The organism is Paenibacillus xylanexedens (assembly GCF_017874615.1).
Classification (GTDB): domain Bacteria; phylum Bacillota; class Bacilli; order Paenibacillales; family Paenibacillaceae; genus Paenibacillus; species Paenibacillus xylanexedens.
In genome coordinates this window covers 57,672-115,342 of record NZ_JAGIKV010000023.1, presented here as the reverse complement: position 1 = coordinate 115,342, position 57,671 = coordinate 57,672, and the positions used below count along the sequence as shown (strand labels likewise).

56 protein-coding genes and 1 pseudogene (2 of these 57 cut by a window edge) are annotated in these 57,671 nt (G+C 46.6%); 51 read left to right on the top strand and 6 right to left on the bottom strand.

What is annotated here, in order from left to right; translation table 11 throughout:
- Positions 1 to 857, bottom strand: the 5' portion of a protein-coding gene (locus J2Z28_RS24930; RefSeq protein ID WP_211084696.1) for an AGE family epimerase/isomerase. It extends 334 nt beyond the left edge of the window; the window shows 857 of its 1,191 coding nt (coding positions 1-857); it begins with the start codon at positions 855 to 857; its stop codon lies off the left edge, out of view.
- 224 nt (positions 858 to 1,081) lie between these two features.
- Between J2Z28_RS24930 and J2Z28_RS24925 the strand changes: the two genes are divergently transcribed.
- The 10 genes from J2Z28_RS24925 (at position 1,082) to nikE (ending at position 12,113) form a co-directional block, all read left to right on the top strand.
- Positions 1,082 to 2,395 carry an ABC transporter substrate-binding protein gene (locus tag J2Z28_RS24925; protein ID WP_211084695.1) on the top strand — a complete coding sequence of 438 codons (1,314 nt, stop codon included), beginning with the start codon at positions 1,082 to 1,084 and terminating at the stop codon, positions 2,393 to 2,395.
- 195 nt (positions 2,396 to 2,590) lie between these two features.
- Positions 2,591 to 3,478, top strand: coding sequence for a carbohydrate ABC transporter permease (locus tag J2Z28_RS24920; protein ID WP_074092704.1), 888 nt, complete (start codon positions 2,591 to 2,593; stop codon positions 3,476 to 3,478).
- Between the two features lie 2 nt (positions 3,479 to 3,480).
- Positions 3,481 to 4,314, top strand: a complete 834-nt coding sequence (locus tag J2Z28_RS24915; protein WP_211084694.1) for a carbohydrate ABC transporter permease — start codon at positions 3,481 to 3,483, stop codon at positions 4,312 to 4,314.
- Between the two features lie 267 nt (positions 4,315 to 4,581).
- Complete coding sequence (locus tag J2Z28_RS24910) at positions 4,582 to 5,619, top strand: glycoside hydrolase family 130 protein (protein WP_211084693.1); 1,038 nt, start codon at positions 4,582 to 4,584, stop codon at positions 5,617 to 5,619.
- Positions 5,620 to 5,624: 5 nt separating this feature from the next.
- Positions 5,625 to 6,566: a glycoside hydrolase family 113 gene (locus tag J2Z28_RS24905; protein WP_211084714.1), complete on the top strand. Its 942-nt coding sequence runs from the start codon at positions 5,625 to 5,627 to the stop codon at positions 6,564 to 6,566.
- 297 nt (positions 6,567 to 6,863) lie between these two features.
- Positions 6,864 to 8,498 carry a nickel ABC transporter substrate-binding protein gene (gene nikA, locus J2Z28_RS24900; protein ID WP_211084692.1) on the top strand — a complete coding sequence of 545 codons (1,635 nt, stop codon included), beginning with the start codon at positions 6,864 to 6,866 and terminating at the stop codon, positions 8,496 to 8,498.
- 35 nt (positions 8,499 to 8,533) lie between these two features.
- Positions 8,534 to 9,478, top strand: a complete 945-nt coding sequence (nikB, locus tag J2Z28_RS24895) for a nickel ABC transporter permease subunit NikB (protein WP_211084691.1) — start codon at positions 8,534 to 8,536, stop codon at positions 9,476 to 9,478.
- A complete protein-coding gene (gene nikC / locus J2Z28_RS24890) occupies positions 9,475 to 10,305 on the top strand; it encodes a nickel ABC transporter permease subunit NikC (protein ID WP_211084690.1) in 831 nt (276 codons plus the stop codon). The genes nikB and nikC overlap by 4 nt, the downstream gene beginning before the upstream one ends.
- A 39-nt stretch (positions 10,306 to 10,344) precedes the next feature.
- The gene (nikD, locus tag J2Z28_RS24885; RefSeq protein ID WP_211084689.1) at positions 10,345 to 11,151 is read left to right on the top strand and encodes a nickel import ATP-binding protein NikD; all 807 of its coding nucleotides are present in this window, start codon (positions 10,345 to 10,347) and stop codon (positions 11,149 to 11,151) included.
- A 161-nt stretch (positions 11,152 to 11,312) separates the two neighbouring features.
- Positions 11,313 to 12,113, top strand: coding sequence for a nickel import ATP-binding protein NikE (nikE, locus tag J2Z28_RS24880; RefSeq protein ID WP_211084688.1), 801 nt, complete (start codon positions 11,313 to 11,315; stop codon positions 12,111 to 12,113).
- Between the two features lie 82 nt (positions 12,114 to 12,195).
- Here the strand turns inward: nikE and J2Z28_RS24875 are convergent, their stop codons facing one another.
- Positions 12,196 to 12,468: a hypothetical protein gene (locus tag J2Z28_RS24875; RefSeq protein WP_076212169.1), complete on the bottom strand. Its 273-nt coding sequence runs from the start codon at positions 12,466 to 12,468 to the stop codon at positions 12,196 to 12,198.
- Between the two features lie 18 nt (positions 12,469 to 12,486).
- A complete protein-coding gene (locus J2Z28_RS24870) occupies positions 12,487 to 13,836 on the bottom strand; it encodes a Tle-like phospholipase domain-containing protein (RefSeq protein WP_211084687.1) in 1,350 nt (449 codons plus the stop codon).
- A gap of 155 nt (positions 13,837 to 13,991) precedes the next feature.
- Between J2Z28_RS24870 and J2Z28_RS24865 the strand changes: the two genes are divergently transcribed.
- From J2Z28_RS24865 to J2Z28_RS24845, 6 genes and pseudogenes are all read left to right on the top strand, one after another.
- The gene (locus J2Z28_RS24865; RefSeq protein ID WP_152417141.1) at positions 13,992 to 14,237 is read left to right on the top strand and encodes a hypothetical protein; all 246 of its coding nucleotides are present in this window, start codon (positions 13,992 to 13,994) and stop codon (positions 14,235 to 14,237) included.
- Between the two features lie 179 nt (positions 14,238 to 14,416).
- Entirely contained in the window at positions 14,417 to 15,367 is a 951-nt protein-coding gene (locus J2Z28_RS24860) for a copper amine oxidase N-terminal domain-containing protein (RefSeq protein WP_017691689.1), read from the top strand.
- A 132-nt stretch (positions 15,368 to 15,499) separates the two neighbouring features.
- Positions 15,500 to 15,693 (top strand): annotated as a pseudogene (locus J2Z28_RS31865) (lipase family protein); the annotation flags it as partial.
- Between the two features lie 224 nt (positions 15,694 to 15,917).
- Entirely contained in the window at positions 15,918 to 16,241 is a 324-nt protein-coding gene (locus J2Z28_RS24855) for a hypothetical protein (RefSeq protein WP_017691690.1), read from the top strand.
- A gap of 176 nt (positions 16,242 to 16,417) precedes the next feature.
- Positions 16,418 to 17,638, top strand: coding sequence for an S-layer homology domain-containing protein (locus J2Z28_RS24850; protein WP_415841483.1), 1,221 nt, complete (start codon positions 16,418 to 16,420; stop codon positions 17,636 to 17,638).
- A 12-nt stretch (positions 17,639 to 17,650) separates the two neighbouring features.
- Entirely contained in the window at positions 17,651 to 21,022 is a 3,372-nt protein-coding gene (locus J2Z28_RS24845) for a DUF5704 domain-containing protein (RefSeq protein WP_211084685.1), read from the top strand.
- Between the two features lie 98 nt (positions 21,023 to 21,120).
- Here J2Z28_RS24845 and J2Z28_RS24840 read toward each other — a convergent pair whose 3' ends face one another.
- Together J2Z28_RS24840 and J2Z28_RS24835 are read right to left on the bottom strand one after the other, a co-directional pair.
- Positions 21,121 to 21,699: an NAD(P)H-dependent oxidoreductase gene (locus J2Z28_RS24840; RefSeq protein ID WP_211084684.1), complete on the bottom strand. Its 579-nt coding sequence runs from the start codon at positions 21,697 to 21,699 to the stop codon at positions 21,121 to 21,123.
- A gap of 311 nt (positions 21,700 to 22,010) precedes the next feature.
- Positions 22,011 to 22,601, bottom strand: coding sequence for a TetR/AcrR family transcriptional regulator (locus tag J2Z28_RS24835; RefSeq protein WP_211084683.1), 591 nt, complete (start codon positions 22,599 to 22,601; stop codon positions 22,011 to 22,013).
- A gap of 160 nt (positions 22,602 to 22,761) precedes the next feature.
- Here J2Z28_RS24835 and J2Z28_RS24830 point away from each other — a divergent pair, with 160 nt between their 5' ends.
- The 12 genes from J2Z28_RS24830 (at position 22,762) to J2Z28_RS24775 (ending at position 32,847) form a co-directional block, all read left to right on the top strand.
- Entirely contained in the window at positions 22,762 to 23,745 is a 984-nt protein-coding gene (locus tag J2Z28_RS24830) for a phosphotransferase family protein (protein ID WP_211084682.1), read from the top strand.
- Positions 23,746 to 23,763: 18 nt separating this feature from the next.
- On the top strand, positions 23,764 to 24,762 hold the full coding sequence (locus J2Z28_RS24825) for a glycosyltransferase (RefSeq protein WP_211084681.1): 999 nt from the start codon (positions 23,764 to 23,766) through the stop codon (positions 24,760 to 24,762).
- A 53-nt stretch (positions 24,763 to 24,815) separates the two neighbouring features.
- Positions 24,816 to 25,100 carry a hypothetical protein gene (locus J2Z28_RS24820; RefSeq protein WP_076333795.1) on the top strand — a complete coding sequence of 95 codons (285 nt, stop codon included), beginning with the start codon at positions 24,816 to 24,818 and terminating at the stop codon, positions 25,098 to 25,100.
- A 113-nt stretch (positions 25,101 to 25,213) separates the two neighbouring features.
- Positions 25,214 to 25,375 carry a hypothetical protein gene (locus tag J2Z28_RS24815; protein WP_017691697.1) on the top strand — a complete coding sequence of 54 codons (162 nt, stop codon included), beginning with the start codon at positions 25,214 to 25,216 and terminating at the stop codon, positions 25,373 to 25,375.
- A 98-nt stretch (positions 25,376 to 25,473) separates the two neighbouring features.
- Entirely contained in the window at positions 25,474 to 27,555 is a 2,082-nt protein-coding gene (gene abc-f / locus J2Z28_RS24810; RefSeq protein WP_211084680.1) for a ribosomal protection-like ABC-F family protein, read from the top strand.
- Positions 27,556 to 27,869: 314 nt separating this feature from the next.
- Positions 27,870 to 28,292 (top strand): hypothetical protein, encoded by a 423-nt coding sequence (locus J2Z28_RS24805; protein WP_342357551.1) that lies wholly within the window; start codon positions 27,870 to 27,872, stop codon positions 28,290 to 28,292.
- Positions 28,292 to 28,576: a hypothetical protein gene (locus tag J2Z28_RS24800; protein WP_036671603.1), complete on the top strand. Its 285-nt coding sequence runs from the start codon at positions 28,292 to 28,294 to the stop codon at positions 28,574 to 28,576. Before J2Z28_RS24805 ends, J2Z28_RS24800 begins: the two co-directional genes overlap by 1 nt.
- Positions 28,577 to 28,580: 4 nt before the next feature.
- Positions 28,581 to 29,981 (top strand): glutathionylspermidine synthase family protein, encoded by a 1,401-nt coding sequence (locus J2Z28_RS24795; protein ID WP_211084678.1) that lies wholly within the window; start codon positions 28,581 to 28,583, stop codon positions 29,979 to 29,981.
- On the top strand, positions 29,963 to 30,367 hold the full coding sequence (locus J2Z28_RS24790) for a DUF350 domain-containing protein (protein ID WP_017691702.1): 405 nt from the start codon (positions 29,963 to 29,965) through the stop codon (positions 30,365 to 30,367). The genes J2Z28_RS24795 and J2Z28_RS24790 overlap by 19 nt, the downstream gene beginning before the upstream one ends.
- A gap of 58 nt (positions 30,368 to 30,425) precedes the next feature.
- Positions 30,426 to 31,373: a nucleoside hydrolase gene (locus J2Z28_RS24785; RefSeq protein ID WP_036671600.1), complete on the top strand. Its 948-nt coding sequence runs from the start codon at positions 30,426 to 30,428 to the stop codon at positions 31,371 to 31,373.
- Positions 31,374 to 31,533: 160 nt separating this feature from the next.
- A complete protein-coding gene (locus J2Z28_RS24780; protein WP_017691704.1) occupies positions 31,534 to 31,863 on the top strand; it encodes a PadR family transcriptional regulator in 330 nt (109 codons plus the stop codon).
- Between the two features lie 6 nt (positions 31,864 to 31,869).
- The gene (locus J2Z28_RS24775) at positions 31,870 to 32,847 is read left to right on the top strand and encodes a permease prefix domain 1-containing protein (RefSeq protein WP_211084677.1); all 978 of its coding nucleotides are present in this window, start codon (positions 31,870 to 31,872) and stop codon (positions 32,845 to 32,847) included.
- Positions 32,848 to 32,916: 69 nt separating this feature from the next.
- Here the strand turns inward: J2Z28_RS24775 and J2Z28_RS24770 are convergent, their stop codons facing one another.
- On the bottom strand, positions 32,917 to 33,396 hold the full coding sequence (locus J2Z28_RS24770; RefSeq protein WP_244988516.1) for a heme-degrading domain-containing protein: 480 nt from the start codon (positions 33,394 to 33,396) through the stop codon (positions 32,917 to 32,919).
- Positions 33,397 to 33,622: 226 nt separating this feature from the next.
- Between J2Z28_RS24770 and lspA the strand changes: the two genes are divergently transcribed.
- The 23 genes from lspA to J2Z28_RS24655 form a co-directional block, all read left to right on the top strand.
- Positions 33,623 to 34,114, top strand: a complete 492-nt coding sequence (gene lspA, locus J2Z28_RS24765) for a signal peptidase II (protein WP_036606631.1) — start codon at positions 33,623 to 33,625, stop codon at positions 34,112 to 34,114.
- Between the two features lie 310 nt (positions 34,115 to 34,424).
- The gene (locus J2Z28_RS24760; protein WP_415841484.1) at positions 34,425 to 35,615 is read left to right on the top strand and encodes an ABC transporter substrate-binding protein; all 1,191 of its coding nucleotides are present in this window, start codon (positions 34,425 to 34,427) and stop codon (positions 35,613 to 35,615) included.
- Positions 35,616 to 35,639: 24 nt separating this feature from the next.
- Positions 35,640 to 36,506, top strand: coding sequence for a carbohydrate ABC transporter permease (locus tag J2Z28_RS24755; protein ID WP_211084676.1), 867 nt, complete (start codon positions 35,640 to 35,642; stop codon positions 36,504 to 36,506).
- Complete coding sequence (locus J2Z28_RS24750; protein WP_076251848.1) at positions 36,506 to 37,333, top strand: carbohydrate ABC transporter permease; 828 nt, start codon at positions 36,506 to 36,508, stop codon at positions 37,331 to 37,333. Before J2Z28_RS24755 ends, J2Z28_RS24750 begins: the two co-directional genes overlap by 1 nt.
- A 567-nt stretch (positions 37,334 to 37,900) precedes the next feature.
- Complete coding sequence (locus J2Z28_RS24745) at positions 37,901 to 39,664, top strand: cache domain-containing sensor histidine kinase (RefSeq protein ID WP_211084675.1); 1,764 nt, start codon at positions 37,901 to 37,903, stop codon at positions 39,662 to 39,664.
- The gene (locus tag J2Z28_RS24740) at positions 39,654 to 40,448 is read left to right on the top strand and encodes a response regulator transcription factor (protein ID WP_211084674.1); all 795 of its coding nucleotides are present in this window, start codon (positions 39,654 to 39,656) and stop codon (positions 40,446 to 40,448) included. Before J2Z28_RS24745 ends, J2Z28_RS24740 begins: the two co-directional genes overlap by 11 nt.
- A 114-nt stretch (positions 40,449 to 40,562) precedes the next feature.
- Entirely contained in the window at positions 40,563 to 41,882 is a 1,320-nt protein-coding gene (locus tag J2Z28_RS24735) for an extracellular solute-binding protein (protein ID WP_036671596.1), read from the top strand.
- Between the two features lie 38 nt (positions 41,883 to 41,920).
- Positions 41,921 to 42,802, top strand: coding sequence for a carbohydrate ABC transporter permease (locus J2Z28_RS24730; RefSeq protein ID WP_036606643.1), 882 nt, complete (start codon positions 41,921 to 41,923; stop codon positions 42,800 to 42,802).
- 54 nt (positions 42,803 to 42,856) lie between these two features.
- On the top strand, positions 42,857 to 43,720 hold the full coding sequence (locus J2Z28_RS24725) for a carbohydrate ABC transporter permease (RefSeq protein ID WP_211084711.1): 864 nt from the start codon (positions 42,857 to 42,859) through the stop codon (positions 43,718 to 43,720).
- Positions 43,721 to 43,957: 237 nt separating this feature from the next.
- Positions 43,958 to 45,367: an MATE family efflux transporter gene (locus tag J2Z28_RS24720; RefSeq protein WP_211084673.1), complete on the top strand. Its 1,410-nt coding sequence runs from the start codon at positions 43,958 to 43,960 to the stop codon at positions 45,365 to 45,367.
- Positions 45,368 to 45,613: 246 nt separating this feature from the next.
- Positions 45,614 to 46,510: a helix-turn-helix transcriptional regulator gene (locus J2Z28_RS24715; RefSeq protein ID WP_244988514.1), complete on the top strand. Its 897-nt coding sequence runs from the start codon at positions 45,614 to 45,616 to the stop codon at positions 46,508 to 46,510.
- Positions 46,511 to 46,595: 85 nt separating this feature from the next.
- On the top strand, positions 46,596 to 47,435 hold the full coding sequence (locus J2Z28_RS24710; RefSeq protein ID WP_017691715.1) for an Rpn family recombination-promoting nuclease/putative transposase: 840 nt from the start codon (positions 46,596 to 46,598) through the stop codon (positions 47,433 to 47,435).
- A gap of 394 nt (positions 47,436 to 47,829) precedes the next feature.
- Positions 47,830 to 48,540, top strand: a complete 711-nt coding sequence (locus tag J2Z28_RS24705) for a response regulator transcription factor (RefSeq protein ID WP_211084672.1) — start codon at positions 47,830 to 47,832, stop codon at positions 48,538 to 48,540.
- A complete protein-coding gene (locus J2Z28_RS24700) occupies positions 48,537 to 50,042 on the top strand; it encodes a sensor histidine kinase (RefSeq protein ID WP_211084671.1) in 1,506 nt (501 codons plus the stop codon). The genes J2Z28_RS24705 and J2Z28_RS24700 overlap by 4 nt, the downstream gene beginning before the upstream one ends.
- Before the next feature lie 60 nt (positions 50,043 to 50,102).
- Positions 50,103 to 51,209 carry a hypothetical protein gene (locus J2Z28_RS24695; RefSeq protein ID WP_211084670.1) on the top strand — a complete coding sequence of 369 codons (1,107 nt, stop codon included), beginning with the start codon at positions 50,103 to 50,105 and terminating at the stop codon, positions 51,207 to 51,209.
- 239 nt (positions 51,210 to 51,448) lie between these two features.
- A complete protein-coding gene (trhO, locus tag J2Z28_RS24690) occupies positions 51,449 to 52,336 on the top strand; it encodes an oxygen-dependent tRNA uridine(34) hydroxylase TrhO (protein ID WP_211084669.1) in 888 nt (295 codons plus the stop codon).
- A gap of 21 nt (positions 52,337 to 52,357) precedes the next feature.
- The gene (locus tag J2Z28_RS24685; RefSeq protein WP_036606722.1) at positions 52,358 to 52,996 is read left to right on the top strand and encodes a helix-turn-helix transcriptional regulator; all 639 of its coding nucleotides are present in this window, start codon (positions 52,358 to 52,360) and stop codon (positions 52,994 to 52,996) included.
- A 195-nt stretch (positions 52,997 to 53,191) separates the two neighbouring features.
- Positions 53,192 to 54,121, top strand: coding sequence for an Rpn family recombination-promoting nuclease/putative transposase (locus J2Z28_RS24680; RefSeq protein WP_211084709.1), 930 nt, complete (start codon positions 53,192 to 53,194; stop codon positions 54,119 to 54,121).
- Between the two features lie 62 nt (positions 54,122 to 54,183).
- Complete coding sequence (locus tag J2Z28_RS31565; RefSeq protein ID WP_280530857.1) at positions 54,184 to 54,480, top strand: phosphotransferase family protein; 297 nt, start codon at positions 54,184 to 54,186, stop codon at positions 54,478 to 54,480.
- A gap of 50 nt (positions 54,481 to 54,530) precedes the next feature.
- Complete coding sequence (locus tag J2Z28_RS24670) at positions 54,531 to 54,674, top strand: hypothetical protein (protein WP_211084667.1); 144 nt, start codon at positions 54,531 to 54,533, stop codon at positions 54,672 to 54,674.
- 337 nt (positions 54,675 to 55,011) lie between these two features.
- Positions 55,012 to 56,061: an ABC transporter substrate-binding protein gene (locus tag J2Z28_RS24665; RefSeq protein ID WP_211084666.1), complete on the top strand. Its 1,050-nt coding sequence runs from the start codon at positions 55,012 to 55,014 to the stop codon at positions 56,059 to 56,061.
- Between the two features lie 185 nt (positions 56,062 to 56,246).
- Positions 56,247 to 57,107: an ABC transporter permease gene (locus J2Z28_RS24660; protein ID WP_244988520.1), complete on the top strand. Its 861-nt coding sequence runs from the start codon at positions 56,247 to 56,249 to the stop codon at positions 57,105 to 57,107.
- Positions 57,108 to 57,109: 2 nt separating this feature from the next.
- Positions 57,110 to 57,671 carry the 5' portion of an ABC transporter ATP-binding protein gene (locus J2Z28_RS24655; protein WP_036606660.1) on the top strand. 233 nt of this gene lie beyond the right edge of the window, so only the first 562 of its 795 coding nucleotides appear in the window; its start codon is at positions 57,110 to 57,112; its stop codon lies off the right edge, out of view.

Here is a 57,671-nt window from a genome sequence, read left to right as displayed (position 1 = left end):
GAGATGTTATAGGCGATATCCGTTACCATCGCAGCATACTCCAGATGTTGTTCCATCCCCAGAACTTTCAGTGCTTCGTCAATCAGCCAGCTGGCTTCAATGTCATGTCCGAACGAGCGCAGGTCAATGATGGATTCCCACTGTTTGTTGAAAAATACCCCGAGAAACTTGGTGTCTTGGTCATACACACGTTCATATAGAATCCCGAGCAGGCGTTCCAGCGCCGCCTTCACTTGTTGATCCGGCCACACGCGATAGAGCGTGGTGTAGGCCTCTAATACATGGATATGCGTATTCATTGTGTAATCCGCAATCACCCCGTTTTCGCTCAGCATTTCATTGGGCTGTTCCTTCCATGTGCGATCAAATTGTTCCTTGTACGCAGGTAGTTCGGCATCCAGACCTTTGTCCTCGATTAGAGCAAAAAGCGTTTTCGCAAGTTCCAATGCAGAAGCATCCTCGGTTGCACGATAGTACTCACTGAGTGAATACACGCCGAATGATTGCGTATACACATGTTTGCTCGTATCCAGTGCTTCCCCTGTGTAATCTACCATCCAGTACATGCCGCCATAATCAGTATCCATCACATGGTCAGCGAGAAAACGATAGGCGTGCTCCGCGTGATCCCGCCATCTTTCGTTTCCGGTTACCCGATAGGCTGCTGCAAAAGTCCAAAGTTGCCGTGCCGTGGCGATCCCGCCTTTGGGCGCCTGTTGATTCACTTGAAGATCATTGCCAACCCAGCCGTAGAATCCACCGTCGGTTGTATCTTTTAGGTTGGACCAGAAGGGTAAAATCTGCTTCTCCCAATGCGCCTTAATCTCAGATTGAAGTTCGGTTGTTTTTGTATTCATAAGTGAGCGCTCCTTCAAAATAGTGCATCAATCTAATTAAATTAAGTTAACGGTAACTTTATTAAACAATATTAGTGCCCTGAAAAACAGATGTCAACGAAATGCATCGCAATTTTTCTTGTTAAGTTATGAATAAATGAATTGACAGGTAAGCGTTACCATAATAGAATTCATCTTGTAACCTTAACGATAACTTAATTAACTTAAGAGAGGGGTCGAAACAATTGAGAAAAAACAAAGGTTGGATGATGTTGCTGACGATGCTGCTCATCACTTCACTACTTGCTGCATGTTCATCCGGAGGTGGATCTTCGCAGGCAGGGGAGGAGATCAGCACAGATCCGGCAGATATCAAAGGTGAAATAACCTTTCTGACGCAACGGACAGATATTGTGGATACCGTGTTCAAAGGCTACGCAGCAGAGTTCAACAAGGAATATCCTGATGTCAAAGTTAACTTTCAGGCACTAGCTGACTACGAAGGACAAGTGAAGATCCGTATGAGCACCAAGGATTATGGTGACGTACTGATGATCCCGACCAGTGTTCCGATCGCGGATATCCCGGACTTTTTCGAGCCGCTCGGCACGTATGATGAATTGAAAGACAAGTACACCGCCATTGAAGAACGCATGGTGGATGGTCAGGTATACGGTATCCCTACCGTGATCACGTTCTCCGGAATTATTTATAACAAACAGGTCTTCAAAGACGCAGGCGTTACCGAATTGCCAAAAACACCGGAGCAATTCCAGGCTGCGCTTCAATTGGTCAAAGACAATACAGATGCGGTTCCGCTCTACACCAACTATGCATCCGGCTGGGCTCTCACCCAATGGGAATCGGATCTGCCAACCGTTGCAGGCAGTGTGGATTACGTTAACGTGGACCAACCGAACACAGATGAGAACTTTGTGCCTGGTCAGCCGCACTATGAACTGTACAAAGTCCTCTATGATGCTGCCAAGAACGGTCTAATCGAGAAAGATCCAACAACAACCGACTGGGAAAGCTCCAAAGCGGATCTCGCCAAAGGCAAAATTGCCACGATGGCACTTGGCTCTTGGGCCATCACGCAGATCCAAGGCATGACGGATACCCCGGACGATATCGGATTCTTACCTTTCCCAACCAATGCGAGTGAGGTTGTGGTTCCGCTCTCCGCCGACTATAACATCGGCATGAACGTGAACAGTGAGAACAAACCTGCTGCCAAAGCTTGGATTGACTGGTTCCTGGCGAAATCGAATTACGCAGTTGAACAGGGTGGTGGTATGGATGCAGACAAGAATGCTGAATTGCCACCGATTTTGGATCAATATAAAGATGTGAAATTCTCCACGCTTACACCTGCCAAAGAAGGTCAGGAAGGTCTGGTCGACAAGATTGATAACGAAGGCGAAATCGGTCTCTGGCAGCCTGACTTCAAGAAACGCATTATCGAAGCAGGTATTGGGAACCGCAAGGAATCGTATGACGACATCATGAAAGATCTGAACGACAAGTGGGTCAAAGCAAGAGCAGAACTCACGAAATAATTGGATTAACGTAAGTGGATCAGGTGATGAATGGACTGCGGGGATATAGGAATCCATATATGAATGGAGCATGGAATATGTGGTATTTGAAAGCATGGTACCCATGCTCTTCCCCGGCAGTTATTCCGCAGGAATTCCATTGGACGGGAGTCTTTCGATATATAGGCGGGAAAACCGCTTGGAGGTGTGGAGAGCATGAAGTACTTAAAGGTTTCGAATTGGGGCTACTCAGCGCAACGCATATTTATCATCTGTGCCTTCTCAATTATTCCGCTGGCGTTGCTGTTCACGTTTGCATACTTACCTGTCATCAACATGTTCAAATACAGTTTCACCGATTGGAACGGATACAGTAAAAGGTTTGATTATGTTGGCTTTGAGAACTACACACGCATATTCAGTGATCCCGAATACTTCAAAGTATTTATTGTCAGCTTGTACTACTTCGTGGCTACGTTCTTACAGATGGGCTTGGCGCTTTACTTTGCCACGATTCTGAGTTTCAAAGTTCGAGGCAAAAACTTTTTCAAAGGCATACTGTTTTTCCCTTATTTGCTGAATGGGGTAGCCATCGGTTTTATCTTCCTCTTTTTCTTCAAACCGGACGGTACACTCGATATGCTCATGCATGCAGTAGGGCTGGGACAATACACGCAGCTCTGGCTTGGTAATCCGAATATTATCAACGTGTCACTCGCAGGTGCATCGGTATGGAGATACATGGGCTTCAACTTTATCATTTTCCTGGGTGCAATCTCCTCCATTCCGAAGGATGTGTATGAAGCATCCGATATTGATGGTGCCAATCGCTGGCAGCAATTCCGCCACATCATCCTGCCAAGCATTACACGCATCCTGCAGCTCAACCTGATCTTGGCGATTAGCGGCGCAATTAGTGCGTTCGATATTCCATATATCATGACTGATGGTTCCAACGGCAGTATGACATTTGTAATCCAGACGGTTCATTTGGCGTTTAAATATGGCAAGCTGGGACTGGCATCCGCCATGGCTGTGGTACTGCTCTTGATCGTTATTCTCGTTACGCTTGTGCAGCGCGTCACCATGAAAGGGGAGGAATAAACGTGACACAACTCAAATACACCCTTGCGAGCGTGGTTAAATATGCTTCCCTGGTTATTGCGGCGTTTATCGCGCTGTTACCCATCGTGGTCATCCTGTTTGCATCTCTCAAAACGAATGCGGAATACGCTACCAGTAGCCCGCTTGCTCCACCAGCCAACTGGCTGAATTTTGCGAACTATACGAAGGCCTTTGTGGATGGCAACATGCTGGTTGGTTTTAAAAATACAATTATTATCCTGGTCATCTCTATTATCGGTGCAACCTTAACGGGTTCCATGATCGCGTATGTGCTGGATCGGTTCAAATTCAAAGGCAAGAAAATCATGGTCGCGGCATTTCTGCTCGCTACCCTAATTCCTAGTGTTACGACGCAGGTCGCCACATTCCAGATCATCAACGCGCTCGACCTGTTTAACACACGCTGGGCGGCCATCGTGATGTACCTGGGTACAGATATCATCGCGGTTTATATCTTCCTACAGTTCCTGGGCTCCATCTCAAGTGCACTGGATGAATCCGCCATGCTGGACGGCGCGTCGTACTTCACGATCTACTGGAAAATCATTCTGCCACTGCTGAAACCGGCCATTGTAACGGTCATTATCGTGAAGGGTGTGAACATCTATAACGACTTCTACACACCGTTCCTGTACATGCCAAAGACCGATCTGCAGGTCATATCCACCGCCTTGTTCAAATTCAAGGGACCGTTTGGATCGCAGTGGGAGGTCATCAGCGCCGGCATCATGATCGCCATTATTCCAACGATGATCATCTTCCTTTTGTTACAGAAGTACATCTACAATGGCTTCGCGCAAGGCTCAGTTAAATAAAAAAACGAAAGGCTATATGAAATGCATATGAGAATGCACAGGAACGAAGAGGACAGAAAAAAGCTGGAGAAACGGAGGGGGCGCTAAAAGCTTTCTGAAAGAAAGCTCGCTCCGTAAGCATACGCTATAACCGGATTTTCCCCTTTCATAAGGGATCAAAAAAAATCTGGGGATAACGGCGATCGGAAGGTTGTTCTGTCATCAAAGTGGTCTAGTGCAATTTTAAGTATTCATTTCATAAAGCCTAACCGAAGGGAGAAATGAAAAATGTCAGTTGCTGAAACGAAAAACGTACACATTGTTGGGGACGCTTTGCCGAATATGCCTTGGGAGAACAAACCGGAGGGAACGGAAGGCCCGGTATGGAGACATTCGGCGAACCCGGTGGTTCCGCGTAACCCGGTCAAAGGCGTTGCCCGCATTTTCAACAGTGCGGTTGTACCGTATGAAGGAAAATTCATTGGTGTATTCCGCGCCGAAACCGTTAATGGCCGTCCACACCTTCACATGGGCGCAAGCGAAGATGGTCTGGAGTGGACAATTGAAGAAGAGCGCATTGCATTTGTAGATGAAAATGGCGATCCGTTTATGCCGAACTATGCGTACGATCCACGTTTGGTCAAAGTCGAAGACACGTATTACATCATCTGGTGTACAGACTTCTACGGCGCAGCACTGGGTCTGGCCAAAACAGAAGACTTCAAAACATTTGTTCGCCTCGAAAATCCAATGCTGCCGTTCAACCGTAATGGCGTATTGTTCCCGCGTAAAATCAACGATAACTATGTGATGTTGTCCAGACCGAGCGACAGTGGACATACCCCATTCGGAGACATTTTCCTGAGTGAAAGCACGGATCTCGTGTATTGGGGCAAGCACCGTCATGTAATGAGCAAAGGAGGTCAGGGCTGGTGGCAATCGGTCAAAATTGGCGGCGGGCCCGCCCCGATCGAAACGTCTGAAGGCTGGCTGATGTTCTACCACGGCGTCACGGGAACCTGTAACGGTTTTGTCTATAGCATGGGTGCGGTCATTCTGGATCTGGATGAACCGTCCAAAGTGAAATATCGTTCCTCCAACTTTGTGCTGACACCGGAAAAATGGTATGAAGAACAAGGATTCGTTGATAACGTGATCTTCCCATGCGCAACACTGCATGATGCCGAAACTGGACGTATCGCTATCTATTACGGTGCTGCCGACACGTATGTGGGCGTGGCGTACACGACCATCGAAGAGATCGTGAACTATGTGATCGAGACGGATGAAGTTATCGCCGGAGATCATGAAGAGGGCAAGCTGTAATGTATATGGATTATATTAAGGGATTTACATTTGGCTGGATGAATGGCAAGGGTGACTTCCGCAAGCCGGAAGCAAAGGAATCCTTGCGCCTGATGGCAGAACGTACAGGCAGTTCTCATGTTATTTTTGCACTGGCGACACATCAGGATCATCCGCAGGCGGTAGAGGTCAAGTATCGGGGCACACATCTGGTGGAGGATGATGAACTGGTGGACATGATTCGTTATGCCCGTACACTCGGGCTGCGTGTCATTCTGAAGCCCACCGTCAACTGCACCGATGGCACATGGCGTGCACATATTAACTTTTTTGATATCGATGTGCCGTGTGAGCCGAAGTGGAAGGATTGGTTCCGCAGCTACACGGCATTTCAGAAGCATTATGCAGTGATTGCAGAGCAGGAAAAGTGTGAGATGTTCATTGTAGGCTGTGAGATGGTGCAATCTGAGCGTCGGGATCAAGAGTGGCGCGAGGTGATCGTCGGTGTGCGTGAAGTGTACACTGGACTGGTGTCATACAACACGGACAAATATCAGGAAGGTCATGTGAAGTGGTGGGATGCTGTGGACGTGATTTCTTCCAGTGGTTATTATCCCATCGGAGATTGGGAGGCACAGCTGGATCGTATTGAACAGGCGATTGCTCCCTATGGTAAACCCTTTTTCTTCGCGGAAGCAGGCTGTCCCAGCCGTAGCGGATCTGCCCAGGTACCAAACGATTGGGGACTGGAAGGCGAAGTGAGTGCTGAGGAACAGGAGCGTTTCTATGAGGCCATGTTCCGGCATGTCAGTCAGCGTGACTGGGTACGCGGATTTGGTCTGTGGGACTGGAGTGCACATTTACATGACGAGAAGGATGCACTGACCGATGACGGATACGGGGTGTATGGTAAGCCAGCGGAGAAGGTGATTCGTCGGTTCTATGAGAGCATCGCTGTAGAAGTTTAAACGAGAAACAAGAAGGCGTATGTGATGATGAATCTCAGTGATATATCTGCATATGTACTTTCGTGATCTCCATGTTGTGAGCAAGGAATAGCAGATTATAGTTGAGCTTATTTTTTGCAGCTGTGATTCATATTCAGGTCGAGAGGCTCTTCCTCCTATAGGAAGGGCTTTTTTGGCTATTTTAATAACAACACATACAATGTCGAATTATATTGACAAAAGGAGGGCTCCTGCCTATTCTTAATGGATGAATATGATAATCATTATCATAAAATAGAGAAAAGGGGTTCAACATCCATGTCTGTACAACATCGCAAATCTTCGGCCCTCACGCTGGCAACTATGCTCTTGTTGTTATTCGTTATTGTGGGTTGCAGCAATACAGGAAGTGGAGATGAATCCTCATCTGCTGCTTCGGATCAAACGTCTACGAAGTCGATTACGATGTCATGGCCACGTGATATCGGTACAATGAATCCGCATACGTACAATCCTTCGCAATTATTTGCCCAATCCATGCTCTATGAGCCGCTGATCAGTTATCAGAAGGACGGAAAACTGGAACCTGCTCTGGCAGAATCATGGACCATCTCCGATGACGGCAAAGTATATACATTCAAGCTTCGCCAAGGTGTGAAATTCTCAGATGGTACGCCATTTAATGCTGAGATTGTGAAAAAGAATTTTGACGCTGTGATGAAAAATAAAGCTACACATAGCTGGCTGGGCATTGTAGGTGTGCTCGACAAGACGGAGGTTGTGGACGACCATACGTTCCGTATGACACTCACAGAGCCGTACTATCCTGTTCTTCAGGATTTGTCTGTGGTTCGTCCTTTCCGCTTCCTGGGTGAAGCCGGATTCCCGGATGACGGAGATACATCCCAAGGCATCAAAGAGCCAGTTGGAACGGGCCCGTGGATGCTGGCTGATTACAAGCAGGACGAATATGCTGTTTTCAAACGCAACCCGAATTATTGGGGAACCGCACCGAAGGTGGATCAGATTACGGTTAAGATCATCCCTGATGCAGAAACCCGCGTGCTTGCTTTTGAAAAAGGTGATCTCGACCTGATCTATGGTGAAGGTATGATCAGTCTGGATGCGTTCCAACAGCTTCGTGACAACGATAAATATGTGAGTCAACTGTCTGATCCGGTAGGTACGCGAGATCTGCTGCTGAATTCCTCCAATCCGAAGCTGTCTGATCTCAGAGTACGGATGGCGCTCCAGCAAGGGTTTAACAAAAAAGCGATGGTGGAAGGCATCACTCTGGGTCTGGAAGAACCGGCAGATACGGCACTATCCAAAAACTACCCATACACCAATGTTGACCTGAAACCGATCGAATATAACGTGGAACAATCCAAAGCTTTATTGGATGAAGCGGGTTGGAAGATGACTGCGAATGGTAGCGTTCGTGAGAAAGACGGCCAACAGCTTGAATTCGAAATGATTTTTGACAAGACGGACCCGATTCAGAAAGCGATGGCTGAGACCATTCAGGCGGAATGGAGCGAGCTTGGGGTTAAGGTAAACCTCACTGGGCTGGAACTGACGGTACAGATCAAACGTTTGAAAGCTAATGATTTCGACCTGTATTTCTGGTACAACTATGGTGCTCCGTATGATCCACATTCCTTCATTAACGTTGTAGCGAGCCCTGGATTTGGTATCTCTGAGACGCTCAGTGCCTTGCCGATGAAAAAGGAACTGGACGAGCAGGTACATGCCGCACTATCATCAACAGATGAGACGAAACGTCAGGAGCTGTATGGCTCTATCCTGACAACACTTCAGGAACAATCGGCGATTGTACCCATCTCGTATGTTAAGAAAACGGCGGTATATCAGAAGAAAATTTCCAACTTTATTTTCCCGGCAAACCGTGATGAAAATCCGTTCGTAGGCATTGAGTTGGGCAATCAATAATGATCCATGTAGCTTGATAAAAGGGAGGAAGTTTGTTGATCAGTTATATCGGGAAACGAATGATCGCGATCATTCCTATCGTTTTTATCGCTACACTCGTTACCTTTGCGCTTATTCATATTTCACCAGTTGATCCGGCCGAGGCTTATCTGACAGCCGCTCATATCTATCCCACACCGGAACTGCTTGCGCAAAAACGGCATGAATTCGGTCTGGATCAGCCCTTGTTAACCCAATATGCGCATACGATTCAGAAAATTGCCAAGCTCGACTTCGGTACTTCGTATCTCACCAACAAACCCGTATGGGATGAAGTGAAACTAAGGATTCCCGCTACGGCTGAACTAGCCTTCTGGAGTATGCTGTTATCCGCTTTGGTGAGTATTCCATTGGGAATACTGGCGGCGGTGTACAAGAATAGCTGGATTGACATGGTCAGTCGTGCGATTTCCTATTTTGGAGCATCTATTCCGCAATTCTGGCTCGGTTACCTGCTGATCTTCTTTTTCTCAGTGAAATTGGACTGGCTGCCTGTGGAGGGGCGTGGATCGTGGGAGAATCTGGTTCTGCCTACGATTACTCTCTCCTTGATTCTTATTGCGGTCTACACCCGATTGTTGCGTTCCAGTGTACTGGAGCAATTGCAGGAGACATATGTACAGTACGCGAGAACACGCGGGATTCGCGAACGAGTCATTATGCTCAAGCATGTCCTGAAAATCGCCATATCGCCCCTCATTACGGGGATGGGGATGAGTATGGGCAAGCTGCTCACAGGCACCATTATTGTAGAGCAGGTGTTTTCCTGGCCTGGGTTCGGGCGTTATTTTGTCGATGCGATATTTAACCGGGATATTCCCGTTATTCAATGTTATGTCTTCTTGGCGGCATGCCTGTTCATCGTATGCAATCTGCTCGTTGATCTGGTGCAGCTTGTTATGGACCCACGGATTTCAGCGAAAGGACGGGCAGAACATTGATAAACAAATGGCGTGCGGTATTTAAAGGACAGAGAGCCATCCAGATCTGCTCGGTGATCATATTGCTTTTCTTCGTGATCGCGTTATTAGCCCCATGGATTGCTCCTCATGACCCGGTGAAGGTGAATTTGTTACAGAAGTTGGCGAGTCCATCGTTTGAGCATTGGCTGGGAACGGATCATCTTGGACGGGACAATCTCACCAGACTGATGTATGGAGCGCGGGTGTCGCTTGGATTTGCTACCCTGATCTTTCTATCTTCTTTGCTCATAGGTGTCATTGTAGGTTCAATCTCCGGTTACCTTGGTGGCTGGGTGGACAGTCTGTTGATGCGCTTGTGTGAAGGCATTATGGCGTTTCCGAATCTGGTGCTGGTGCTCGGTATTGTAGGGATCTTTGGTCCAGGTTTGATGCAGGTGCTTCTAGCACTCATGATGGTACAGTGGGTGTATTATGCACGTATCTGCCGGAACATGGTCGTTAGTCTGAAAGAACGGAACTTCATCGCAGCGGCGCGGATTAGCGGCTCCTCTTCGTGGACGATTATTCGGAAACATATCATCCCCAACGTGCAGCGTCCGATCGTTGTGATGGGTACTCTGGAGATGGGGTGGGCGATTATGGATATATCTGCTCTGTCTTTCCTGGGACTCGGTATTCAACCACCGAATGCAGAATGGGGCGCTATGATACATGAGGGGACAGGTTATATTCGCAGTCATCCGGAGTTGATGATCTACCCGGGGGCATTGATTCTGCTCGTAGTCATTACGTTCAACATTTTGGGTGAAGCGTTATCCGAGCGTTACGGCATTGCAAAAAGGTAGTGGTTCGGAACCGAAGGCATATGAGGGGTGAACGTAACGATGGATGATGCAGCGAAGGTGCTCGAAGTTCGTGGTCTGCAAGTGAATCTTAGAACAGCGGAGGGTTCAGTCCCGTTACTGGAGCCCATTGATTTTGAATTAAAAAAAGGTCGTGTCTTCGGTCTGGTCGGCGAGAGTGGCAGTGGTAAGACCGTTACGTGTAACGCCTTGCTCAATCTGCTTGATCCGCGCAGGATGGAAGTGTCGGGCAGCATCCGCCTGAATGGACGGGAGCTTGGCTCGTTGTCAGGCGAGGAGATGCGGCGCATCCGCGGCAAGGAAATCGGATTTATTATGCAGAATCCGATGAATGCTTTTACACCCGTATATACGATTGGATCTCAGTTCATTGAAACTTTGCGTACGCATTCGGGAATGTCCAAATCGGCGGCCCGAGAGCGGGCGATTGCAGCCTTGGCAGACATGAATTTGCCCGAACCAGCTAAACTGATGAAGCGATATCCCTTCCAACTGAGTGGAGGTATGTTGCAGCGTGTGATGATCGCCATATCGATGTGCCTGCGACCGGCTTTGGTTATTGCGGATGAACCAACGACGGCACTGGATGTCGTGAATCAGTTCAAGGTACTTCAGGAATTGGATCGTTTACGTACGGAATACGGCACATCCATCTTACTCATCTCTCACGATCTGGGCGTGATCTCGCAAATGGCGGATGAAGTCGCGGTCATGCAGAAGGGGCGAATTGTGGAGCAGGCGGATGTGTACCAACTGTTCGATCACCCACAGCATGAGTATACCCGGATGTTGTTAAATGCCAGACCCAGTATGTATTTAGGACGATAGCGAATGACATGTGGGATGAATGGTTCAGTGAATGTATGTGTAGAGCGGGGATAAACTGTATTTTGAGTGGGTAGTCGTAGAGGTGGAATGGGCATGGTGATGTGTAGTTTCAGCTTCTTCGGAGATTGCTTCTGCCAAGTAGAAGAGAGGAGGATGACCTGATGCTTCAGGTACGTGAAGTAAGCCATAGCTATGGCAGACGTAATTGGCTGGATCGTTCGGGAGCGCGTCCTCCTGTGCTGGCAGATATCTCACTTACGATCGAGAAGGGTGTTTGTCTGGGACTGCTGGGTACGAGTGGGGCAGGTAAAAGTACCTTGGGCAAAATCATACTTGGTCTGGAGAAGCCCAGCCAGGGTCAGGTTTTATTTCAAGGTCAGGATATCTACCGATCTAGCAAACCCGTACTTAAGGGATTACGGCGTGATCTGCAGGTCGTGTTCCAGGACTGTTATTCGGCTGTGAATCCGCTTATGACTGCCGCGCAGATCATTGGGGAGCCGCTGGATAATTACGAGCGTTTATCGGCCAAAGAACAACTTCGTGTGGTTGGGCAACTGCTTGAGCAGGTTGGACTTACACCTGAGGATGGGAGCAAGCTTCCGCACCAGTTCAGCGGTGGCCAATTACAGAGGGTCAACATCGCACGAGCTATCGCGCTCAAACCGAAGTTAATCGTGCTGGACGAATCGATTAGCAGCCTGGATATGGTGCACCAGACGCAAATCTTATCCTTATTGGCGGAGCTCAGAGCATCGTATGGGTTGTCGTACCTCTTTATCACACATGATATTCGGGCTGCCATGACGATCTGTGACCGCATTGCGGTAATGGATCAGGGAAAGCTGGTTTATAGCGGTGATGCCGGGGATTCGGTGATGCAGTCGGATCATCCAGCTGTGCAGCAGTTGGTATCGTCCATTTTACCTGAGCATCCCTCGGGTCGTATTTCGTTTAAATGAAATTTATAGTGAAGGAGGCTTCTTACCATTTGGATGGTAAGGAGCCTCCTTTTTCACATCTTATTCATCAGTTGAACGTTATCTAATTTCCCCGATCTGCACGCTCCATACGATATGTATACTTCACAAGCTCAATCTGTTGCTGCTTGAAATCTGCAATCCATTCTCCTAAAATGTTCTGGAAACGATCCATCTTTCTTCGTAATTCTTCCGCAGATTTACCTTTCCAATCTCCAATACTCTCATCAATGGATCTTACATGACGTTTGTTAGCTTCAAGCATATCCATTAAATCATTGATTTCCTTCTCGGCATTCATCAAATCCACTAATTCTACAACAATGCTCCGTGACATATGTTTCGTCGCTCCTTTTTAACCCTCGTCGGCTTGTCTGAAATCTTCCGCTTTTTTATTAATATACTCTGCAATGATATGTGCTTCTTCTTCATACCAGCGGCTAAATTTGCGCAAATCACTTGTTAACCGATCCACAATAGGTTCAAGAGAGCGGCTATCACTGGACTCAATAAGTCTGAGAATGGCATTGGTTGCTGTGGGGAGGCTAGATTGAAATTCATTTACATGCTGCTGCATTTTTTGTCCGGCTCTTTGAAGATTCTCTAGTGAGAGTTGGATGGTAACCCCAGCACCGGCAGCGGCCATTTGTCCAAGAGGTCCTAGGTTGGCACCATACTTTTCAATTAATTTATTTACGGTATCCTTCATTTTTTCATTGGCAAGCAGGGTATTTATGTATTCCGTGTACCTTGGATTTCCACCAATCACTTCACCATCTCGTGTATAAAGTGTATTTGTAATAAAGCCATTCTTGTCAAACTCGAAGTTCTCCAGACCGTGGGCCTTTTCCCCACCGAAAGAATTGAAAAGTTTGACTCCCATGTTTTGCGTACCAGATGGAAGCGTAGTTGAAACGAAAGTTAGATTCTTCCAGAATGGTGTAGAGAAACCGGAAGAGGTATCGGTTGATTTGGTTATTAAAGGTATAACGATTTTGGGTCTATTCGCTTCCTCGTACGTCTTATTAATCATGATTGTATTGGCTGCATGCCGCGTCGATGTATTGGAAAAACCTGCTCCAACACCATCTCCTGGGTTGACATAAGCGGTGTTTTTCTTATCATATTCTCCGGCATCTATTTTCTTTAGGATATCATCGGATACAACTGCTCGAATGCTGGCTGGGTTGTATGTAGTAGATGACAGGTTGTTATGTATAGCTGTATATTGCGCAAGTGCTCCACCCAATGAGTGACCGGTTGTAGAAATTTCCGCAGTAGGATAAGCCTCTTTCACTTCACGATATAGCTTCTCAGCTTGATAGAACTGATTGTTCTCATAATTGCTTTTTGTTGCATGATATTTTGGTGATGATTCTGACAGAATGTCAGGGTTGTTTTCGACAGTCTTTCTAAGGGTTTTGTACCGTCCCCCGACAACATCAATGCCATCAGTTGCAATGTCTGGGACTTTACCCCATGATAGATCAGGTTCAGTTCCACGGTAAGCTATAACGACTTGATTATCTTTATCGTTGCGAAACACTACCGCATCAAATCCTGATTTGTTCGTATCGTTGAGAGTTGAATTAGGCAGATTGGTTCGTATCCAATCCTCGCGAAATTTTGTATCTTTTGTACTGAATTCTCTATCATATGATTCTTCCGACATGGCGTGTAAAAGCTCATCATTTAAGAAACTCACTGTATTTACCTTCCTATCTAGGTTATTATTGAAATAATACATATTATTCCTGATAGAATCAAGGGGTGACTCTCATTAAAATCAAGTCTAAAGTCCTACTGGTTTTTTTATCTATAGTAGTTTTGTTTATTTGTTTTTTAATTGTTAAGAATTACTTGACTGATAAACAAATTGTTGAGAAAGCTACGGTTATAGGCGAGAAGTACTTTATAGATAATTATGGTGTGGAGGTTGAATTTGTCGACTCACAAGTTATGGCTTCTTATATTACAACTAGAGTGGTGCTATACGGATATATTGTAGGTAAAGAAGAAGATAAGATTAAAATTAGTTTGGATTACCGTGATTTTGAAGTTACAGGAACCGGTATTCCTTTAGATCTTAAAAAGATTGGTGAATAGAAGAACAAATTTTACTTATTGAAGAATGTAAGCTTGTTTGATATCAGATAAGTCCTAAACTGAAGATAGTATTGCCAGGTTTTTTTGATATTTAGGATTTGTTAGACCTAAGCAAAGAAAAAGATACTGGGAAGTGAAAGTGAGAAGAAGTACATATGAAAAGCAGAGGGATTTAGAAAATGAAGAAACTTTTATTAACTGTATTAGCGAGTATATTGACTGTAAGCATGATAGGTTCGGGAAACGAGACAGTTGCAGCTGCAAGTAATCCGAAGCAAGTAGAGGTATTGCTGAATACCGTAAAAATGAAGTTTCCTGATGCGAAGCCATTCCAGGATGGCCAAGGTAGCGTTATGGTTCCAATCCGGTTTGTTTCGGAAGCCCTAGGCGCAAAGGTGATATACTCGAAGGCTGGCAAAGTTTCCAAGGTTGGGATCGTCAGCAAAGATCATAAAGTGGACATGACGATCGGGCAGACTTCAGCCCTCGTTGATGGGCAGAAGAAGGACTATGGCTCGCAAATTATTCTGAAGCAAAATCGGACTTTCGTTCCCCTACGTCTGGTGAGTGAAGGGCTTGGCCAAAAGGTTGAGTGGGACAAGATTGGTCGTTGGGTCTGGATCGGGAACAAAAACTTCCGGAGCACAGATGATAAGGCGTTTAAGTTAACCAAGTTAAGTGATTTTAAAGCATATACACAAAGCATTGAATATTTTAAAAACTTGAAGAAAGAAACTTACCCTGGCGTGAAGATTATTAAAGAGAGTGATTTACCGATTCAACTAGGGAATAGTCAAGTGGTGTACAGCATTAATTTGGTAAAAGGTCCTGGACGTAGCGGCGATGTGGTACAGATTAGAAGTAGTGTCAGAGGAAATCCCATAACGTTCCTAGTAAAAGATAGTTTTGCAAAGGGACGTTCGGTGCTAGATGCGGCTTTTATAAATAATGATGATAAAACAGGAATGAATAACTATCCAGTAGTAAGTAGCTTGGATCTTTTTCAAAATGGAAAATTCGTAGAGAATTATGATTACACGAAGTTCAAATTTTCTTCAGCAGATTATATTCTCTTGAGAGATGGTGATTTGGACGAGTACGCTGTGGCCATCATCAATCCATTCAAGTAAGGGGAAAAGATTGATGAAAAAGACCATCAGTTCAATACTCAGTTTCAGTTTGATAATCATTTTGTCCTCTGTGCTCGTCCTATTTACTTATCATCTCGGTAAAGCTGAAGCAACTGTTTAGTTGATGCCTCTGAACGGATTCAACAGAACCTTTTCGAGTATACCGAGAGCAGCCCATAGTCAGCGACTTGTACCGATTGTGTGGGATCTTCAAATGAGTATTAAGCAGTTGGATGAATGGCACCTGGAGCATACGTCGGAACTAGTGGACTACATTAATCAAAAGGGAGAAGATTTTTATACAAGTAGATTCCGGAGCACAGTGAAAATTTACATAGTAGTAAAAGAGCCTAAACGAACTAAATCTAACTAATCGGAGAGTGGAACAATTGAAAAAATAATGTTATCCATATCTCTCTATTAATGTAAATACAATTGAACCAATAAATTCAATGGATCCGAACCATTTCATTATGAAACGTGAATCCCTGTTTAAATAATGCAGAAGGTGGCGGTATTGCTCCATTGTATGAGGAGTGCTTGATATCAGATGAGTTCTAAATTAAAAGTTTTATTGACCATTTTAGTGATCTTAGTTTTATCGGTGAGTGGATGTACAATTGCATATCAGATTGAGAATAATATTATCATCAAAAAGGCTACTCCTATAGGAATAGAATATTTTAAAAGTGAGTATGATGTCACGGTTGAATTTACAGATTCTCAAGTTTTTGATGGTTATGTTTATCCAAAGGTTAATTTATATGGTTATGTTAACAACGATATCAATGAGAAGGTTTCTATTTCAATTAACTATAATACTTATGAGGTAGAAAACGTAGGTGGTCCAAAGTGGCTGTTTCAATTAGAATAAATTTTTTGGATCCGAAGGGTCATATGTAATAAATGGAAGAAATCAGTGCCCTTTTTGAAGCTTAAGAAAATTAAAGTGATTAATTGAGATGTTGATTAGAGCATATGGTACTCAATAAGTAACCAATAAATTTGAATTGTTCAAATAAAAAGTTACTAAAACCTTACATACGGAGAGTGGAAAAATTGAAAAAAATAATGTTACCTATAATGAGTGCTGTAGTAGTCGTATCGACATTGATTTCTTCCCAGGCTTCTGCCGCAACAACAACCTTCAAAGATGTGCAAGCTAATCACTGGGCAAAGTCTGCTATTGAATCTGCGGTTTCCAAGGGATACTTCAAAGGATACGGTAATGGATTGTTCAAGCCCAATGCTTCGGTAACAAGAGCAGAATTTGCATCCCTAATTTCACGAGTAGCCAAAGACATGACACTTCCGGAAGATGCCCAGACTGATTCATTTAAGGATCTGAATGGACACTGGAGTAAAGCTGAGGTGGATCGGGCGGTTACTTTGGGGTTCATTAATACCAAAGAGTATCCAAACGGATTTAAACCAAGTACTCCGATTACTCGCGAGGAAATGGCCAAATGGTTGAGTTCCGGATTGGTTGCTTCCAGTGCTGAGTATAAAACAGCATTTGCTGAAACGAAAGGAACGTTACTTCCAGTCAAAGAGTCGTTTAAACCAGGAATTGCTCAAGATAAAATTCCTTATCTCGCTGTTGCAATGGGAACCAACTTGATGAACGGTTTTCCAGACGGATCGTTTGGAATGGACAAAACAACAACACGAGCGGAATCTTCTGCTATTTTGTTGCGACTCGAAAATGTACTGAAAAAGGATGCCACTGCATTTGATGATTTAACCGAGCTACGTATGGTAGGAATAGAAAAATCTAATCTTGAATTGGTATCTAGTTTGACAACAGGCAATACCTCTATCTCTGATATTTCAGGTAAGAGAAAAACCTTTAGAAATGGATCTGGGAGTCTGGAGTTTCACCGTTTAATTGCTGTGAATGTGCAGGAATGGAATAAAAAGAAAAGCATCTATGCGCCACTCTTTGTTGCAGCAGATGATAAGTCCTTTTATGATGAAATGACAAATGTACTACCAGTATTTTCAGAAATCACTATTTATCCTAAGGCTAAAGACTTTGATGTAATTCATTATTTAAATGGTGTTATTGATTTTACAGGTGGATCTAAAATAGTAAACAAATTGCATGAAAAGTATGGGTACATTAATTTGCCCAACATGAATACAAAGCAATTCTTCAAAGAAAACAATAAGGGAGTAAGACTATGGGTTGCTAACTACATTGATCTCAATAACCCGAATTCCCAATTTGATATGGACGGTGGATCGTTTGCTGTGATCAGAAAGAAATGAGGTTAGTTTAGAATGAAGAAGTATGTTTTTTCTGTTTTGTTTACCCTCATAATTGTATATCTTACATTTGCATTATCTTATACATCATATGCAAATTTTAATAAAGGTTACCCAAATAAAGGTATTGAAGTTAATCCTAGTGGATTAGCCAAAGGTAAACAATCAATAAAGGTAATGGTGACAGGAACTGCCTCCCCTCACCCTATGACAGTATGGACGCAAGGTGACGGTGATATTTGGTCAGCAACAAGGAATGAAGGTGCTGATCGAGTAACAACAACCACATATGGAAGTGGAGCAGATGCCGTACCAAGAGGAGATGAATTTGTAAAAGATAAGATTAATACACAAAATTATGTTCCAGCATCATTAGGTGATGATAAACAAAACCTTTTCAGAAGGCCATATGTGAAATCATTAGGGATAGAAGACATTAACTATGTCTCGGCCCCAAGTTATACAGTTGAACCTGGATCAAAGCCGGAGTATGAAAAAGGTAATTTGTTTGCAATACTAAAAACAAAAACAGGATACCCGAAGCAAGCAACAAAAAAAGAACCTTATGGTGGTGTTAGACCTGATGGACATCGTAAATACCAAGCGACCTATGATACCCCGTTGAAAATTGAATACTCCGGTTACGTGACTGAAACCAAAGAGATCCGTGTCCGAGAAGACATGCAACTTCAGGTTAATGATGTGAAATCCCTTGTAGCAGAAATCCGAACCAAGCAGTATGACCAAGAAGAATTCGGTAACTGGGTGAATGTTTCCAAACGCGCCGACCAAATCGAGTGGAGTTCAAATAAACAAAACGTAGTTTATGTAGAACCAAAAACTGGTCAGATCGTTGCGAAAAATATTGGTACAGCAATCATCACGGCAAAATGGAAGAATTCCGAAGATGGACCGTATCACATTTATGAAAATGTAACGATTACAGTTGGCGACACACCACCACCCGAAATTCCGGAAACGCCAGATGCGGCATGTGCAGAGTCACCTGTCGGAGAAATGACAGGGGAGAGAATGGACCCTAATGCAAGCGCAGTTATTAAGGCCGATCAACGTGGAAGTGAGCCATTCGACGTACTGCGAGGTATCCCTACCTCCGAGAGTTTATATGGCAATGTATTTGGTCTAAGTTACCTATTCCAAAATAAGTTTGTGAATATGCAAGGCACTTGTACATATACCGTAGTTGTTGAAAAAACGTATAACAAAACGTGGACAGACGTAAAGGAAATCTCGGATGGTAAAGGCGGTACGACAACGGTATCAACTCCAAGATCTAGAGATGTAAAAGTACCCTACACCTATACTGTGAAACGGGATTTCGAGTATTGGAAAATTGACACTTTGCTTGTTTATGAGATAACCGATGCGATCCTAAAAAACTATGCTTTACCACAGATTGAACTATATCCTGCTGATTATCGTAGTCCCATCTATGCGGCGGCTACGAACGGTACCTTTTACGCACCCAATACACCGGCTGTGTTAACAGCGCCTTCACAGCCAGTGCCGGGAGGGACCAGCGAACCTCCAACACCAACAGATGATCTCTCATCAATTGCGGAAGATGCTGTGCCAAAGGTCCAAGTTAAGAATGACTATTTGAAGTTTAATGGGGCTGTTGTCATGGACAACGCAAAAGTAGAAGAAACGGGGCCAACGCCAGGTCAGATCGCAGAACCCCAAATGATTGGCAAAGATGTTCTGTACAGTCCTGACAATGAAATATCCAAAACCTTGTTAAATAAGAAGGATACGCCTAGCACAGGCGAAATCCGTTATGAATTAATGAGTGGAAATGTTAATGAGGGTAATGAGGAAGAAACCTTTGAAATTCCGGGGATTAACACGGTCACTGTTCATACTCCGGTCGTGAACTATTCTCTTGTTTCAGACGATCAGCCTCATAATCAGAAAACGATACCGAATATGGATCGGTCTGCCCTTATTTTGGAGCGGCCGTTCACAGTCCGTATCCCCACGAGCGGACAGCATTTGGATGTCAACTCGTATCCGGGATATGGGGATCGAGATTATGCCAAATATTATCGAATCAAACAGGTGAGGTTTCCGTTTGACGTGTACAGTGCCGACCAGACACAGTTTTACCCGCGGAGTACGTGGATTGATATTCCGGTGTACGTGCTCGATACCACCTTTTATCTGCCTGTATGGGTAGACGAAGGAGATTACCAGGTGGAGTTCCGCAATATTGCAGAGAATGCACCTGCCGAGTTTGAATCGATGTCCAGAAGCAATGCCCAACCCGATGCCAACACAGATCTAACCTATCATCTGGCCAGCGACGAAGTATCTGTGGAGGTCATTGGGAGGTTATACGACTTTGAAATCACGGACATTGCAGACTACAACTGGGAGCTTGTTTTCCGGCGATTTAAGGGCAGTATTGCCCCAACCTGGATCAGTTATTGGACGGGAACGCAGGGCATCGACGGTGACAAGCGGGGGAACAAACCGCAATTCACCGTACCGATTCGCCCAGGCAGTCATCCGCTGCAAGGGTATCAGAATGTGGCTGTGAAGACGGGATATCACTTTAAGTTTGATTTCAAAACCAAGGGCAATATGTTCGGGTCCAGAGACGGCATTCGCCTGACTCCGACCTTTGATTTTGTTAGCAAAGATGGGAAAACACGCGTACCAGTAGATCTGTATTACTCGACGAACCAGCGAAGTTTTATTCGTATTGGTTCAGCAGAGGATCAAGTCAAGCGGTTTGTCATTCTCAATGACCGGTTACGTCAAGTACCTTCGGAACAACTACGAGATACGGCGACCTACAAATATAATCGCTATGGCGAAATTCATCCAGGGATGATGAGTGAACGTACGTATCAGGAGTACTATCGGGATAAATTTACGAAGATGAAAACCCCTGTAGGCGGATACAGTCTGCTGCTGATGCCGGAGCAATTACGTACGTTTATCGGACCCAAAACGAATATTCCGACGAACGCAAGTGCGGATGTACTTCGTGCAAATGCTGCCATTCAGCAGTGGTATGGAGAGTATAGTCTACCTGCCGAGCCTTACGTGGTTCAAGCAGGAACCAATTTGGCCGAGTATGGGCGTACCCATGGTGGTTTAGATGCAAAGTCACCGATCTTCCTGAAAAATGGTTATATTGTTGTGAACTTTAACTTGGAGTCGATCCAGGAAGGGAACCTGGGGGCTCCGCATCTGCAATATATCCATGCACCGCTGATGAACCAATGGTTGCTGGAAGGATTTCAGCGTCAAGTCGAAGATAGCTATGGCAACTCGTTTACTTTAAGGGACGGAGACGTAGTGTTCTACCATGCCGATCGTTCCAGCCGGGATGATTTCAGTGCACAGGTGCCGCACTAGGTAGTATGAAGAGTACAATAACAAGAAGGCGATTCTTACTTTGGTAAGTATCGCCTTCTTGTTATTTATCCAAATTAACGTTGCAAAAAGCTATCCCGTTACCCCATCTTCCGCCCAAGCTGCTCGATCTTATCCAACCAATTCTTTCTCTGTTCATCTGACTTCTTACCAACTTGATCTACAGTTGTTATCCGCACAGGTTTGATGCCAGTCAGTGCAAATGTGGAGATCTTCATCATTTTATGTGCGGGCTCACCCTGGAACCATTTGAAATACCAGCTTGGGCCATCCATGGTAGTGATCATACGGGCGGTGCGGCCTTTGAGCAGTTGATCCGGGAATGGTTTTCCTTTCTGATACTTGAAGGCGTAACCTGGCATAAAGATTCGGTCAACGAAACCTTTCAGCAGGGCAGGTGGTCCCCCCCACCAGATTGGGAATACCCATACAAGATGCTCAGCCCACTTAATCGCTTCTTGAGCTTGTAGCAAATCCGGTTCGAGCGGAAGTTTATTACGATATCCTCCTTCCAGATTCATGTTGAACGTCAGCTCATTCAGGGTGATCATGCGGACGTCTGCGCCAGCCTGCACCGCGCCTTTACGGTAAGCTTCGGCTAGTGCGCCGTTGTAACTGGGGGAGACGGGATTGCCTTGAATAATTAATATTTTTTTCATGGAAGATGACACGTCCTGACTATTTTAGTTAATGAACACTAACCTCATGTGCAAAAAGAAAAGGTCACGTGTGACCCGGTAATCCATTCGTATATCCTAATGGTATGCTAACGATTCTCTTTTAAAAGTTGTTCAAAAAGTCCGCTTTTGATTACGAATCATGCCTAGCGGCATCATCAGCATCGAAGATGGGATTCAGCCGAAATAAGCGGAAACTTACGAAGGTTGTTTCCTTCGGAAACAATGTAGTTGCTCACGTCGTTTTCCCTACGCTCCGCTACTCCATTTCTAGCTTCATCCCATTTCCATCGTTACTCCTGAGGTAAGTGCCCCAACATCGATGCAAGACGGTGAACCGTTTCCCCCGTATAAGGTACTAACAGCTCTGGTAGCTCACCTTGCATACTGGAGACCGCCATGCGTGTAATTGCACCGATCACCAGCACGGCTGTAAGCCGTGAATCCTGCTGAGGCAGTTCACCCCGCATCATTCCCTGATCGATCAGATCCATCAACGCATCCAACGGCTGACGGTAATCCTCGCTACTTCCGGCTTCAATGAATATTTCATGATTCTGTGAAATCAGCAGCAGCCCGTAGGGATCTTCATCATGCAGATGGAGAACCTCGGTAACCAGTTGCTTGAAGCGTTCCAACACCGGACCTTCCTGTCGAACATACCCGTCAATCAGTGCAGTATAGTCGACACAGTATTGGGTGAAGGCTTCCAGGGCAACGGCATCTTTGTTTTTAAAATGTTTGTAGATCGCCGCATCGGTTACTCCGGCGGCGTCACCGATCTCTTTGACGGATATGCCGTCAACGCCTTTGGTTGCGAACAAGCGCATCGCCGCTTGTAGGATATCTTTCTTTTTGCTATCCACATGAGATTTGTTCTTCATGATTGTATAGTAAGTGATTACTAACCAAAATGCAATAAGTAATTTTGAAACTCTGAATTGAGACACTGAATAAGCGCTTACGAACAAAGCTTGCAGGGTTGTGAACGGCAACGTATGATGAATAGAAATCTTAATCGGAGCAGCAGGGAGAACGAAACGGATGGTGGATAGCGTGAAAGAAGAGTTGGATGCATACAGCTGGGTGACGCCCGAAGGAATGCTGAATGATCACTATATAACAAGCCGCGAACAGTTGTATAAAGGAATGAACGGACGATATGTGGAGCGATTCACTATTCCTACCGGGGGCAGTTATATTTTCAAACCACTGACGAATCCTGCACAGCATGGACGGGAACGATGGATGTACGAGCGTGTGATGTCTGGCTTACCACCGATCTATCCGCAGCTCATTGCAGCGTCAGACCTTACCATTGCTCCAGCACAGAGCTGGATGATCTACGAGGATCTGGGGCAACTGGTGCATGATTCACAAGAAGCGACGATGCTCGGCGCAGCGGTACATATGGCGGCGTGGCATGCGCTACCTGTTACGAATTGGAGCGAACTGCCTCGCGTGGGCCAGAAACCATCCATTCGCACAATGTTGGATGAGTTGCAAATGCATAGGCAATCTACCGATGAACTGTTATCCAGATTGGATATGCAGCTATCCGCATCCGATTGGGATAAGACCACTAGGTTGATCCTCACGGCAGAGGAAGAACTTCCTACTGTTTTGTGTCACGGAGACCTGCATCCAGGTAACATGGCGGAGGTGGACGGCAGATTGGTCATCTTGGACTGGGAGCATGCCCATCTGAATACGCCACTGTGGGATATATATCACCTAGTTGATCTCTCGCATCCGCTGTTTCCCAGAACGGTTACGCCTGCATTGCGAGAGCGGGTCATGGATGTTTATTTGGACAAACTGGGGAGCCTAGGCATGCAGATTGAACGGGTTTCTTTTACAGAATGGTACGACGCTTATGCTAGTGTATTCTCACTCTGGATGCTGCGTTTGATTGACGGTGACCTGAGAAGTGAGGAATGTGTGTGGCCGAAGGAACAGTTGCGTAACCAGTGGCATGAGACGGCATCGACGCTGGAACAGTGCATGAAGCACATGGCTGAGGAATAGAAATGAGGGGTGAGAAGCTTGCGTAAAGTCGGACTTGTTATGCGTAAAATTCAATTCACGGAAGCACAGGGGCCACGCGTATTTGCGGATCGGCTGAAGCAGATTGGTCTGGAGCTGGGCGTGGATATTGTGTTCATCTCGCCGGAGCGTCATGTCAGCGGATACGACTGGTTGCCGGGTTATGAGCATGAGAAAGGTGACCTGGTGAACTACGATATTGTGCTGGACCAGATTCATAGTCAAAATATAGAGCATGTCATCTACACCGTATCCGGGTTTACGTTTTTGAAGATGTTCTTACCGAAGAGTGTATTGTTCCCGCACAGTTTCCCCGATCCCGCGCTGACGGGATATGAGATGATGAAGCCATTTTATACGATGGTGGATAAAGCCATTGTGCAGACGGAGTTTTTGAAAACAGAACTGGGCCGCAATTTCGGCGTACATGACGTGAACGTCATCCCGATTGGTTTCAGCGAAGAGCTGGCGAACCGGCACTATGACCCGAGCCAGGTTGTGCATAATCGGGTGCTCTGGATCGGTCGGGATGAGGCGAACCGTCGCCCGGATCTAGTTTTGGAATATGCTCGGCAGAACCCGGACAAGGAAGTGTACATGGTGTTCGGCGGTGTTCGTTATAAGGAAACCATGAAAAAGTACGATATTCCTGCCAACGTGAAGCTGAAGTTTGCGCTCACGCAGGATGAGATATTTACGTTGATGAATTCTGCGAAGGTGTATTGGAGCTGTTCGGCCTTTGATACGTTTGCGATGCCGCTGACGGAAGCGATGGCGATGGGCAAAATGGTCGTGAAACCGGAGCATGCCTGCTACGGTCACATTCGATCCACACATGCCTTTGCAGGCAACGAGGATAACTGGTTTGAACTGGTGAACATGGCTGCGGCCGCGCCGCGCAGTGTGTCAGAAGACAACCGGGAGTATGCGTTTGGTGCTTTTTCGCGCACGAAGATGAAAGAAGGGTACCGGAACTTTTTCTCAGATTGGTTGAAGTAACGTAAGGTCTGTAACAAAGGGCTTGATCCATCCAGCAACAGGAGGGGAACCTTATGGAAGTACTGATCTTGTGGACATTGGGAATGTGGGCGGTGCAGCTGCTGATTGAATGGCTTATCTACCGGTTGCAAGGACGCCGAATGACGTGGGTACAATATATATTGCCATGTGTGGCCTTGCTTGGCGGTGCCGTTGTAATCATGATCAGCATCGATATTGGCGGGTGGAACGGCATCGGATATGCCCTGCTCGGTGCATCACTGGGTGCCGCGGGAATGTTAACACTTATTACGGTGGCGATCAGGGATGTGATGCTTCGGCGACGGGGCAGGAACTAAGCGGGATAATGAAACTACTATACAGTAAGATTGAATTGGGCGAAGGGATGGTTGCGGAAACGCATTCGTCTGTGATATATTTACATTAATTATGACAAGGGAGGTGAAGACAGGTGAATCACGAGATGCTTAACAACCGTATTAGCCAGCTGCCGATTGCTATGGCTGGCATTGTTCATACTTTTCTGACCAACGGGAGAAGTCTGTCCAATTTTGAATATACGGAAGTTAACATTTGCGAGAAGATGCCTGCCTTGACCTCATTCGGACGATAAGCGATATTGCTTGAATTCTGAAGGGCCGCGGAGCTAACCTCCTGCGGCTCTTTTTGTGTTGCGGTCAGGATCTTCCATACCATAGGAGGAACCTTATTATGATGATTATTAGCGCGCAACAACTGACTCAATACCACGGAGCACATCTGGTGCTGGACGGCATTACGTTTGAGATTATGGAAGGTGACAAGGTCGCCCTGATCGGCCGCAACGGAAGCGGCAAAACCACACTTATGCGCCTGATGGCAAGACTGAACAAGCCGAATGAAGGGCAATTGATGATCAAGAAAGATACACGAATGGGATATGTGGCTCAGGTTCCAGAAGGATTGGATGACCATACCGTACTGGATGTACTGAGTCTTGGATTCAAGGAGCTTATGATATGTCGCACGCAAATGAAGGAAATGGAGCAGCAGATGTCCGATCCGGCATGTGCAGCAGACCCTAATCAATTGGAGCGCCTGCTGAAGCGCTACGCGGCACTGCAAGACCAGTTCGAGCGTGAGGGTGGATACGAAATGGATGCCCGCATCGATCAGGTGGCGGACGGTCTGGATATCGCCAAGGCTCATTATGAATGGCGCTTTGGTTCACTGTCCGGTGGGGAGCAGACCCGGGTGGTGCTGGCCTCGCAGCTGATCGTAAAACCTGATCTTTTATTGCTGGATGAGCCAACGAACCATCTCGATCTGGAGCGGGTCGAGTGGCTGGAAGGATTTTTACGAGAATATCCGGGAACCATTGTCCTGATCTCACATGATCGCTATTTTCTGGATCGGGTGGTGAATCGAACACTGGAGCTGGAGGATGGTGAGGCGCTAACGGCAGCGGGCGGTTATACGGAATATATGAAAGTGAAGGAACAACGGCTGTTGCAGCAATTCGAGGAGTTCAAGGAGCAGCAGAAGGTTATCAAGAAAATGAAAGAAACAATTCGCCAACTGGAGGAGTGGGGCCGAGTTGGTGGCAATGAAAAGTTCTTCCGGCGGGCCGCTTCCATGCGTAAAGCGCTGGAACGGATGGAACAGGTGAAGCGTCCTGTGTTGGAGCGACGCAGCGCAGACTTCGATGTGCGTCCTACAGACCGCACGGGTAAACGGGTAGTTGTCTTGGAACAAGTTGAGAAGAGTTATGGCGAGCGAATGATTCTGCGCGGGATCTCGGGTCTGCTGGAATATGGTGACAAGATTGCTCTTATTGGTCGGAACGGCTCCGGCAAGACGACCCTGTTCAAGCTGTTGCTTGGTGACGAGCAGCCCAATGCGGGCAAGTTGGAGTGGGGGGCACGTGTGGATGTGGGGTATCTGGCTCAACAGGAGGAACCTACGAATCCGAAGCTGAACGTACTTGAATACTTCCGTCTGGAAGCGGGCGTGGAGGAAGGAGAGGCACGTGGCATTCTGGCTCGATACCTTTTCTATGGAGCGGATGTATTCCGCTCTGTCGGGCAATTATCCGGCGGGGAATGGACGCGCTTGCGGCTGGCCCTACTGGTGCAGCGTAAACCCAATGTACTGCTGCTCGATGAGCCAACCAACCATCTGGATATCGCATCCAGAGAAGCGCTGGAAGAGTCGCTGGTTGATTTTGAAGGAACCGTACTTGCCATCTCACATGATCGGTACTTCGTCAATCGCCTTGCTTCCCGTGTCTGGGAACTGGAGAGCGGGCAGATGACCGCTTATCTGGGAGACTATGAGGCGTATCGCGAGAAGAAGCTTGATTTGCAAGCTCGTTCGGCGGCGACAACTCAGGCTACAGCAGGAGTGGGAGTTTCTTCTCGTGGAAACACCAAGTCAGAGATGAAGTCAGGTTTAACGTCTGCGCCCGGCGGGACTACCAGATCAGGGAAGAAATCAGAAGCAATCTCGACATTGAACGGTTCCACTGTTGCGGCTACCGATGGAAGTCGAGATTATGAAGCATCTACTGAATCAATCAAGTCGTTGCCCCCTTCGGCAACAGCTGCATCGAATCATAGAAACGGCACTGGCAACAAACAGTCTGCGGAGAAGCTGGAACAGACTTTGGCTCGCCTTGAGGCACAGATTCAGGTGCTGGATCAACAGCTGGAAACGGTGCAGAACAATCCGCTTGAATTGGAACAAATCTGGAATGAACGTGAGCAATTGTCCGCTGAATACAATGATCTATTGGCCCAGTGGGCTGAGTTATAAGTCTGAATGGCATGAGCATAAGATTGAACATACGAGGTCGGAGAATCTTCTCCGGCCTTTTTGGACCGGAGTTACATACCAAACGCGGAATTACTTGTTTTTTCAAGCTTTGTTAATCCGAGATTGGGCGACACATCCTGTTCTTATTTTTACATGTCATGGTGAATAGTGTAACTTTTTACCTCCACATGCGTTAAATACGTTTGTATGAATTGAAACGGCTCACCTAAGAGCTCGCAAAAAGGGAGGTTATCGGTATCTATTATTCATTGACGTATCGGAGTTGGTCGGATGATCGACAGGCGGAGACGGGAGTGCTGGAACAGACTTCAGTCACGCGAGATGAACTGTTCATGCGCAAACTGGTGGATGCCACTCTGGTGAAAAACAAACTCTGGGCGCATCTGTCCAATGAATGCCAGGATGGGCGGGATCATGCAGTATATGTAACGGCTTATGAGCAACAGATGCCGGATGAGTACGGTGCAGCCATTGCGGATGCTGCGCTGGCGATGTGCAAAATGTCTTCCATGTACAGCGCAGAGTATATGTTGTGGAATGGAAGTTCATTTCAGGAGTTGGAACTCACAGCTTCATCCACCTATACGATGGAGCTTGCCGAGCAACTGCTGGACCATTACATGGTTCGCGGTGGCAAGACGTATGAGTTCCTGTATTCCGTGCTGGATGCGGATCGCAAGAAAGTGTTGTTTTATATGAAAGAGGTGGATCTGTGATGAGTGACCAAGAGCGGGGGCAAGCATCGAAACCCGGTTCAAAAGCAAAGCTGGTTGCGTTCTCCCTGATGCTGGCGGTACCTGCCGTGTTATCGGGTTGTGGCAGCAACAATGATGAATGTGACCCGGAGTATGATACCGGTTGTGAATATGATTCCAGCAGTGGGCACTATTACTACGGTGGGTCGTCTTATCGAAGCAACAAGGACAGTAACAGCTCCTATAGCAAATCCAAGTCCAAATCAAGCGGCTTCGGTAGCTTCTTCCGCAGTTCGGGAGGATAACCGGATGAGGCAAGTGGTTCAACTGCCGTTTAGTCACGAAGAGGTGTTTCAGGGTGAAGCGGGACAACAGATTCCATACCATCGAATGTACGGGAAGCAGTATTGTGTACCTACATTGACGGTCTATTCTCCCTCGGAGATACAAGAGCTGCTTACCGCAGCGGAGGAGGTAGACGGCATTTACTGTAAAGTGATGCGATTTATCCAGCAATATATGCCGGATTCTTTTTTGGAGCATCAGTTGGGTATCCATCCCGGGCTTATTCCGGCGGCACGTATGGAGATGGTAACTGGAGGCATTACCCGTCAGGACTGGATTATCGGAGAAGCTGGGCCGAAGTGTATTGAAAATAATACGGACACTCCAACGGGCATACCGGAGGTTGCTGCATTGGAAAATATCCTGGTCGGTCTTGCTGAGGATGCCGCGTTGACCGCACCATCTGCCGAGATGGATACACGTATTCGGGAGTGTTTCAGGATATGGCTGGAATTCTATGCAGAGCAGGGATTAAAGGGTCCGGTGACATTCACTTCTTTTGGAGAACATGTCGAAGATCGAACGAATACGGAATTCTTGATGAGACGTTGTCAGGAAGCCGGATACGAAGTCTTCTATGCTCCACTTGAGGAACTGGAGATTGTTCCAGGGGAGGCGCTTTACCATCAGGGTCGGGAGATTAACCTGCTGTATCGCCTTTATCCACTGGAGTATCTGATCGATGATCGGGATGAGACGACAGGGGTGGACATTGGTGCTGCGCTGCTTGAACTTGTACGTGAGGGACGACTGGGCCTGATGAACCCCGTTCAGCATGTACTCATGCAGAGCAAAGGCTTCATGGCGGCAATCTGGTCGCTCTACGAGCGGAACGAGCAAACCCCGGAATATTGCGGGTTTATCCTCTTTGATGAAGCAGAGATGGACGTGATTTCCCGATATCTGCTGCCCACCTATTTTTCGGCTGAGCCATTCGAACTGAACGCCATATCATATGTAGCCAAAAGCTACTGGGGGCGCGAAGGCAGAGGAACTCTTTTGCTGGATGGAGGAACGGACAATGCCTTTGTAAAGCAGGATATGGAGCATCCTCTTAACGAGGCGCTGGAATTCAATATTGCATCTGGGGCAACGGACGAGAATGAAGAAATTACAGCGTATTACGAAAATCAGCCCAAAATCTATCAGCAGCTGGTTCCGATGGAACAGGTTGTGATCGAGACGGAAAATGGAGCATACAGCGGTTATCTGCTTACAGGGGTGTTTGTTATCGGTGGGCGTTTGGCTGGGTTGCTACCACGGGTCGGGGAGAAAGTAACTGGAGATATGGCCTATTATTGCGCGGCTACGGTTAGTGAACGGATGAATGATGAGGAGGAGAAGGAATGGAAAACTTGGGATTAAACCTCGTGAATGTGGCGGTGGGTGTAGGCATTCTGTTGGTGGTATTGGTATGTGGATATTTCGCTTTTAGCAAATTGACCCGGTATAACGATAGTGAGGAAATCGCCAAAGGTAACGAGGCGGCAGGCATGTATATGGGTAGCAAATTGCTGGGACTGTGTATTATTGTGGGCATGGTATCTTTCTCGACGCATTCGTGGTTGGATATGCTGCTGTGGTCGGCGTTTGGAATTATTGTGCTGTGCCTGGTCTATATTATATTTGATTTCCTGATTCCGAAGATGCGGGTATGTGACGAAATTGCACGAGGCAATATGGCTGTAGCACAGCTGCTGCGTTCGATTATCATCGGCGTTTCCATCGTCATTGGTACGTTTTTGATGTAAAATAAGACATAGTGTTTTATAGAATGTACTATATAAACGGAAGAAGGAGCGCGGCATCATGAGAAGAGTCATCATCGATACAGATACAGCAGGAGACGATACGATTGCGATCCTGACGGCATTGCATCACTTTCAGGTGGAAGGCATCACCATTACGGGCGGTAACGTACAATTCGACCAGGAGGTTGAAAATGCCCTGTACACGGTACAGGTTGCTGGACATGGCGGCAAGGTGCCTGTGTATAAAGGTTGCGAGCGTCCGCTAATGGCCTATGGAAAGGCTCAGCACCGTACAGTGGAAGACGTGCATGGCGATGACGGCATGGGTGGCGCGCATTTCCCGAAGGCAGATCAGCGTCCCGAGAGCGGGCATGCGGTTGATTTTATCATTGAGAAGGTGCACGCACATCCGGGCGAAATTGAACTTCTGGCTATTGCTCCACTGACTAACATTGCAATGGCGATCCAGAAGGACCCAACGATTATTCCAGAAATTGCTCACCTGTACATCATGGGCGGAACGAATAATGCACTGGGCAATATCACACCGGCGGCGGAGTATAACTTCTACGTGGACCCGGAAGCAGCGAAAATTGTACTGCATGCAGGCATTCCGATCACGATGGTTGGCTGGGAGATGTGCACGCAATATTCAGTGATGGACGATGATGATCATGCAGAGATTGCGGCTCTGGGTACATCGGGTGCCGATTTCTTCACCGCTATCAACAAAGTGGTTATGCAGTTCAACAAGTCGGTACATAAACTCAATGGCACCACTCATCCCGATACGTTGCTGATGGCTGTAGCCGCAGATGAATCCATCATGACCAAGTCGGGTCAGTATTATGTGGATGTGGAAGCAGCAGGAGAACTGACACGCGGATACAGTGTGGTTGATATCAACGGACGTTTTGGCAAAGAGCCTAATGTACGCGTCTGTGAGGCCATTGATCGGCCGAAGTTCAAATCGATGCTGCTGGATGTTCTCTCAGCGATCCAATAAACATAGTAATTTAACTGCAGGACAAATAAAAAATCCGTGCCTTTTCCAGGTACGGATTTTTTATTGCCTATGTTTTGGAATAACTACTTCACCTGTCGTAGTAAATTGTGCTATACTTCAACTACTACGACAGATGAAGTAATGAGGAGGAGTATCTTTTGTGATCAGCAGTGACGTTATACGTGGCTACAATGATACGCTGATCCTCTACATGCTGCTCGAAGGGGAGTCGTACGGCTACGAGATTTCCAAGAACATCAGGCAGCTGACAGAGGAAAAGTACGTCATGAAGGAGACGACATTATACTCGGCCTTCACCCGATTGGAGAAGAACGGTTATATTGAATCGTTTTACCTGGATGAGAATAGTTTGGGAAAGCGTCGTACCTATTACCGGATTACGCCGCCCGGCCTCGACTATTACAGAGAAAAGTGTGAGGAATGGAAGGTTACGCAGGAGGTTGTTAATCTATTTATCAGGGAGTTGTGACGGAACATGGAGACAATTATGGTGTATCTGGAGAACATGTTTGCTGGTCTACCGAAGACACCCGAGGTGGAGCATCTGAAGCAGGAGCTCCTTTCGGGGATGGAAGATAAGTACCTGGAGTTGAAGCGGGAAGGCAAGTCGGAGAATGAAGCCATCGGTATTGTGATCTCAGAATTCGGTAATATCGAGGAGCTAACTGCAGAACTCGGTATTCAACCAGTCAGTGCAGAAGAGGCAGTACCTGTGCTGACGGAAGAAGAAGCCTACGCATATACCACTGCAAAAAGAAATGCCGGATTTTGGATCGGGCTGGGTGTTTTATTATGCGCGTCGGGTGTGGCGTTTCTGATTTTCATGGATACTTTATTTGATAACTATGCCACTTCAGCTGCAAACCGTTCGGTGGAAACGGGGGCTGTACTGGGCCTGATCGGCATGTTCGTGCTGATTGCCATTGCGGTAGGCATGTTCATTCACAGTGGCATGAAGCTTGAACGCTTCAGTCATATGGAGAAGGGCTTCCAGCTTCCTTATACACTTAAAATGAGTATTCAGCATAGTCGGGAGAGCTTCGCTCTGACTTATCGTATAGCCATCATTACGGGTGTCTGCCTGTGCATTCTGTCTCCTGTGTTTATTTTCGCAGCCTCCTCTATCAATGATAACTACGCCTCTTATGGTGTATCTGCCTTTATGGTTATGGCTGGGGTAGGAGCATTCCTGTTTGTATATTACGGTAATATTCAGGGGGCTTACACGAACTTGCTGGAGAAGCACCAGTTGACGGTAGAGAAGAAGCAAGAAGTAAAGGTTGTGAGAGCCGTGGAAGCGATTGTATGGCCGCTGGCGACAGCCATCTTCTTGTTCACAGGCTTTGTATATCAACGGTGGGATATCAATTGGGCCATATTCCCGATTACAGGCATTCTCTCCGGCAGCTTTAGCAATGTGTACCATATTATGAAAAGTAAAAATCCGTCCTGAGCACTACTTAAGCTAGTAAAGCCCACTTGATCTATATTGATCAGGTGGGCTTTTTTTGCTCCATTTAATCTAGTTTTGCTGCAACAAAAACGAGTGAATGCCTGTCGTGACCAGATCATGGTCTTCTTCATCAGGCAAACCCGATACCGTAATGGTGCCGACCTGTCCCTCATTTTCCAGAATCAACGGGAAAGCGCCACCAGCCAGTACATATTCAGATGTAGGCAGATTGAAGTCTTGCTCAAGTGTCTGGTTTTCGCTTCTCAACCGCAGGGCGGTATGCCAAGAACTGGAGGAGAAATGATTCACTACGTTGTTCTTGCGTCGAATCCAGTCTTCGTTGTCAGGATGAGTGCCTTCCATCGCATGCAAAAAGAGACGATGTCCTTTCAGGGTAATGTCGATGGTCACGGCTTGGGAACGACGCTTCGCTTCTTCAACCAGATGCAGGCCAAGGTTAAGTGCCATTTCAGAATTAAATGTGCCAAATACCAAGTCCTTTTCTTCCTGTTGCATTTCCTTTAATTTCTCTGTCATGATCAGGTTCAAATTACAGGCAGCCCCTTTACATATATGATTGATGTCTACATTCGACATGGGTTGGTGCAGTACCTTCCGAGTACGGACTGGACGATGTTAGTAGACGTTATTTGCGTGGTTGAAGACGGCTCATTTGGAGACCGTACATCGGCTGTGTTAAAGTGAAGGGAACCTAATATACATAACTCTTAAAGTTAAAATAAGTTATTGCTACGTAGGCAGGAGGAGAAGCACGATGCTGTTTTATTTTGTAGCACTGCTGGTGACTTTGGTGGACCAGGGAACCAAGATTGCAGTGAGGATGTATATGGAAGTTGGCGACGTCATGAGACTGGGTAACTCGGGCATGCAGTTACAGCATTATGAGAACAGTGGAATGGCGGGCAGCATGTTTCAGGGGAATGCGCGTCTGTTTGGTGTGATTGCTGTTCTGTTCATAGCGGGCATGTTGTATTATCGGAGTAAAGGTGAGATTCGCGGTTTCTGGATGCAAGCTGGCGCGGGTTTTATGGTCGGTGGGGCTTTAGGAAATGCAATCGATCGATTTATCTATGCCCGGGTAACGGATTTCCTCGTGTTTCCGTCAGGACGCGGGATTTTAAATCTCGCTGATGTCGCAATTAACATCGGTGTGGTCATGATCATCATCGGCATGTTGATTCGTGCATATCAGAGTTATCGGGCCAAGCGTTTACGTAATGCTTTGCCGAAAGCAGAACGTTCGTAATAGGTTGGATAAAAGCGTTACAGTGGCTGAATATAAGCTTATTAAATGAGGGACATTGGATATCATCCAGTGTCCTTTTTGTTATGCCCGATTCAGGTCATGGGAAGAACTGCCGTGATTCATTTTTACCGAAACCGTTTTAGAAATAATAAAGACCTATATCATCCATTCAGATTGAAGTTATTTTGGAAGGATTAACCAAATGGTTATTTCACCATCTGAATGGGTAAATTCTTACGTATAAAGCTGAGGGAGGTACAACATGAGAACAACGCTTACCAAGGCTCTCGGGACAATGTTGCTGTGTGGAATGATGGCTGTACTTTTATCTTCCTGTACCAGTGGAGATAGCGCGAATGGCAAAGTGCAGATTGAATTTTTCCAGAACAAGCCTGAAGCCAAAATAACCTTTGATGAATTGATCAAGACGTTCAACGCGGAGCATGACGATATCCAAGTGACACAGGTGAATCCGCCCGATGCGGAGACAGTATTGAAGACCCGTGTAGTCAAAAATGATATACCGGATATTATGGCCATGGGCGCAACCGACACCTATTCCATTCTGGCCCAGAGTGATATTTTCACCGATCTGACGGACAGCTCATTACTCCAGACGATTGATCCGAACTACATACAAATGCTGAATGATCTCACAGGCATGGACGAAGTAACAGGTATTCCTTACGCGACTAATGCAAACGGCATCATGTACAACAAAACGCTGTTTAAGGAAATGGGATTGGACGTGCCCAAGACGTGGGATGAACTCATTGCGACCGCCCAAAAGATTAAGGATGCAGGTGAGATTCCATTTTATTTCACATACAAGGATGACTGGCAGACGAGCCTGCCGTTCAATGCACTAGCCTCCAATCTGGTCGGTATTGATTTCTACCAAGAGCGACGCGATAACAAAGTGACGTTCAAGGAGAAATACCGCGAGGTAGCTGAGAAGCAGCTGGAACTCATGAAGTACGGTCACGGCGATAACTTTGGTAAAGCTTATTCGGACGGTAACCGTGCTTTTGCTAACGGTGAAGCCTTTATGTACATCCAGGGAACCTGGGCTATCTCGGAGATTCGCAAAGCGAACCCAAATGTTGACATTGGTTTCTTCCCATTCCCTACGGGCAACGATGCAAGCGAGATCAAGCTGGTGAACGGGATTGACTCCCTGTTTACCATTGCGGCGGACACGCCTAATCGCGAGCAGGCGGAGACGTTTATTGCGTTTCTATTAGAGCCTGAAAATATCGAAAGATACATTGACGAACAGACGCTGTTCTCTGCGGTAGAAGGCGTGAAGCAGGATGATCCTGCCGTACAGGAATTGATGCCATATATCGAGCAGGGCAAGGTTATTGACTTTCCCGATCACTATATTCCGGCTGCGGTGCAGCTGAATTCCATCGTACAGTCCTTTTTGCAGAACCAAAACATCGACAACTATCTAGATACACTCGACAAAGAATGGGACAAGGTTGCCAATCGGCGCTAGGCCTTGTCTGAAGGAGGATGGAGTATGAACAAGCGTATCGCACCCTATTACTGGATGACGGTTCCGGCGGTAGTATTGTTCTTTGTATTTATGACACTGCCGGCCCTCCAGGGCATCTATTATTCATTTACGAATTACAACGGATTCGGAAAAGAGTATGATTTTGTTGGTTTTAAAAACTATTTCAACTTGTTCCAGGATGACAATGTAGGTAACGCCTACTGGTTTACGTTCAAGTTTGCGATCGTGGTGACGATCCTGACCAATATCCTGAGCCTGCTCATTGCACTCGGGCTGAATGCCAAGATCAAGTTTCGTAACTTTTTCCGCGGTATCTACTTCCTGCCCAATATTCTGAGTGTACTGATCGTAGGTTACATATTTAACTATCTGTTCTCCAACGTATTCCCGATCTGGGGACAAAACCTGGGCATCAATGCGCTATCCACCAACATTCTCGGCAGCGAGAGTCTGGCTTGGATCGGTATCGTCATTGTTGCAGTATGGCAATCGGTGGCCCTAAATACGATTCTGTATTTGGCTGGTCTGCAAACGATACCAATGACACTGTACGAGGCATCCAACCTCGACGGCGCAGGCAAATGGCGTGAATTCTGGAGTATTACTTTCCCACTTATTGCCCCATTCTTCACCATTAATATGGTGCTGGCGATGAAAAATTCACTTATGGTCTTCGACCAAATCGTAGCCTTGACCAACGGTGGTCCCGGACGGGCGACGCAGTCCATCTCCCACTTGATCTACACCGGCGGATTTGAAGGCGGCGAATATGCATATCAATCTGCGAACTCGGTTATTTACTTCATCGTTATTGCGGTGATTTCAATTCTGCAAATCCGGTTCCTGCAAAGAAGGGAGATGGATCTGTAATGAGAAGCCGTACACGAATCAATTGGCCCGTTATGCTACTCGTTGTGCTAGGTACCCTGTTTATCCTGTTCCCACTGTATATGACCGTTACGATTGCTTTGAAAAATCCGGAACAGATGGCCCAATCGGTCTTTGCCATTCCGACGACACTTCACTGGGAGAATTTCGCGAGAGCCATCGACATGACAAACTTCTTCCAATCGTTCCGTAACAGTGCAATCGTTACCGCATCAACTGTGCTTTTGACGTTGCTCAGCAACTCGATGGTGGCCTATGCGATTGCGCGTAATATGGAGAAACGCAAGTTTTTCAAAGGACTCTATTATTACTTCGTCAGCGCGATGTTCATTCCATTTCCGATCATCATGCTGCCGATTGTTAAGCTGACCGCATCGCTGGAGATGACAAATCTGGTAGGTCTGATCCTGCTGCACACGGTATATGGCCTGGCATTTAACGTATTTGTGTACGTTGGATACATCCGGTCCATTCCGGTAGCGCTGGAGGAAGCGGCGTTTGTGGATGGGGCGACAACTTGGGGCACGTTCTGGAAAATCATTTTCCCGCTCATGGCGCCTATCAGTGCCACGGTTGGTATTCTGACTTGCCTGTCCACGTACAACGACTTCTTGCTGCCACTCATTATTATCAGTGATCCGGGACAGTACACGCTGCCGCTGGTACAGTATGTATTCCAAGGACAGTTCAATACCGAGTTTAACCTTGCGTTTGCATCCTACCTGCTCGCGTTGCTGCCCATGATTATCATCTACCTGTTTGCGCAGAAGTGGATCATCAACGGGGTTACCCAAGGGTCCGTGAAATAACTGAAGATGTGTCACAGAGAAGGATATGTGTGAAGGGATATGAACAAAGAGAGGTGGACTTTAAAAGTCCCCTCTCTTTTTTTGATCCTTGTCATTTAACGTTTGGGAACTATTCGGGAGGATTGATTAACCTGTAAATCTATGCTATTTTTTAGTCGTTAGTTTAATCAGTAAACAAAGACTAAGAGAGAAGAAGAGTAAGGTTCATTTCTGCAAGCGCTTTAACTATATAAATGAACTAAACATTTACACGAGAACGGAGAGGGCAGAAATAACCTGAAAAAGCGGAGCTAAAAGCTTTCTGAAAGAAAGCTGCATCGGAAGCATATGCTTCGCCTTTATCACCGGATTTTCCCCTTTAAAAAGGGAATCAAAAAATCTGGGGATAACAGCGATTGGAAGGTTATTCTGTCATCGTAGTGGCTAGTGTAAATATTCTTTTGTTCATTTTATATAGAAGAACTGAATACGTAGATAAATCCGGCATCGTTTGTACCCAGTCTTCAAGAGCACGGGCGTAAGGTGGTGGGTTCTTTTACATGCCAAAAAGAGAGGAGAATGGGGAAGTTGCACGGGAAAAAAGGACATTTTAACTCACTTCGGAATCAGATTTTCATTGGTTTTGTTATGGTGATGCTTGTTGTTCTGCTGCTCGCAGGCATATCGGCTTATGATCGGGTAGCTGCTTTGCTGAAAAGCAATGCGGAGAAACATATTCACCAAACCGCCGTCCAAGCCAGTGGCAGATTGGATGCACTCATTGCACAAGTGAATTCGCTGACCGCCCAAGTGGCGGATGATTCATACGTGCAGCGTCTGCTTAGCGATGAGAAGCAAGGCAACCCGGCAACCTTTAATCAGCGCCAAGCTCTCTTGCAGATTGCAGGCAGCTATCAGTCTTTCATCAACGGCGCACAAAGTATGGAGATATACACTACGGGTTATAACCGGATCTTTCCGATGGATGACCGATCCCTCGATCTCAGAGTGGAGCGCAACTGGATCAGCTTAGCGGATGAAGGAAAAGGCAGACTGGTATGGGCAGGCGCTGACCCTGAAGATCCGGGTGTGCTTCTGGCTATTCGGCGGATTAACCTGCTGGATCATTCTTTTGAACATGGAGGTTATGTGGTGGTGCGGATGCAGCGCAGTTTTTTTCAACTGAATGATTCGAATGGGACAGATGGTTCGCAGGACTCAATCATGCTCTTGGATGGGGCAGGCGAAGTGGTGACTTCTGATCTGGAGATTAATCTCGATCCCAAAGCCATATTGGACAGCGGATCAGTCGTGCAGAACGGGGAGGAATCCTATATCGTCGTCCGGCAAAAATCGGAGTTAACGGGATGGACACTTGCTGTCCTGACCCCGCTGCGGGAGACAACGGAAGGTGTATCCATCCTGAGAACGGCGCTGCTCGTCTCGGGAATGATTGGTGTTGTTCTGTTTCTTATCATGTCTTTCTTTCTGTCCACAATGATCACACGTCCGCTCATACGGCTGATGCGGGCCATGCGCAGTGCACAGCCGGGAGCAATGAGACCTAATCTAATGGTCAGCTCTACGATGGAGATCAATGAACTCAACAACGTGTATAACCAGATGGTATACAGGCAGAATGAATTGACCCGTGTGGTTCATGAGAAGGAAGTTATGCAGTCCCGGGCCGAGTTGAAGGCGTTGCAATCTCAGATTAATCCCCATTTTTTATTCAACACACTGGAAGCGTTCTATTGGTCCCTTGAGGAAAAGGGAGACGAGGAGATGGCACGTATGGTTGTGGCGATGTCCCGATTATTTCGCTACATCATCTCCAGTTCGCAGCAGGATGAATGGGTTACAATTGCCGACGAGCTGGAACACGCCGAGCGTTATCTTCAAATTATGCAGATGCGGTTGGGAGATAGAATGCAATGGGAGATTCAGTTGAGTGATACGGTGCGTACGGTCGCAATTCCGAAACTTCTTATACAGCCCCTGGTCGAAAATGCGATTCTCCATGGCATTGAAAGTAAACTGGGACCGGGAAAGATAAGCGTCCATGTGAATGCTTCGACTGAGGAGAATCTGGTTCGCATTGAGGTTCGGGATGATGGTCCCGGTATGGATGAATCACGGCTTCAATCTGTCATTCATGCTTTACATGGTGGCCCCGCTGTATCCAACAAGGGGACAGGTGTAGGTCTAATCAACGTACATCGGCGACTGGAGCTTTACTTTGGCAGCCAACTTGGCGAACGTTGCAGGCTTTCCATAACAAGTAAGGTTAGGGAAGGAACTGTCATTTACTTTGAGATTCCCATGGGAACGGAGGGTGCATATGATTCATGACAAAACGATTCTTATCGTGGATGATGAGCCGCGTACAAGAGAGGGTATTCGCAAAACACTGGAAGGATGGTCGGCAGGACGAAATCACATTCAGACTGCAGAAAGTGGCGTTGAGGCTGTGGAATGGCTCAAGAAAAAGCCGGCAGATCTGTTAATAACGGATGTTCGCATGCCGGAATTCTCTGGCTTGTCTCTGATTGAAGCCATTCAGCACTTTTCGAACAAGCCTGTTGTCCTGATTATGTCGGGACATGCCGATTTTCAGTACGCCCAGCAGGCCATGAAGCTAGGTGTCGTGGAGTATATGTTGAAACCGATTGATAAGGAACAATTGCTACAGACTGTCGAAAAAGCCCTAAAGTTCAGCGAACAACAGCGACGTATTCAAACGATGCAAGAAATGGTTGACCCCAAGTTGCTGGATGTTAAGGAGCGAGGGGAACAGAGGCTAAATAGCCAGATCAGTGAAGCTTTGACCTATGTGGATACTCATCTGGGTGAACATGTAACCATGCGTGAAATCGCTGATTTACTCCATCTCAACTCCAGTTACTTCAGCGTATTGTTTAAGGAACAAATCGGCATCAATTTTATTGAATACCTTACCCGCAAACGCATTCAGCGCGCGAAGGAGTTGCTTGTGCAGACAACGATGCCAATCTCGGAGATTGCGGAACAGGTGGGTTATCAGACGGATAAGTATTTTATCACAGTATTTAAAAGCCTTGAGGGGCTAAGTCCAAGCAAATATCGGCATTCCCTATCTGAACGAAATAACAAATAACCTCAAAAAAGTGGAGTTTTTCCAAATTGTTCTGGTCTTATAGGCGTGATAGGCGCGTGCTACAATTTGGTTAAAGCGGTTACATTAACCGAAAAAACCAAGGGGGTTGGAATAATGAGCAAAAAGACGATGGCCATTCTTCTGTCATGGACGCTGGTTCTCGCCGTAATTTTATCCGGATGTAACAGTTCAAGTTCGGATGAAGAGGGTGAAACAGGCAGCAACGGCACAGATGGGAAAGTAACCCTCAAATTTATGCACCTCTGGCCAGCAGGCAGTTCCGCACAGCAAAACAAACTGGTCAACGATATCATCAAGCAGTATCAGACGGATCATCCGAATGTAACCATTAAGCAGGAAGTGCTGGAGAATGAACAATATAAGAACAAATTGAAAATCCTGTCGGCATCCAATGAACTTCCCGATGTTGGTGTAACTTGGGCTGCTGGATTTCTGGAGCCTTATGTAAAGGGGAACCTGTTCGCACCGGTCGATGATCTGCTGAGCGACTCGCTGGGCGAGAAATTCATAGCCGGAACAACAGAAGCTTATGCCATAGACGGCAAAACATATGCGTTACCAATCGAGTTGAATATCTCCCCCATTTATTATAACAAAGCCATTTTTGCGAAATATAACTTGCAGCCGCCAGCAACGTACGATGAATTCCTGAGTGTGCTGAAGACACTGACAGAGAACGGTGAGGTTCCGATCGCACTGGGCAATAAAGACCGCTGGACCGGCTCACTCTGGTATATGTATCTGGCGAATCGGTTAGGTGGAGATGCACTGGAAAAGGCCATCAATGGCTCTGGCAAGTTTGACGATCCTGCGCTGACTCAAGCTGCTGCCGAGGTACAAAAGCTGGTGGATATGAATGCCTTCAACAAAGGCTTCAACGGGTTGTCTAACGATGAGGGCAAATCCGAATTCATGAACGAAAAAGCTGCTATGTACCTCATGGGCACCTGGGAACTGCCAAACTTCACGACTAATCCGGACATCCCGCAGGAATTCAAGGACAAGATCGGATTTTTCAAATTCCCAACAATGGAAGATGGCAAGAGCGATATTAATAGCTGGGTAGGTGGTCCAGGTGTAGGGTTGTTCGTGGCCCAGAACTCCAAAGTGAAGGAAGAAGCGCAGAAGTTTGTGCAATACTTTGTGGAAAAATGGGGTGAAAGTTCGGTAACTGAAGCAGGCGTCATCCCGGCTACCAAAGTGGATACGGCGGCAGTACAGTTGCCACAGCTCTATATTGACCTGCTGAACGAATTGAATCAGGCCAGCAGCCTTACGCTCTTTGCAGACGTACAGATGAAACCGGCAGCCGCTCAGGCCCATCTTGACATGATTCAGGCATTGTTTGGCAAAGCGGTAACACCGGAGGACTTTGTGAAGAATCATCAGGCTGCAATTGATAAAGGCAATTGACGTACACACGTTTGAACGCTTGAAGGGAGGATAATGTGATGGACAAAGTCATGTCCAACCGTCTCGTTGCTGCGTTGTACGTGCTTCCTGCACTGCTTCTGCTGCTGGTCTTGGTTTACATCCCGATCGTGCTCACCGGGTATTATGGGTTGATGCAATGGGACGGGATCGGTGCAATGACCTTTATTGGATTGGATAATTACGCCAGACTTCTTCAAGACGGAACATTCTGGCAGAGTGCGAATCATACCTTTTTACTTGCTTTGTTCTCTGCGCTGAGTCTGATCGGTTATCTGATGATCGCTTTGGTGCTGTCAGGCAAGATCAAGGGGGCCAATCTGTTCCGTAAAATATATTTGATCCCGATGCTGCTGTCTTCGGTCGCGATCGCCCAGTTATGGCTGAAGATCTATCATCCCAGCAATGGTGTGCTAAACACCTTTCTGGAAGCGATCGGCTTCAGCAATCCGCCAGCCTGGCTGGCGGAGCCATCCCTGGTGTTGTATGCACTGTTCGTGCCGATTCTATGGCAGTATGCAGGCTTCTATATTTTGATCTATTATGCGGCCCTCAAAAATATTCCGGAATCTCTGGTGGAAGCAGCCCGGATTGATGGAGCAAGTCCTTGGCAGATCGCTTTTCGAATCAAGCTGCCCCTTATTACAGAAGTCATCAAGGTGACTGTGGTGCTGGCCGTAGTGGGCTCACTCAAGTATTTCGATCTCATCTACGTGATGACCGATGGCGGACCGAATGGCTCCAGCGAAGTGATGGCCTCCTATATGTATCGTCAGGCGTTCCGTAGCTTCGACTTTGGTTACGGCAGTGCTGTAGGGTTCTTCCTGCTCTTGATCTGTCTGCTGGTTACCTGGCTGCTTCGTAAAGCGACGGCATCCAAAGATACGATCCAGTATTCCTGACGTAAGTGAAATGAAAGGGGGTCCATCCCGGTGAAGACGGATACGGCCGTTAGATTGCCAACTTACCCGGGGACAAGCCGAGGTTCGGCATGGTTAAGGAGATTCGGATATGTTCTGCTGTATTTCCTCTTGTCCCTAGTAGCTTTGCTGCAAATTTTACCCTTGGTATGGCTGCTGTTGTTCTCGCTTAAAAATAATCAGGAAGTATTCGATATGGCGCCTTTTTCCCTTCCCGCTACCCCGCGTTGGGAAAACTATGTCAAGGTATGGACAGAGGGAAATATCAGCTTATACTTCTTCAACAGTGTATGGATTACGGTGGTATCGGTGGTGGTCACCGTGCTGTTTGCCAGTCTGGTGACCTTTGCCATTACACGTATGCGCTGGAAGGGTCGTTCGCTGGTATTAGGGCTATTCATGGTGGGTCTGATGATTCCTGTACACTCCACGTTGATCCCGCTGTTCAGCTTGTTCCTGAAGCTTCATCTCACAGATCATCCTTTGTCAGTCATCCTGTCTTATATTGCCTTTAATATGCCAATTACCATTATGATTCTACTTGGATTCTACTACGCGCTCCCCCGGGAAGTGGAAGAAGCCGCAGTGATGGATGGTTGCTCCGTGCATCGGATTTTCTTTCGGATTGTGCTGCCGATGACGTCTTCGGTCATTTCCACAACGGCGATCATTAACATGATCTATAACTGGAATGAATTCATCTTTGTTAATACGTTCATCAGTACAGATTCGTACAAAACCCTGACTGTTGGGGTACAGAACTTTATTGGTCAATACACAACGGATTGGGGAGCCATTGGTGCAACGCTGATGATTAGCATTATGCCAATCCTGATTGCTTTTCTCATCTTGAGTAATCGAATTGTGGAGGGCATTGCTGCGGGTTCTGTTAAAGGTTAAAAGGTTGAGGGTTTAAGGTCCTTCCATTACTTGCTTAAAAGGCGAGTTGGGAAGGACCTTTTTTGTCTTCTAAAACCTCTGGCAGGCGTACGGAAGTGGGGCTTTATGAAAGCAGTGAAAATACCTATTTATGGAATTACAAAAAACTTTCAACTATTTTCGCAAAACTACTGCATTTTCAAACCACCTGTGCTAACATACCCTAAGAATTAAAGCCCACATGGGAAAGGTGAGAAAATGACAGCAATATCCTCAACCAAAGAGTCCCTTCGTTCTGATGCCAAGGATCTGAATCTGATTCGACTGACATGGCCTATTTTCCTGGAACTCTTCTTATTTATGTTGATGGGGAGCGTGGATACGCTCATGCTCAGCTCGGTGTCCGATAATGCGGTCTCCGGCGTTGGAGCAGCCAATCAGATTATTTCTATCGCTATCCTTGTATTGGAAGTCATTGGACATGGTGCTGCGATTGTAGTGGCACAATATATCGGATCGAAAAAGTTAAGTGAAGCAGCACAGGTTACAGGTAATGCGATCACACTGAATCTTATCGTAGGTCTGGTCCTGAGCGGAGTCTTCCTCCTGTTCGGAGGACAATTGCTAACACTTCTGAATATTCAAGGCGAAATTTACGATTTTGCCCGTTCGTATATAAATATCGTTGGTGGCGGTATCTTCCTCCAGGCACTCATTAACGCGCTGGCTGCGACGATTCGTACACATGGTTACACCAAAGAAACGATGTATGTTGCTGTATTCATGAACGTGATTCACGTTGTTGGTAACTATGCATTGATTTTTGGTCACTTCGGCCTGCCGAAACTTGGGGTGGAAGGGGCAGCGATCTCCACGGTGGGAAGCCGGTTTATCTGCCTGCTGATCTTCTTCTGGTTGTTGTATCGTGTGAGCGAGGTACGGGTGGATTTCGAATACTACATTAAGTTGTCCAAGAAATTCATTGGCAAAATTCTGCGGATTGGCATTCCGTCTGCGATGGAATCCATGGTATATCATTCCTGCCAGCTCGTGTTCACGCTGTATGTGACCTATCTGGGCGCAGAAGCTATGGCAACCAAGCAGTATGCGGGTAACATCTCCAGCTATATCTACTTGTTCAGCATGGCGATTGGTATGGGGACATCGATCATTGTAGGTCGGCTTGTGGGTGCGCGGCGCAAAGACGATGCGTACAAACGTGTTTTTGACAGTGTAAAATGGGCCCTTCTGGCCACGGTTATCATTGATGTAATCATCATTTTGTTCCGTGTGCCGCTGATGAGCATATTTACGGATAATCCGGAAATTATCAAGCTGGGGGCTCAAGTGATTCTGCTCAGTCTTTTGCTCGAAACCGGGCGTACCTGCAATATTGTGATCATTGGTTCCCTGCGTGCGGCAGGCGATGCAAAGTTCCCGGTATACATGGGTCTGATCTCCATGGTCTGCATGAGTCTGCCACTGGGATACCTACTCATATTCAAGCTTCATCTGGGACTCGCTGGTGTGTGGCTTGCCATTGCGGCGGATGAGTGGACCCGCGCGGTCATTATGTACTTCCGCTGGAAGAGTAGAGCTTGGGAGAAACATGAACTGGTGGAGCATGATGACGAAGAGGTTGGTACACAGCCGGTACCGGCTGTCTGACGAAGTGTTGTGCGGATAAACAAAGCAAATAGTTAAATGAACCTGCTGTAGATCAATGAAGTGGCTCTACAGTAGCCACAGGGCAGCAGTTTCCCAGAAGAGTCAATTACGGACAGGATTCAATCCGTGATTGGCTCTTTTTGCATCTCCGGCAGAGGTAAGGAGAAATAAAGATAGCAAAAATGATCAAAACGGCGATGACATCCTTCACGTATAGTAAGGATATGGAAGGGGGCTTTACCTCAGTTGAGCCGTTACCGTGCAATGATTCAGCAAAGTTTGTTCTATATTGAGACTCATCTGCATGAGCAGATCGGGCTGGAAGAAGTGGCATCCGAGGCGTTGTTGTCGCCGTATCACTACCATCGAATTTTCCGTAATGAGGTGGGCATGACCATCGTGGATTATATCCGCAATCGCCGGATGAGTCTGGCGTCCACGACTCTGCGATCGACGGATGCGGGCATTTTGGACATCGCCCTGGCATGTGGTTTTGAGAGTCAGGAAGCCTTCACCCGTGCATTTCGCAAATTATATGGCATGCCGCCGGGACGTTTTCGCAAATTGTTCGATCTGAAATTATTCGAAGGAAGAACCAGAGGAGGAGAATTACAGATGAATCAGACGTCAACAATTACAGGTTGGATGTTAACCGGGAGTCATCCGCAGAATTATGAGATGGGCATTGATCCAGCTGAAGTGCATCAGGGAAAAGCATCAGGATATTTGAAGGCCGTTACGCCTATGGAGCCTAACGAGTTCGCAACGATGATGCAACAGTTCAGAGCGGACAAGTATGTGGGTAAGCGGATGAAGTTATCGGGATTCGTGAAGACCGAGCATGTGGATGCGTTCTGCGGATTATGGATGCGTGTGGATAATAACGTTCATGATGTACTTCAATTTGATAACATGCATGATCGGCCAATTACGGGTACGCAGCCATGGAATCAGTATAGTATTGTGCTTGATGTACCGGAGGGTAGCGCGGTCATTTCATTCGGGGTTATTTTGAACGGTAAAGGAAAAGTGTGGGTCGACAGCTTCCGCTTCGAGGAGGTTGATCTGAACACACCACTGACACATATGGAGACAGAGTACGAGATGTCGGACGAGCCACTCAATCTGTCATTTGAGGAGTAGATACAATTTAAGTGCAGATCCATTATCAAGCTGAGGCTATATGGGAATTATGATATAATGCTGGTGAGAATGGAGCTGATGCTGAGTGACGGAATTACTCGATCCACGAGTAGATTTTGTGTTCAAACGCATTTTTGGAAGTGAGCAAAACAAAGATGTTTTGTTAGCTTTTCTGAACAGCACGTTTATAGAGACCGGCGAATCTCCTCTTACGGAGATCACTGTGGTTAACACGTATACAGATAAGGATAGTCCAGAGGATAAACAATCCATTCTGGATATTAAAGCAAAGACGGTAGAAGGCAAACTAATTAACATTGAAATGCAACTGTTTAACCCGTATAACATGGAGAAAAGGACGTTGTTTTATTGGAGTGAGATGTACTTTCATCAGATAAAAAAGGGTGAAAACTATAATCTGCTCAAAAAATGCGTGACTATTAATATCCTCAATTATTCCTGTCTGGATAATGAGCGGTATCACAATGTCTTTCATTTACGAGAAGATCATACAGGTATTGGTTTGACGGATGATATCGAAATACATGTGATGGAACTAACCAAATTGGATCAGTATTCTGTTCCGATGGAAAAAGGCGGACTCGTGAATTGGTTATTATTCCTGAAGGGAATAGACACATCAAACTGGGAGGTGCTGGCCATGAATGAACCGATGTTGAAAAAGGCGATGGATACGCTGGAATTTCTGAGTCAGGATGCGTCCACCAGAATGGCCTACGATGCTCGGATGAAAGCATTGAGTGACGAAAAATCAATGATTGAAGGCGCACGAGCTGAAGGAGCGGCTGAAGGCAAGAGAGAAATGGCTCGTGAATTACTCACACTTGGCGTAGATCTCTCTGCTATAGTTAAAGCATCTGGACTCTCTGAAGATGAAATTAAGAAGTTATTGCCTAAACAGTAACATGAAACGGGAATCTATAGATCAAGGGCTGATCCAATCACGGGTTGGCTCTTTTTGTTACCTTTAGGGTATAAAGAAAGTAGAGCCAAGTCCAAGCTGAGAGGATACAAGCTTCTCATACAAATTGCAAACTCGTCCATAGCTAATTCCCACGGACCTTGCTAACATAAATAAAAAAGAACTGAATATTTACACGAAAACGAAGAGTGCAGAACCAGTCTGAAGAAACGAAGTTCAAAGCTTTCTGTCAGAAAGCTACTTCGGAAGCATATGCTACGCCCTTTATCCCCGGATTTTCTCTTAGGAGAATTGATTCAAAAAATCTGGGGATAACAGCGATCAGAAGACGGTACTGCACTTGAAGTTATCTCGTGTAACGTAGAGGATGAATCCCATGAATAAAAAAGTGCTCGTGGTAGATGACGAATCAAGTATCGTCAGTGCCATCGCTTACGCGCTGCGGCGCGAAGGATATGAAGTAGAGACTGCGAGTGACGGCGAAGAGGCCTTGGTGAAGGTCGCATCTTTTCAGCCGCAGGTCATGATTCTGGACGTGATGATGCCAAAGCTTGATGGATACGGCGTATGCCGCAGGCTGGAGGACCGGGATGATATCGGCATTATTTTGCTAACAGTCAAAAATGATATCGTGGACAAAATCGTTGGTCTGGAGATGGGCGCGGATGATTACATGACCAAACCATTCGAGATCCGTGAACTGCTCGCAAGGGTAAAAGCACTCATGCGCCGTGTCGAGAAAAGCAGTCCACCACCTGACGATTCGAAGAATCAGGCCATCGTGAATGGCACACTGCGTATTCATGTTGCTCACCGCACGGTGACCGTGAATGAGGAGAAGCTGGATCTGACACCAAAAGAGTTCGACCTGCTGACCATTCTCATGTCCAATCCTGAGCGTGTGTACACACGAGACGATCTGCTGGATCGGGTATGGGGCATGGAATATGCAGGTGGGACACGGACCGTGGACATTCACATCCAGCGTTTGCGCAAGAAAATCGGAGATACAGATCAGCAAAAATTACAGACCGTGTACGGGATTGGTTACAAAGCATCTGCGCCTGAAACAGGCGGGGCCATATGAGAGTCAGCATCAAGCTGAAGTTCAGTGTTTTTCTGGCAGCCTTGCTTATCCTGACCGTGGTTGTGCTTAGTTCACTGGTTCTGCGCGGTATTGAACGCAATCAGCAGTCACAGATTGAAGGTATCTTATCACAGCAGACACGGCTGGTGAATCTGAATGTGCGACAGTCCTACTACACCGAGTCCGTTCATCTCGATCAGGACGTTTTTTTACAGCGAAATGGCCGCAGGCTGGCACAGGAACTGGCCAACTCTACCGGATTGCCGATAGCGCTCTATGATATGAAAGGCCAACAAGTCGGTTCATCGATCAGTTCCGGGGAGAGTGCGATTGTTCAGGATACGCTCAACTATGCACTGCAAAATAAAATTGCCTATCATGAACAAGGGGACACCCTGCTCTACGCCGCACCACTGGACGGTCCAGATGGGCAGATGGGTGCTGTATGGATGCAATATCCGGTCCAAAGCTACCATGAATTCTATACTCGCATCCTTCAACTGTTCACATGGGCAGGAATTACCGTTGTTGCGCTGAGCTTCATATTAGGTTATCTCTTCTACAATCGGTTTGCGGTTGCGATTACTCGGCTGAAAAAGTCCGCAGATTCCATTCGCGAAGGGAATTACATTACGGAGTCTCCTTTAAAGCGCAAGGATGAGTTGGGGGAGCTGGGGCAGGGCATCTATTATATGAGTACATCCATTCAGCAAAATATCACAGCCATGCATGTGGAGCAGCAGAAGCTGCAACTGGCGATTGAGAAACTTCAGGAGCTGGAACAGCAGCAGAAACAATACATCGGTAACATTAGCCATGAGTTCAAGACACCGCTGACGTCGATCAAAGCTTATGTGGAACTGCTCGACATGTATAAGGATGATCCGCAATTGCTTGATGATGCCACAAGTAACATTGGCAAAGAAACCGAGCGGTTGTACGAGATGGTCGAGAAAGTCTTACATTTATCTGCCCTGGAAAAGTACGACTTCGAGAACCAGGCCGAAGATGTAGAGGTCAGTGCTCTGCTGAAGGATGCCTGTGGCCGGATGCGTGGGAAAGCGGAGAAGTTTGCGCTGAACATGGAACTGGATCTTCAACCGGCGGTGATCCGCAGCGATCGGGAGAGTCTTATGCATATTTTCATCAACATGCTGGATAATGCCATTAAATATAACGTTCCGGATGGTGTGATCCGGGTGAAGAATGAACTGCGGATGCAGGAGCATCAAGCGGTCATTCGCATCTATAACTCGGGTACGCCGATTCCGGTAGAGGCACGGGAGAAGATTTTTGAACCCTTTTACACCGTGAACAAAGACAGAGCCAGAAAAACCGGCGGAACCGGACTGGGACTATCTCTCGTGAAGCAGTTTGTGGAAAAACAGGGCGGTACAATCACCCTGCTGGCGGGCGATCCAGAAGATGGGGAAGGTGTGACGTTCCAGCTCATGTTCCCTTTGGCTGATGCAAGTTTACAAGTTCGAAACAAGTCTGAATAACTTTGGAAGTATGCGATGTGTATGCTTGGTCTATAGCAAGAGAAACCAGGAGGGACCATCATGAATTGGAAACAAGCAGCTATGGGCACGTTCGGAGCCATTGCCCTGGTAACGACAGCGGCATGTGGGGGTACAACGGAGCCGGGGGGCAACGCACAAGGTGGGAAAACGGGCACCAACATTACAGTAAAAGATAATACCAACACGTCCGTGTACCAGAGCTTCAAGCTGGAGAAAATTGATAAATTGCCGAATATGCGCGGGATTGCATGGCTAAGTGACGACTTGATTGTATCCGACAAAGAGAACAAGTCCTTGAAACCCGTCACGGTTGAAGGTCAGGAAAGATACCCGCATAACTTATATATGTATGATCTGACGAAAGGCACAGACACGCCGCTCAAGGAAAGTGAAGCCAGTCTGGGCGCACCGCTAGTGTCACCGGATGGTCAGTACCTGTTTTACCGGGAGCCGGAGGAAAATACGGGCAAAGGCTATATCCTGAATCTGCATAATGGGGAGGCAACTCCTGCGGGTAAAGAGGATGGATTCATCCAAGAGGGCGCGTGGCTGGATAATGAACATGTCGTTTTCCCCAATATGAAGGGTGATCTGATCTCGGCAAATGTGGACGGTACAATAAAAGTACTGGTGGAGACAGGCAATTTCAATGTACGGAGTATCAAGGTGTCAGGCAATATGCTCTATTATATTACGGGCGAGGACGGCCAGTTGAATGCATACGATGCGAAGAGGGGAGACGTGAAACAGGTGCTGAAAAGTGTGGAGTGGGTCATCCCTTCTAATGATGGAACAAGGCTTGCGATTGTGAAAAGAACGGCGGATACCAAACGGGCGTTAGTGCTCACCGATCTGGAAGGCAATGAGAAGGCCACACTCGCCAGAGGCACGCAAATCTTCGGCACCAGTTGGTCGGGTGATGATTCCAAGATTGCATACACCATCAATTCTGAGAATGATAATGAGAAAGGGCTGTTTGTCTCCAACACGGAGTCGGCAGAACAGTTCCAGATCTCGGCGGATATGGACAACGCTTCTGACCCACTCGCCTGGAGCCCGGAAGGCAATAAAATCCTGTTATCGCAGGCGGTATTGGAGAATGAATCGTATCACTTTGTAACCTCAGTCATTACGATCTCGGAATAGGATGATTGTTGTGGACAGATATGTTCCATATCTTTCATGCCTTTCTATACATTTATATTGACTAAGCTATTCCGCTTCCGATAAACTAGAATGCAGGAATAAAAGTCGAATGTCAGGCAGCAGTTCGAGACGATGTTTCGGGCGGCTGTTTCTTTTCTTTTTAACAGTAAGGGTGCAACGTAGTCGTCTTGCCGGATGATCCGGCTAATAACAACATGGAATAGGAACAGGTGATATACATGTGTAACAGCGCGTACCGCGTGCTTTTATATTATAAGTTCGTGAAGATTGAAGACCCCGAGACGTTTACACAAGAGCATCTGCAATACTGTAAGGACCTGGGTGTGAAAGGCCGAATTCTGATCGCATCTGAAGGCATCAACGGTACCGTATCCGGTACGCCCGAACAGACGGAACAGTACATGAAAGATATGCTGGCTAATCCGCTATTCAGCGATATGGTGTTCAAGATTGATGATGTGGAAGAGCATGCGTTCAAAAAGATCTTTGTTCGTCACAAAGCAGAGCTGGTTACGTTCCGCGTGGACGATGACCTTGATCCAAATGTGACTAGCGGCAAACGCCTTTCGCCAAAAGAGTTCCATGAACATCTGCAACGTGATGACGTCATCGTTATCGATGGTCGCAATGATTATGAATACGAAATTGGTCACTTCCGCGGGGCCATCCGTCCAGATGTGGAGTCGTTCCGTGAGTTTCCGGAGTGGATTCGGGAGAACCTGGGTGACATGAAGGACAAAACGATTATTACCTATTGCACGGGCGGCATTCGCTGCGAGAAGCTGACCGGGTTCATGATCAATGAAGGATTCCAGGATGTGGCTCAATTGGACGGCGGTATTGTCACGTATGGTAAAGACCCAGAAGTACAAGGCCATCTGTTCGATGGTAAGTGTTACGTGTTTGACGAGCGTATCTCTGTACCGATTAACCGGACAGAAGAAGATATCGTCATTGCCAGCTGTTATCACTGTGGAACGACACATGACCGATATATTAATTGTCCAACCTGCAACCTGCAGCACGTAAGCTGTGAGGATTGCGAAGAGACGCATAACCGCTTTTGCTCGGATGCCTGCCGGGAGGCAGCACCGGTACACGCATAAGCAGGAGAGCAGGTGCTGATCGTGAAGCGCGAAGAGGAACGAACGACGCGTGAACGGATTTTGTTCATGCTGAAGCAGCAAGGTACATTGACCGCGAGGGAAATGACAGCTGATCTGGGCCTGACCGGCATGGCCATTCGCCGTCATCTGACGGCACTGGAGCAGGACGGATGGATTGAGGTTCGGGAGGCCCGGGCTACGGCCGGACGTCCGTCCTCGGTGTACCAATTGACGGTGCGCGGGGACAGCTTTTTTCCAAAATCATATTCGTCCCTTACGCTGGAACTTCTTGAAGAATTGTCTGACTCAGCCGGTAGCGGTGTGGTAGATGCGTTGTTCGAGAGTCGCCGGGACAAGCTGCTTCGCAGCGGATTGCCACAGATGGAGGGCCAGGATCTGGCCGGACGGGTGGAGGAACTCGCGCGAATCCAGAATGCCAATGGATATATGGCGGATGCGTCCAGAGAAGACGATGGAACTTACGTCATTACGGAAATGAACTGCCCGATCGTACAAGTCGCGAGTGTCTACAAGCAGGCTTGCCGCTGTGAACTGGAACTGTTTCGCTCGCTGCTTCAAGCTGAGGTGGAGCGTACCGAATGTTACGCCGATGGCGGCAAAAGGTGCAAGTATGAGATTCGCGAAGCGTCGGGAAATTAGTTGGTTTATACAAAGAGATTGTTTCGATTCGTCGAAATAGTCTCTTTTTTTGATAGTTAATTACGTATAAACGCTATTTCCATATGGCGATGCGTGTTATAATAGAGTTAACATCCAGTGCATGTTCGCATCCTTATATTTGCTGATACTTCAGCAGATATATCCTGTTCATTTTGCGCGTAGGAGTGAATAATGATGACAGAGTTACTTGATCCCAAGAACGATTATGTGTTTAAACGAATCTTTGGAAGTGAAGAGAATAAGGATGTTCTTCTGGCTTTTCTGAATCACACCTTCAAAAATGCAGGTGAATCCTTACTGACCGAGATTGTATTGATCAATCCTTATCTGGACAAGGATACCCCGAGAGATAAACAGTCCATTCTGGACATACGGGCCAAAACAGATCAAGGTGAGCTAATTAATGTTGAAATGCAGTTGTTTAATCAGTATGATTTAGAGAAGAGGACTTTGTTCTACTGGGGTAAACAATATTCTGGACAATTACTTGAAGGACAGAGATATAGTCAACTCAAAAAATGCGTTGCGATCAACATTGTTAATTTCAAAATGCTCGCTAATGATCAGTACCACAACGTATTTCATTTAAGAGAAGACCATACCGATATTCCGTTGACGGATGTTATAGAGATTCATTTTATGGAAATACCAAAGCTAAATGATGAAAATATTCAAATGAAGGATGGATTGGTGCGTTGGCTGTTATTTCTGAAAGGAATGACTAAATCAAGCTGGGAGGCGTTAATGATGCACGAACCCGAACCGGCTTTGAAAAAAGCCATGAGTGTATTAGAGTTTCTGAGCCAGGATGAGCAAGCACGTCAACGATATATTGACCGTCAGAAATTTCTATGGGACGAAGCTTCCATGATTGAGGGCGCACGAGAAGAGGGTCTCAAGAAAGGCATGGAGGAAGGAATTCAAAAAGGAATCGAAGAAGGGATCAAAGAGGGAATCAAAGAAGGAATCAAAGAAGGTGAAGCTGAGAGCAAGCGGAAAATCGCAATGAATATGCTCACTTTAGGTCTTGATCAGGCTACTATTATTAAAGCTACCGGGCTAACACCATCTGAATTAGAAGAACTGCAAAAAGAAAAGGAATAAAGCACTCTGGAGCTATCCATTGATCGATATAAGGTGACCATACCCAAAGTACATTGGGAGGGATGCCTCTTTTTTTTGAAAATTTTAAATATGAAAAATCTCATGATGAAGCACGATACTTATCTCAAGCGGAGAAAGCTGCCGTGATTGCCCAATTGGATCAATTACCGATGAAGCAGCAACTATGTCACGGTGATCCCAACCCGGGTAACATACTCCTTCGAGATCATGATGCAATCATTATTGACTGGAACAATGCCTCTACCGGGAATCCGGAAGCAGACTTGGCCGAATACATTATTATGATTCGATATGCGATACTGCCCCCGCATCTGCCGATGAAGCGACGGTTGTCCTGAATGCGACGAGAGAGTACAGCATTGGTGTCTTTATGGAGGAGTATGAGAAGTTGTCCGGTATTGGCTATGCAGATATCGAACCCTGGATTGCTCCTGTTGCGGCACGCAAATTGATCGCGGATGCCATATCGGAAGCGGAGAAAACAATGCTTGTGGACGAGATTAGAAGAAGACTTCATACTCCATTTTCATGAGTAGGACCTTATTTTGCTGTACCCATGGCGACCATCTACAGAACAATGTGGGTGGTTTTTAAGTTTTATGTAATGTTTTCTATCACAACCATACGATGAAAGTAAATTGGAAGCGGTTCAACCATTGACGGATATCGGGACGCCCCTTAATATTAGGGGAACAATAAAACACCAACACGGGTCATGGACTTCAGTCGCATGAGAAAAGTCTATATTTGTCTGCTTTTGTCGATCAAAGCAACAATGCGTTGAAGCGTTCGTTTTGTCCCGCCCTATCGTGTCAATGGAATTCGATAAGGGTAACCACATTTTATAAGATGGAGAGGGGTTCTCACACATGAAAAAGAAATTTTGGATGTCACTGATGATGGTTGCTTCAATGATCGTTGCAGCAGGTTGCGGAAATAACAGCGGTACAGGTACGGAATCCGAAGGATCGGGGAGTACAACAGGTGGAGGCAGCGAGGAAAAATCATACCAGATTGCCATCTCCCAGATTGTTGAACATCCATCTCTGGATGCTACACGTGAAGGATTCATCGCAGCCCTGAAGGAAGCGGGCATTGAAGAGAACAAGAACCTCAAAATCGATTACAATAATGCGCAAGGTGATTCGACGAACAACCTTTCCATTGCACAGAAAATCTCGGGTGATTCCAAAAATGATCTCGTACTCGGCATCGCAACACCATCTGCGCTGGCTCTGGCTCAACAAGGGAAGGACAAGCCATTGTTGTTCGCAGCCGTAACGGACCCACTGGGTGCCAAACTGGTGACCGATATGGACAAGCCGGGCGGCAATGTTACAGGTGCATCGGATACGAATCCGGAGGCTATCGTACAATTGGCTGACTTTATCGCCAAAAATCTGCCGGATGTGAAAACGGTAGGCTTGGTCATTAACGAAGGTGAACCAAATGCGGTGGTTATGGCAGATAACGCAGAAAAAGCGCTCGCAACACATAATATCAAGCTGGTGAAAGCGCCAGTTACGAATACATCTGAAGTAAAACAGGCAACGGATTCTCTGGTTGGCAAAGTAGACGCTTTCTACATCACGCTTGATAATTCTGTCGTGAGTGCGGTGGATACGATCATCCAAACGGCAAACAGTAATAAAATCCCGTTCTTCTCCAGTGATCGGGATACCGTTGAAAAAGGAGCTTTCGCAACCGTTGGCTTCAAATATTATGACCATGGATATCAGGTGGGTGAGATGGCTGCCGACATTCTGAAAAATGGTACAAAACCTGGTGATATGAAAGTCACCGTTCCGGACAAACTGGATCTGATCCTGAACCTGAAAGCAGCTGAAGCCCAAGGCATCACGGTTACGGATGAGATGAAAGCGGAAGTAAAAGACCAGGAAAACAACATTATTCAATAGAATCAATTTAATGAGTTATGAGATTGATTCAAAAATCTGACCGGAATGTAATCCGGCAGTATGGATGCGAGGCGGACATGCAACGGGTTCGCCTCATTCTTTTCGATAGACAGGGAGGAAGTAGCGTGAGTATAAGCTGGAATTCAATTGAAGGGGCGATCGAGCTGGGGCTTTTATATGCACTGATGGCACTGGGTGTATATATTACGTTCCGCATACTCGATTTTCCTGACCTTACCGTAGACGGAAGTTTTACAACAGGAGGCGCAATCGCGGCGGTTATGATCTCCAATGACTTCTCTCCTTGGCTCGCCTGTTTGGCGGCAATGGCTGGCGGCATGGTGGCCGGGGCTTGTACAGGTCTGCTTCATACCAAAGGCAAAATCAACGGATTGTTATCCGGGATTCTGATGATGATCGCGCTCTACTCCATTAATATGCGTATTCTTGGCGCACCGAATAAATCCATTATGGGTATGGATAATCCATTCTCAGGTGAGCATGTCATGGTGCTAATTATTATCGTGGTGCTGGTATTTAAAATCATGCTCGATCTGTTCATGAAAACAGATGTTGGACTGGCACTCCGCGCGACAGGTGATAACAAACGCATGATTCGCAGCTTTGGTGCAAATACGGATGTGACTACCATTGTAGGTGTCAGCTTATCCAATGGATTGGTTGCCCTGTCTGGTGCATTCATTGCACAGCAATCAGGTTTTGCAGACATCACGATGGGCATCGGTATGATCGTTATCGGGCTGGCTTCCGTGATTATCGGTGAAGCCATCCTTGGTGCAAGAACGGTATTCTGGGCTACACTTGCAGCGATCGTTGGTTCAATTATATACCGGATTGTGGTTGCGCTTGCTCTTCAAGTCGAATGGTTCGACACGTCGGATCTGAAGTTGATCACCGCGGTGATCGTCATTATCGCCCTTGTATTCCCAACGATGCAGCGCTCCATGAAGCAGCGTAGTCTGGCTCGCAAACGAACGGAAGAGTTGATGCGATCCGGGGGTCATCAGACGAAGGGAGGTATGTGATCATGCTGGAGATTACACAAGTAACCAAGCTGTTCAACCCAGGCACAACGGATGAGAAGACCGCGCTGGTCGGTGTGAATCTGACGATGAATCCGGGAGACTTTGTGACGGTGATTGGCAGTAACGGAGCGGGTAAATCCACGCTGATGAACATCATTTCGGGTGTGATGAAGCCGGATATGGGCGATGTACTGATTAATGACCGTTCCATTAAAAACCTGCCGGAGCATAAACGCAGTAGCTGGATTGGCCGGGTGTTTCAGGACCCGATGGCAGGAACAGCACCACATATGTCCATTGAAGAAAACATGGCGATGGCATACAAACGTGGCAAAGGACGCGGACTGGGCTTCGGAGTTACCCGTGCCAGACGGGAGATTTTCAACACGCAACTGGAGAAGCTGGGAATTGGACTGGAAAAGCGGCCGAACGCAAAAGTGGGTCTGTTGTCTGGCGGGGAGCGGCAGGCACTTAGCCTGTTAATGGCTACGTTTACCCAGCCGCAGATTTTACTATTGGATGAGCATACGGCAGCCCTTGACCCTTCACGTGCCGAACTGATCA

Coding starts and splice junctions, on each gene's coding strand:
- J2Z28_RS24920 (WP_074092704.1), top strand. CDS start 2,591: ATGAAGTACTTAAAGGTTTCGAATTGGGGCTACTCAGCGCAACGCATA.
- J2Z28_RS24910 (WP_211084693.1), top strand. CDS start 4,582: ATGTCAGTTGCTGAAACGAAAAACGTACACATTGTTGGGGACGCTTTG.
- J2Z28_RS24905 (WP_211084714.1), top strand. CDS start 5,625: ATGGATTATATTAAGGGATTTACATTTGGCTGGATGAATGGCAAGGGT.
- nikA (WP_211084692.1), top strand. CDS start 6,864: ATGTCTGTACAACATCGCAAATCTTCGGCCCTCACGCTGGCAACTATG.
- nikD (WP_211084689.1), top strand. CDS start 10,345: ATGGATGATGCAGCGAAGGTGCTCGAAGTTCGTGGTCTGCAAGTGAAT.
- nikE (WP_211084688.1), top strand. CDS start 11,313: ATGCTTCAGGTACGTGAAGTAAGCCATAGCTATGGCAGACGTAATTGG.
- J2Z28_RS24875 (WP_076212169.1), bottom strand. CDS start 12,468: ATGTCACGGAGCATTGTTGTAGAATTAGTGGATTTGATGAATGCCGAG.
- J2Z28_RS24860 (WP_017691689.1), top strand. CDS start 14,417: ATGAAGAAACTTTTATTAACTGTATTAGCGAGTATATTGACTGTAAGC.
- J2Z28_RS24855 (WP_017691690.1), top strand. CDS start 15,918: ATGAGTTCTAAATTAAAAGTTTTATTGACCATTTTAGTGATCTTAGTT.
- J2Z28_RS24845 (WP_211084685.1), top strand. CDS start 17,651: ATGAAGAAGTATGTTTTTTCTGTTTTGTTTACCCTCATAATTGTATAT.
- J2Z28_RS24840 (WP_211084684.1), bottom strand. CDS start 21,699: ATGAAAAAAATATTAATTATTCAAGGCAATCCCGTCTCCCCCAGTTAC.
- J2Z28_RS24835 (WP_211084683.1), bottom strand. CDS start 22,601: ATGAAGAACAAATCTCATGTGGATAGCAAAAAGAAAGATATCCTACAA.
- J2Z28_RS24830 (WP_211084682.1), top strand. CDS start 22,762: ATGGTGGATAGCGTGAAAGAAGAGTTGGATGCATACAGCTGGGTGACG.
- J2Z28_RS24820 (WP_076333795.1), top strand. CDS start 24,816: ATGGAAGTACTGATCTTGTGGACATTGGGAATGTGGGCGGTGCAGCTG.
- abc-f (WP_211084680.1), top strand. CDS start 25,474: ATGATGATTATTAGCGCGCAACAACTGACTCAATACCACGGAGCACAT.
- J2Z28_RS24800 (WP_036671603.1), top strand. CDS start 28,292: ATGAGTGACCAAGAGCGGGGGCAAGCATCGAAACCCGGTTCAAAAGCA.
- J2Z28_RS24795 (WP_211084678.1), top strand. CDS start 28,581: ATGAGGCAAGTGGTTCAACTGCCGTTTAGTCACGAAGAGGTGTTTCAG.
- J2Z28_RS24790 (WP_017691702.1), top strand. CDS start 29,963: ATGGAAAACTTGGGATTAAACCTCGTGAATGTGGCGGTGGGTGTAGGC.
- J2Z28_RS24785 (WP_036671600.1), top strand. CDS start 30,426: ATGAGAAGAGTCATCATCGATACAGATACAGCAGGAGACGATACGATT.
- J2Z28_RS24775 (WP_211084677.1), top strand. CDS start 31,870: ATGGAGACAATTATGGTGTATCTGGAGAACATGTTTGCTGGTCTACCG.
- lspA (WP_036606631.1), top strand. CDS start 33,623: ATGCTGTTTTATTTTGTAGCACTGCTGGTGACTTTGGTGGACCAGGGA.
- J2Z28_RS24760 (WP_415841484.1), top strand. CDS start 34,425: ATGATGGCTGTACTTTTATCTTCCTGTACCAGTGGAGATAGCGCGAAT.
- J2Z28_RS24755 (WP_211084676.1), top strand. CDS start 35,640: ATGAACAAGCGTATCGCACCCTATTACTGGATGACGGTTCCGGCGGTA.
- J2Z28_RS24750 (WP_076251848.1), top strand. CDS start 36,506: ATGAGAAGCCGTACACGAATCAATTGGCCCGTTATGCTACTCGTTGTG.
- J2Z28_RS24740 (WP_211084674.1), top strand. CDS start 39,654: ATGATTCATGACAAAACGATTCTTATCGTGGATGATGAGCCGCGTACA.
- J2Z28_RS24735 (WP_036671596.1), top strand. CDS start 40,563: ATGAGCAAAAAGACGATGGCCATTCTTCTGTCATGGACGCTGGTTCTC.
- J2Z28_RS24730 (WP_036606643.1), top strand. CDS start 41,921: ATGGACAAAGTCATGTCCAACCGTCTCGTTGCTGCGTTGTACGTGCTT.
- J2Z28_RS24720 (WP_211084673.1), top strand. CDS start 43,958: ATGACAGCAATATCCTCAACCAAAGAGTCCCTTCGTTCTGATGCCAAG.
- J2Z28_RS24705 (WP_211084672.1), top strand. CDS start 47,830: ATGAATAAAAAAGTGCTCGTGGTAGATGACGAATCAAGTATCGTCAGT.
- J2Z28_RS24700 (WP_211084671.1), top strand. CDS start 48,537: ATGAGAGTCAGCATCAAGCTGAAGTTCAGTGTTTTTCTGGCAGCCTTG.
- J2Z28_RS24695 (WP_211084670.1), top strand. CDS start 50,103: ATGAATTGGAAACAAGCAGCTATGGGCACGTTCGGAGCCATTGCCCTG.
- trhO (WP_211084669.1), top strand. CDS start 51,449: ATGTGTAACAGCGCGTACCGCGTGCTTTTATATTATAAGTTCGTGAAG.
- J2Z28_RS24680 (WP_211084709.1), top strand. CDS start 53,192: ATGACAGAGTTACTTGATCCCAAGAACGATTATGTGTTTAAACGAATC.
- J2Z28_RS31565 (WP_280530857.1), top strand. CDS start 54,184: ATGCCTCTTTTTTTTGAAAATTTTAAATATGAAAAATCTCATGATGAA.
- J2Z28_RS24665 (WP_211084666.1), top strand. CDS start 55,012: ATGAAAAAGAAATTTTGGATGTCACTGATGATGGTTGCTTCAATGATC.
- J2Z28_RS24660 (WP_244988520.1), top strand. CDS start 56,247: ATGGCACTGGGTGTATATATTACGTTCCGCATACTCGATTTTCCTGAC.